The sequence below is a fragment of the Actinophytocola sp. genome (assembly GCF_036002505.1).
Taxonomy (GTDB): Bacteria; Actinomycetota; Actinomycetes; order Mycobacteriales; family Pseudonocardiaceae; genus DASYTH01.
The window spans coordinates 1-57671 of sequence record NZ_DASYTH010000095.1; the positions used below are offsets into that span (position 1 = coordinate 1).

A 57671-nucleotide genomic window follows, 5' to 3' on the forward strand; every position below is an offset into this window, starting at 1 on the left:
CGGCACCCGCAGCAGCATGTGGTCGGCGTGCGGCACCCGCAGCAGATCACTCAGCACGCCGCCCCACCCGACGCTCGCCTGGCCCAGGCCGTACATCGAGATGGCGGTTCGCCGGTCGGTGCCGCAGGCCGCGGTCAGACCTCGACCACAGGACGCACACCGACCGCAGGAGATCTGAAACGGCACGACCACCACATCGCCCGGCGCGACCGATCCGACCGCCGCACCGGTCCGGACCACCTCGGCGACACACTCGTGCCCGAACGGAAATGGACCGGTGAACGGACGACGCCCGAGGTCGTGGAGCAACCGGCGGTCCAGCACACCGACACCGTGGCCGATCCGCATCGCAGTACCGAGGTCATGGCGCAGAAAAGCGTCGTCCAGATCGCACCGAGCTACCGCAAACGGCCGTACCAGCGCGTCGGAGTCCACCTCGAGCACCGGATCGCCCACCTCGCGCCACTCCAGGACCCGCTTGCGGACATACATCAGGGTGCGCACACCGGAGCCAACCACAGGGCTGGCCAGCGATCGAGCCCGAGTCTGGCACGGGCTGACACGCGAGGCAGCTGCCAGCGTGGCCTCATGTGCGGCCGTAACCGTTCAGGCATACCCAGGCGCGCGGACCAACCAGTCATGTGGAACGTGTTCTCATCTGATCCGCCCCCGCATGGTCCAGCGACTGGCAACAGCTGATGGTCTACGGCAACAGTGCCTGGACGCCTTCGGCGCCGGCACCGCGAACGGCACCAAGCTCGTCATCTGGACCTGCAACGGCGGAACCAACCAGAAGTGCAACTCCACTGACCCGCGCCTGGCCCACCCGCCCGGACAGGTACGCACGCCTGGTCCGGGCAAGGCGGGCACCGGTTCGCGCCTGGCGTGTCCCGCCCGCGTAGCCGTGCTCGACCGGTCAGGCCGGGACGGTCGCCTTCTCCAGCACCTGCAGGAAGGCGCGCGACCACTCGGGCAGGTCGGGCCAGCCGCGGCAGGACACCATCGCGCCGTCCACCACGTCGGGCCCGTCCACGAACGTCGCACCGGCATGCTCCATGTCGGCCTTCAACGGCGGGTAGGCGGCGGTGGTGCGGCCGCGCAGCAGACCTAGTGCGGCCGGCACCTGCGGGCCGTGGCATATCGTGCCGACCGGGAGGCCGCGGTCGAAGTGGTGCCGGACGATGCGGGCCACGTCGGGGTCCGTGCGGATGTATTCCGGCGCCCGGCCGCCCGGGATCACCAGCGCGTCGTAGTCTTCGGGGTGCACGTCGCGGAACGCCAGGTCCACGGGCAGTTGGTGGCCGGGCTTCTCGGTGTAGGCGTCCCAGCCGGGCTCGAAGTCGTGCACCACCAGCTTCACCGGTCGCGTGGTGGGCGCGGCCACGATCGCCTCGTGGCCGCCCTCGCGCAGCCGGAACACCGGGTACATCGAGTCGAGCTCCTCGGCGGCATCCCCGGTCAGGATCAGCACTCGCGCCATCTTCGCTCCCTTTCGTACTCCACTGTGGACAATCTGCGGGGCGTCAGTGGTCGAGGTGTCCGGCCCGCGCGGCCCGCACGAGCGCCCCCGTGTCACCGAGCAGGATCGGGCCGGCGGCGTTCTTGGAGTCGCGCACCGCATCGAGGGTGTCGCGCAGCTCCACACAGTTCTGGCTGTTCACGCTCTGGCGCGCCTTGCGCCAGAGGTGCTTGCTAGCCATGGTAGTTCTCCATTCGGTGGATCAGCTCGGCGATGAACGCGGCTGATTTTTCTGGCGGTAGGGACACACCCAGGATACGTTCGCTCGCGCTTCGATAGTCGGCCACGTCGTCGTCCTCGTGCAGGATCAGCACGGTCCGCCGGTTGCCCACGCACACGATCGACGCGAGGCTGGTCGGTGTGAGCGGTGTCTCGATGAGCGTGAACTCGCCTTCCAGGCCGGGATGCCAGCCGCGCCGGTCGGGGACGATGCGCAGCTCGACGTTGAGCCAGGCCGCCATCTCCAGTAGGTGCCGCAGTTGCTCGATCATGACCTGCCGGCCGCCGATCTCCTGGGTGAGCGCGGCCTGTCCGATCAGGGCCAACAGTTTCGCCGGATTGTGTTTGGTGAGTGCCTGCCGGCGGCCGATCCGGGTGGCGATCCGCGATGCGACCTCGCTGGCCGGGATATTTGCACCTGGGGCGGTCATCATCGCGCGGATGTAATCGCTCGTCTGCAAAACCCCCGGCACCAGCAGCGGGGAGAACTCGACGATCCGCCGGGCGTTCCGCTCCCAGTCCAGGAACGCGGTCATCTGCCGGCGCTGCTCGGGAAGGGTGGTCGCCAACCACAGCGGCTCGTTGGTGCCGTAGGCCAGCGTCATGATCTCGGCGAAGCGGTCGCCTTCGACGTCGAGCCTGGTGAGGATCTGGGCGACGTGTTCGGGTTTCGGCGTCCGCTCGCCGGTCTCCCAGCGGGAGAGCACCCCGATGTCGCGGTCGATCGCGGCGCCGAGCTGGCGCAGCAGTATCTGCTTCTCCTCGCGGGCCTGCCGCAGGGCCGCGCCGAGCGCTCGCGCCTTCGGGGTCCGAGCCATGTGCCTCTCCGTCATTTGCCGCCCGGTAACAGCACAGCGTCACCGAATTCTGATCCAATTCGCCACCCGTTGCGCCCCGGCAAGCCGTTGGTCCACAAATACCGGTCCGGCCGAAGCTTCCCAGGGGCAACGAAACCTCAACCTACCAGCCCGATACGAGAGGGAGACGGTCATGTCCGGCGACACGCCCACTTCAGACCGGCCGAAAAACGTATATCAAACTCTCCGAGCCGCGGCGAAGTTGGCTGACCCATTGCACCGACGCCTGGGGCGATCTCGGCGTGTACGTGATCGAGGTCGACAATGGCTCGATTGCAATTTATGCACCGGAGAGCTCGACGAGCTTCACGCTCGGGGCGAAGGGCGTCGCCGAGTTCCACACGGCTTTCGCCGCGGCCATCGAGGTCGCGGAGGCCGACCTGCGCGCCAGGGCCGCGGCGGCGTCATGACCCCTATTGGCGGCTCCATTGCTGGGTGGTGGCGGTGGTGCAGGTGGCCAGGACGATGGCGGTGCCGTTGGTGGTGGCGTTGTTGGTCGGGGCGAGGCAGAGGCGGGATTCCTGGCCGGTGATGGTTCCGTTGGAGTTGAGGGTCCACTTCTGGTTGGTGCCGCCGCCGCAGTCCCAGATGCCGACGGGCGATCCGGGTGCGGTGGCGTGGTTGAGGGCGTCGAGGCACTTGCCGCCGAACACGCGCAGCTCGCTGGCCGCGGTGGTGGTCCACTGCTGGTTGGTGGCGCCGTGGCAGTCCCAGATGATCACTCGGGTGCCGTTGGTCTGGTTGACGCCGTTGACGTCGAGGCAGCGGCTGGCGGCGACGTTGCGCAGCGGGCCGGTGGTGCCGCCACCATCCCCGCCGAGCCGGAGCACGGTCACCGAGTACGGCGGGACGGTGATCGAGTTGGCCGAGGACTGGGTGAACGTGCTGATGGACGTCGCCCCTCTTTGCCACTGCGCGGCGCTCACGCTCGAGCCGAGGGTGAACCCGGTGTAGGACAGCGACACCGTGGTCGAGTTGGCGATGTCCTTGTTGACCAGCACCACGTTCAGACCGCCCGCCGCGGTGCGGACCGCGTGCGCGGCCAGCAGCGAGGTGGAGGAGGCCTGGACCAGGGTGTCGCCCGGGGCTCCGGCGCGGCCGACCATGGACAGCCCGAAATAGGGCGGGAATGGGGTGTTGAGCGCGGGTTCGCCGGTGCCGGCCGAGGACAGGATGCCCTCGTCGTGGAAGTCGGGCGTGCCGTCCTCATTGGTCCCGGGCCCGCTGCTGGTGCCGTTGTGGGTGTTCCACCAGTCGGTGTTGATCGCGCCGTTCTCGAACCAGGTCAGCACGCTGTCGGTGGCGAACAGGGCCGCGGTGGCGCTGTCGAGCTGGAAGCTGGGGTTCAGCTCGGTGACCGTGATGCCGATGCTGGGCGCCCGGCTGCCGGCGTAGCGGTTGATCAGCGTGCGCAGCGCGCCGACCATCGTCGGGATCTGCGCCACCTTGGTCAGGCTGTCCGCGGCCGAGCTCGCGCCCGGATACCAGTGCACGATCACGAAATCGGCCTGGCCCTGGACGATCGACAGCACCGTGTTGTTCCAGTCGGCGCTGTCGCCGGGGCCGACGATGCCGTCCGGCCAGCTGCCCGGGGTGGTCAGCACCACGCCGACCCGGATGGACGGGTCGACCGCCTTCATCGCCGAGATGTACTGCACGGCGTTGGTGGCGTAGCCGCGCGGGCCCTTGTCGGTGTGGTTGTCGGCCTCCCACTGGGCGCCGTAGTGCCCGTTGCCGTACACCTCGTTGCCGATCTCCCACATCCGCGCCCCGTACCCGCGGGTGATGTTGGCCGAGCGCACCCAGTCGGCGGCCTCCTGCGCGGTGCCGGTGCCGTAGTTGGCGATCACCACCGGTTGCGCCCCGACCGTCCGAACGGTACTCATGTACTGGTCGAACGTGGTGTTGGGCGCGACGAACCCGCCGTCGGCGGTATGGGTCTGCCAGTGGTAGATGTCGCCGTAGGAGCCACCCGGGTAGCGGATCGCGCGGAATCCCGCGTCCCGCAGCAGGCCCGGGACCGCGGCCTGGTTCATGTTCCCGTCGTACACCGCGGAGTTGATGCCGTGCCCGCCGGCCGGGATCACCGCCCGGCTCACCGTGGCGTTGACGGTCACCGACGCCGACGTGGCCGCGGCCGCCGGCGACACCGGAATGCCGGCGGCGGCGACCACCGCGGCGGCCAGAACCAGAACGTGACGACGATGCCTATGGAATGTGTGATGCATGGAACTTCCTCGGTCCATAATCGGGGGGGTCAGCTAATCGACTTTCGAGTCGAATTCGAATCGAAGCGCTTCGATTTCGAATCGACAATGACGACTAGGCTTACTCGGAAATCGTACTCGATTTCCTTTCGCTCGTCTCGTTCGTGAGTCTTGGGGCGCATGGCTCGCCGGGGTGGTCGGGTGGGGATCGGCGGGCGGCGGGTGGGTGGGTGGGTGGGTGGGTGGGGTGCAGGCTGTAAAGAAAGCTTGGGAGGAGAGCGGGTCGGGGCTTGGGTCGGCCGGGCGCCGATGCCGGGGGTTGGGGGTTGGGGTCCGTTTGCTATCGGGGAACCGGGGTCAAGATCGTCGTTTTGGGGCGTTGACGCTCAAATATGGGCGTGAACGCCCCAAAACAGCGATCATGAACCCACTTGTCACCCAACCTGACGGAGCAGAACGTGACGTTGCTTTCCCCGGTGTGGGGAAGCAACGTCACGTTCACTCCCTGCGGGAAAGCAACGTCACGTTGCTTTCCCCGCTCAGGTGCAGGTGAGCTGGGCGTTGGCCCAGTCGGCGTGGTCGAAGTTGATGTTGTCGCCGCCGTTGCCGACCTGCAGGCGCAGCACGTTGCGGCCGGTGACGTTGACCGAGAGGTGTTGCGCCGCTTGGCCTCCGCGTAGCACCGCGGTGGTGGTCAGGGTGGCGCCGTCGCCGAGGACGGAGAAGGTGACGCTGCCGTTGGTGCCGACTTCGGCGTCCACGCCGACGTCGGCGGTGAACGTCGAGCACCGCCCGCCGAGGTTCACGTCGACCGTGCTGGCCGCGTGCGCGCCGATGCCCTTGCCGAAAGTGGTACCGGCGATCGTCAACGTGCGCCCGTCGCCAGCCGCCTGCTCGCCGTTGGACCGGTCCCGCTCGGCCGGACCCCAGCCGTTGGTGGAGGCCTGCCAGGTCATGTCGCTGACGAACGTCGACCCGCCCTGAGTGCCCGGCGTGACCCGGAAAACGACGGTGCCGTGCGCCGGGACCGACGCGCTGATCGTGCCGGTGGTCGTGGTCGTCGCCTTGGACCACAGGTCGAACAGCCGGTAGGAGGATGAACTGGGTAGGCCGGCCTCGCTGGGGTTGGTGGTGATCGTGGCCGTGGAGGCGTTCTCGTTGAACAGCGCCACCGCGAAGTCCCCATTGGACAGTGGCCGGGTCAGTACGTGCAGCCCACCGGACGAGCGCGCCTCGCGGGCCTGCACACCGCGGGTGTCCTGGTCGACGGCGATCACGTCGCGGTTGCCCAGAATATTGAGCGTGGCGGTGCTGGCGTTGCGCAGGTCGGTGCCGATGATCAGCGGCGCGGCCATCATCGACCAGAGGGTGAAGTGGCTGCGGTACTCGGTGTCGGTCATGTGGCCGTTGCCGATCTCCAGCATGTCCGGGTCGTTCCAGTGACCCGGGCCGGCGAACCCGCTAAGAACCACGTTCGCCTTGTAGATCGACAGCATCGAGCCGAACGAGTCGTTGATGTCACCTGTGGTGCGCCACAGGTGGCCGATCGGCGTTCCCCAGGTCCAGACCTTCGGCGTGGAGCTGCCCCACTCGGTGATGCTGTAGACCATCGGCCGGCCGGTCGTGGCGATCGCGTCGTGCATCCGCTGATACCGGGTCTGTGCGTCGACACCCTGGTTGTTGCAGTTGTCGTATTTCAGATAGTCGATACCCCACGACGCCCACAGGTTCGCGTCCTGCTGCTCGCGGTTGAGGCTGGCCGGGAATCCCGCACACGTCGCCGTGCCCGCACTGGAGTAGATCCCCAGCTTCAACCCCTTCGAATGCACGTAGTCGGCGACCGCCCGGATGCCGTTGGGGAACTTCGCCGGATCCGGCACCAGGTTCCCGGCACCGTCCCGGTTCCGGGTCATCCAGCAGTCGTCGATGTTGACGTACTGGTAACCGGCCGCCTGCAGCCCGGCGGACACGAACTTGTCCGCCGTCGCCCGGACGAGCGCGTCGGTCACGTTGCAGCCGAAGGCATTCCACTGGTTCCAGCCCATCGGCGGCGTGCGGGCCAGCCCGTTGTCCCAGGCGTGCGCGGGCTGCGGTGCGGTGAGGATGGTGGTGACGGCGCTCGCCACCAGCGCGGCGGTGGCGAGCAGCGAGGTTGTTCGTCGCATGATGTTCACTCCAAGCTGTCGACGACGTGGATTCAACCGAGCTGCCATTGCTGGTTGCCGGCGCCGGTGCAGCTCCACAGTTGGACTTTGGCACCGTTGGCGGTCGAAGCGGCGGAGACGTCCAGGCACAATCCGGATTGGACGCCGGTGATCGTGCCGTTGGCGTTGACGTTCCACTGCTGGTTGGTCTGGCCGGTGCAGGTCCAGATGATCACTGGCGTGCCGTTGGCGGTGCCATGGCCGGAAGCGTCCAGGCACCGGAGGTTGCCGCCGCTGTAGACGGTCAGCGTGCCGGCGGCGGTGCGGGTCCAGACCTGGTTGGTCCCGCCGTGGCAGTCCCAGATCTGCAGCTGGGTCCCGGTGGCCGTGGTGGCGCCGGGGACGTCCAGGCACCTGCCGGCGCCGACCGCGCGCACCTCACCAGCGGGCGGTGGCGGCGGGGAAGTGCCGTCCAGGCCGAAGAAGGAGATGGCCATGGCGGCCATGCCCGGCATCGGCAGGGTGTGGCCCACGTTCTGCAGGCTGACGCCCTCGACCTGAGCCTGCGTACCGGTGCCGCCGTAGCGGGTCCGGGTCCAGCCGGACTGCGGGCTGTCGGTGAACGAGGGGGTTTGGCTCAACCCGGCCACGTTCGTCCACTGCTTGATCTCCTCCCCGAAGTTCGGGAAGCGCAAGGTAGTGTCCGCGGCGCCGTGCCACAGCTGCATCCGCGGCCGTGGGCCGGTGTAGCCGGGGTCCATGCCGCGCGCCGCATCACCCCACTGCTGCGCCGTCTTGATGATGTTGCCGCCCGCGCAGTCGGAGTTCCACTCGTTCGGCGGTGTGGTGGCGAAACACGTCGCCGGGACACCGCTGAACGCCGCGCCCGCCTTGAACACGTCCGGGTAGTCGCCGAGCAGGACATTGGTCATCATCGCGCCCGACGACGCGCCGGAGACGTATACCCGGCTCGGGTCGCCGTTCCGGTTCGCCACCGTCCAGTCGACCATCGCCTTGATGCCGACCGGATCGCTGCCGCCGTCCCGGTGCAGGGCCTGCTGGGTGTAGACGTCGAAGCACTTGCTGCTCCGGGTCACCGTCGGGTAGATCACGATGAAGCCGAACCGGTCGGCCAGCCGGGCAAACTCGGTGCCACTGAAGAACACCGGGCCCGAGCCGCCGCAGTAATGCACCGCCACCAGGATCGCCGGCCGTGCCGGGTGGTTGTCCGGCACGTAGATGTGCATCAGCAGGTTGCTCGGGTTGTTGCCGAAATTCGTGATCTGCACCAGTGACGCGGCCGAGGCCGGCGCGGCCAGCCGCACGAGCATGGCGGCGAGCAGGAGGGCGGTTCCCAGACAGCTCAGGATCGCCCTCCCTGCCCGCACGAACTGATCCTTGATCATCCGAGGGTCCATTGCTGGTTGCTGCCGCCGTTGCAGGCCCAGAGCTCGACCCTCGTGCCGTTGGCGGTGGCGGCGCCGGTCACGTCCAGGCACAGTCCGGATTGGACGCCGGTGATCGTGCCGTTGGCGTTGAAATTCCATTGCTGGTTGTTCTGGCCGTTGCAGGCCCAGATGATCACCGGTGTGCCATTGGTGGTGCCGCGGCCGGAGGCGTCCAGGCACAGCGTCTGGCCGCCGACGGTGACCGTGAGCTGGTTGGACGAGGTGCGGGTCCAGGCCTGGTTGGCCTGGCCGTTGCAGTCAAAGATCTGCTGCTGGGTGCCCTGCGTGGTGGTCGAGTTCGGGTCGTCGAGGCACTTGCCCGCACCCACTGCGTGCAGCGCGCCGCTGGTGCCGCCGGTGACGTTGGCGTAGCCGGCCGCGACGATGTTGGCCTGCACCGCGTTCTCCGTGGCGTCGGAGGGGAAGCCCGACGTCATCACGCCCTCGTAGAAGGTGCCGGCGGAGCCGTTGCTGTTGTCGCCGCCGATGCCGAGGATGATCGCCCCCTCCAGGCGCAGGGGTGTGTACCCGCTGGTGGTGGGTAGCGGTCCGTTGTAGCTGGTCTTGAGGCCGCCGGAGTTCGCGTCGGCATCCTTGATGGCATAGCTCGTCGCGTTGTTCTTGATCATTCCGGTGACGAACGTGCCGTTGCGGCCGGTGTTGTTCAGGTTGGTTCCGTTGGCACCGGCAAAGAGGCCGTTCTCCAGGTCGGCCATCACCCACGGGCCGGAGCCCACACACTGGCCTGGGACGACGAACCCGAACCAGCACAACGTGCCGAAGTAGACGGCGGCCATGCGGCCGTTCCCGTTGTCCCGGGAGTTGGTCTCGGCGTTGCCGTAATCGAAGCAGCAGCCACTGTTGAAGTGCCTGCCGTTGGCGACCATGTACACGCCCTGCGACGCGCTGCCGGTGGCGATGCCATTGGTGGCGTTGTTCCGGTAGCCGGTGCCCGGCGCGACGAAGACCCCGTACGCCTTCTGGCCGCCGACCATGACCGGTGCCGCGGTCGCGTTCGCCAGGTTGTCGAATCCGCCCGGAGCCGGGCCTTGGAACCCGCCGGGGGGCGCCTGGGTGAGGTGGTTTCCCCGGCCGGACTGGTCGTAGATGATCGTGATCAGGCAGGTCGTGCCGGCACAGAACGAATCCTGCGCGGCGGCGTTGGCGACCCCGCCGGCGCTGAGCGCGTTGATGTCCAGGGTCTGGTTGTTCGACGCGCGCCTGACCTGGTACAGCCGGCCGCTGTAGCCCTGGAACAACGCCCGGGTCGTACTGTGCGCGGCCACACAGGGCGTACCGCCGGACGCATAGATGTCACAAGGCGCCGGACCGGCGGCCTGCGACGGAGCGGCGAACGTCACCGTCGCGAGCGTGGAGCCGGCGACGAGCGCCGCGGCGAGCAGCGCGGTACGCGCCCGGCGCGGGACCCGTGGCCGGACAGGGGTGTCCTGATTGTCCATGTCTCCTCCTCGGATGGTCAGCGCACGGACCACTGCTGGTTGGCTTGGCCGTTGCAGGCCCAGAGCTGGATCCTGGTGCCGTTGGTGGTGCCCTGGCCGGAGGCGTCCAGGCACAACCCGGACTGGACGCCGGTTATCGTGCCGTTCCCGTTGACATTCCACTGTTGGTTGGTCTGCCCGTTGCAGTCCCAGATGATGACGGCGGTGCCGTTTGCGGTGCCCCGGCCGGAGGCATCGAGGCACTTGGTTCCGTACACCGTGAGTTGCCTGCCGGGGGTGGAGGTCCACCGCTGGCCGGAGGCGCCGGCGCAGTCCTGGAGTTGGGTCTGGGTGCCGTTGGATGTGCTGTTGCCGGGGACGGTCAGGCATCGGCCCGACCCGGCACCCACGATCGTCTGGCCGGCCGGTGGCGGGGACCCGCCCGGCGGCACGTACGGGCACTTGCTGCGGTACTGGGAGATACCGGTCGAGTCGGCCAGGGTCGGGCACAGGAGCTGCGGGTAGCGGGTGTCGCTGTCGACGAACGTCTTCAGCCAGGGGATCACGAGGCGCATCTCGTGGGCGTTGGGATGGGTGAAATACAGGTGGTCGGCGCCGGCGATCTGGACGAACGCGCTCTGGGTCGCGGCCGGCATGGTGGCGTAGAGGGCGTCGAGGGAGGACGGCGTGACCACGGTGTCGTTCTGCCCGGCGATGATCATTGTCGGTACCCGGTCGGTGGACAGGTTCTGCGATGGGGAGAACGGTGCGAGTGGGACGGCGGCCTTGAGTGACGGGCGACGTTCGACCGCGTTGATGGCGCCTCCGCCGCCCATCGAGTGGCCGATCACGGCCAGCCGGTTGGGGTCGACCCGGTCGCGCACCGGGCTCTGCCGGGTCAGGTAGTCCAGCGCGGCGAGCAGTTGGGTGCCGCGGTTGACGTCGTTGTCGGTGCGGCTGTTGGTCTCGACGCCGATCACGACGAAGCCGAAGGAGGCCAGCCAGGGGCCCATCCACGCCTCCTCGTTGGCGAAGAGCGCGGTGAAGCCGGGCACGATCGCCACCGCGCCCCAGGTGCCGAGGCTGGTGTCCGTCGGGTAGTAGATGAACCCGCCGTTGAATCCGTTGCCGGGCGGCACGGTCAGCTGCGCGGTGGCGAAGCCGCCGTTCGTGGACGCCACGTAGGCCGGCGTCGGATCCGGACCGCGCTGGAACGGGTTGTCCGCGGCCGACGCCGGCGGGATCACGAGCATCGCCAGGATCAGTCCGAGGGCGGCCGCGGCCGCCGGGAGCCTGATTTTCCTTCGCATCGCGGAATCCTCTATCCGAGAGTCCATTGCTGGTTGCTGGCGCCGGTGCAGGTCCAGAGTTGGACCTTGGTGCCGTTGGCGGTGCCGAGACCGGCAACGTCCAGGCACAGTCCTGATTGGACGCCGGTGATGGTGCCGTTGGCGTTGACGGTCCACTGCTGGTTGACCTGGCCGTTGCAGGCCCAGATGATGGCCGGGGTGCCGTTGGTTCGGCCCTGACCTGAAGCGTCCAGGCAGCGGAGGTTGCCGCCGCTGTAGACGGTCAGGGCGCCGGAGGTCGTGCGGGTCCAGGTCTGGTTGGTGCCGCCGTGGCAGTCCCAGATCTGCACCTGGGTCCCCTGCGCCGTGGTGGAACCGGGGACGTCGAGGCACCTGCCGGCGCCGACCGCACGGAGTGCACCGGTGGTGCCGGAGCCGCCACCGCTGCCGTACCCGGCGGCGATGATGTTGGCCTGCACGGCGTTCTCGGTCGCGTCGGACGGGAAGCCCGACACCATGGCGCCCTCATAGAAGGTTCCGGCGCTGAGGTTGGCACCGCCGCCCGGTTTGCAGCAGTCGCCGCCGCTGCCCAGGATGATGGCGCCCTGCTTGCGCATGGGGCTGTATCCAGGCGGTAGGGAGCCGTCCCAGAGCGTGAACAGGTTGCCGGACTGCGCGTTGCTGCCCTTCATCGCGAACCGGGACGTGCCGTTGTTCTTCAGCGTGGCGGTGACGAACCGGCTGGGGAATGCGCGCTGGTTCTGGTTCCAGGTCTGGCTTCCGCCGGAGTAGAGCCCGAACTCGAGATCGCCTTGGACCCACGGGCCGGTTCCGGTGCACCCGCCGAACCAGCACTGGGTGCTGAAGTTGATCGAGTCCATCGCGCCGGGTCCGTCGGCGGTTCTGGTCGTCTCGCTGTTGCCATAGTCGAAGCAGCAGCCGCCGTTGACGTGCGTGCCGCTGGTCACCATGTACATGCCCTCGGGCGCGCTGCCGGTGGGGATGCCCGACAGGTGGCCGTCGCGCCAGTAGCTGTTGCTGGGATTGATGAACAGCGAGTAGGCCTTGCTGCCGCCGATCGTCAGCGACTCCGACGTCGCGGTCGCGGGGCGGCTCTGGCTCGAGCCGGGAACCACGCTCGATCCCTGGTACCACAGGTCGTTGCCGTGGCCGGACTGGTCGTAGAGCACCGTGATCACGCACGAGGTGCCGGCGCAGAACGAATCCTGCGCCGCGGCGTTCGCGGTGCCGCCGGCGGCCAGCACCCCGATGTCGCGGGTGGTGTTGTCCGACGAGCGCCGGACCTGGTAGAGGTTTCCGCCGTACGAGCCGAACAGCGCGCGTACCGTGCTGTGCGCGGCCACGCAGGGTGTGCCGCCGGAGGCGTAGATGTCGCACGGCCCGGTACCGGCGGCCATGGCCGCCGGTGCGGTGGACAGCACCGCACCGGCAAGGGTGGCCACGGCGACCGGCGCGAGCCGGCGAAGCCGGGTTCGCAGGGTCAACTCAGACTCCATTGTTGGTTGCTGCCGCCATTGCAGGTCCACAGTTGGACCTTCGTGCCGTTGGCGGTGCCCTGACCGTTGACGTCCAGGCACAGTCCGGATTGGACACCGGTGACGGTGCCGTTGGCGTTGAACTGCCACTGCTGGCTGGCGCCGCCGGTGCAGGTCGAGATCACCACCTGGGTGCCGGGACCGGTTCCGCCGTTCAGGGCGTCGAGGCACCGGAGATTTGCTCCACTGTAGACATTCAGCTGCCTCGAGGTGGTGCGGGTGTAGACCTGGTTCGAACCGCCGTTGCAGTCCCAGATCTGCAACTGAGTGCCCACGGTGGTGGTGGCGGCGTTGACGTCCAGGCACCTGCCCGAGCCGATCGCGTGCACCAGGCCGGTGTTGCCGTTGCTCTGACCCGGGGTGATGGACAGGTTGTCGAACTGCGCCGTCTGGCCCACGCTCGTGCCGTAGCCGACCTGCCCGTTGCCGTAGGTGAAGTCGTTGGCCGTGCCGACCGTGGAGCCGTCGATCCGGGCGGTGATCGTGCCGCTGGCGAAACCGAGGGACAGGTTGTGCCAGCGTCCCGTGCCGAGCGCGGCGACGGTGCCGCTGGCCAGCGTGGTGGTCGCGCCGGCGTTCTGCCGCAGGATCGACCAGGCCCCGCCGTCGCTCACCCGCAGCCGGTAGGCGTTCAGCCCGGCGGGTCCACCCACGTTGCCCTGGGCGGTGGCGCGGCCGATGAGGTTGACCGTGCCACTCTGCTCCAGCAGCACATCGGAGGACACCGTGTAGTTGGTCCAGCTCAGATCACCCAGCAGGGCATAGGGATCCGACAGACCGTTCCACAAGATGGGGTTCTGCGGCGCCATCTGCCGCACGCACTGCCCGGTGTGCCCGCCGCCGCAGCCGACCACCTCGAACGCGCCCTGCATGTCCATCAGGTACTTCGCCTCGGTGCCGGCCGCGTCGCCGTCGAAGGAATCGGCGTAGGGCAGGGCGAAACTCCGCCGGGCAGGGCTGGTCGCGGTGCCCTTGCCCGCTCCCGTGGTGGTCGAGATGCTGTAGACGAATCCCGGTTGGACGGTCACCGAGTAGCTGCCGCCACTCGGCGTGATATCGGCGGTGTGCGCGAAGAAGTCGGCCGGGTTGTTGGACCGCAGGTTCGTAGCCCACACGTGTACCTGGCCGGTGGACAGCCCGCCGGTGACGCTGAAACGCAGCGTCTGGGCGGAACCGGCGTCCATCGTTTCGACGATCGTGGAGTAGTCGGTGTTGTTCGGGGACTTCAGCGAAACGAAGCTGCCCTGGGTGCGGCTGCCGTTGAGGTAACCGCTGGAGGCGTCCAGGTACCGCCAGCCGGGCGCGGTGAACTGCGTGGTGTGCGCCATGGTCCAGGTGTTCTTGCCGACCGAGTAGAACCCCGACCACGGCTCCGGGGCTAGCGTGACGCCCATGGTGGGGAACGGGATGTTCGGCGTGACCGCGGCGATGATGGGCCAGTTGATGTAGGCGGTCATCTTGCCGTCGATGTAATCCCGGTTGATGCCCCGGGCCAGCGCCACCGCGCCGTCGTTGAAGTCGTCGGATCCGTTCTCGTTCGCCCACAGGATCTTCCCGGAGGCGAGTGCGTTGTTGCTACTTGGACAATTGGTCTGCGCGCTGCGATAACCGCAGACGTAATGGACACCCAGAATTTGCACGGCATTGCCGAACGCCGGGTCGCGGACCGCGTCATCGGCGACGCTCCAGTTGTTGATATCGTCCGAGGCGGCGATCTTGATGCTGCTGAAGCCGTGCGAGTTCAGCGCCGCGCGGTAGTTCTCGAACCAGGTGAGGTCGCGGCCCTTCTCGTTGCGGCCACCCAAATAGTCGATCGTCAGGCCGTGCTGGGCCGCGCAACCCAGCCACGCCAGGACATAGTTGATCGAGTCGGTGGTGAACCAGCTGCCGTTGCCGATCCACCCGGGCGCGCCCCAGGCCAGGCCGTACAGCTTCACGTTGGGATTGCGCGCCTTCGCCTGCTCAGCCAGCCACCACTCGTAGCCGCGATTGCAGTTCAGGTCTGATCGGGAGTGCTGATGGCTGGGCTCGGCCCCACTGGTCGAGTTGGTGTCGCCACCGATCTCCAGCTTGAGGATCTGCACCGCCGCCCCGAAGCCGGGCTTGAACAGGTAGTCCAGGATCTGCGTCCGCTGCGGCTCCGGATAGTCGATCAGCAGCCGGGAGTTGCCGCCACCGCCGCTGATCGCCCCCACCCCGTCGAACGTCCGGCCACCGCTGGCGCCGTTGATCGTGATCGAGGCGTCGGCCTGGGCGGGAGCGCTGACCGTGACCAGCGCGCCCGCGGCGAGCACGAGGCCCATGCACAGTGCCGCGACCCGGCGCAGCCGCCGAACACCGATGTGCGGACGTTTCATCAGTGACTCCTCCGGGTTGCAGGGTGCGGGCGGCAGCCGGGCGTGTCCCGCCTTCCGGTAGCCATGTCCCGCCTTCCGGTAGCCATGTTCCGGCTTCCGGTAGCCATGTTCCGGCTCTGCGTAGCCATGTCCCGCCTTCCAGGAGACTTACGGGAGGGTCCAGCGCTGGTTGGTGGCGCCGTGGCAGTCCCAGATGATCAACTGGGTGCCGTTGGCGGAGCTGCCTCCGTTGGCGTCCAGGCATCTGCCCGACTGCGCGTTGACCAGCGAGCTGTTCGCGCCCGGGGTCCACCGCTGACCGTTACCGCCGTTGCAGCTCCACAACTGCACCGGGCTGCCGTTCGTGGTCGCGTTGACGGTCATGCACTTGCCCAGCGAGCGGATCGTCCCGTCCGAGCCGACCGTCCACTGCTGGTTGGACTGGCCGTTGCAGGTCCACAGCTGGATCTTCGTGCCGTCCGTGCTGGACATGCCGCTGACGTCGACGCACTTGCCGCCGACACCGGTGATCGGCCCGACCCGCGGGGTGGTGCCGCCCAGCTCCTTGATCCGGATGTTGCGGAAGGACACGTCATCGCCGGTGCCGTGGTTCTGGATGCCGATGAAACCGTCGGTCAGCGACCGGGCGGGGTCGCTGTTGGTGAAGTCGTTGATCTTGACGCCGTTCAGGAACACCTGCAGGTTCTCCCCCTGCACCAGCAGCTCGAAGGTGTTCCACGCGCCCGGCGGGTTGAGCGCGGCGTCCCGGGCGGCCTGGTCGGCCGCCTTCACCCCGTAGATCGCCCCGGTGGTCTTGTCGACGGTGTCGGTGGCGTCGATCTGCACCTCGTAGCCCTGGGCGAGGGCCTGGTTCGGGTCGCCGGTGCTGCCGGCCGGGAACCCGACGACCACGCCGGAGTTGTCGTCGCCGGGCATCATCCAGTCCAGCTTGAGCGAGTAGGCGTGGAACTCCCTGGCGCTGTGCCAGAGCATCCCGAGCCCGCCGGTCGAGGTCAGCGTGGCGTCGGTGTTGGTGAAGCTGCCGGGCCCGGACTGGGCCCAGCCGGTGGTGGATCCGTTGTAGAGCGTGGTGTAGCCGGTCTCCGGGCGGCAGTCCGCCTTGGCGCGTCCGGCCGCGTACCGGATACCGCCGAGAATCAGCGCGCGGAACGCCGGCTCACCATACGTGGCCTGGTTGTGGCCGTTGCCGGTGTAGAACGACCGGCCGCCCTGGAAGCTCTGGCACCAGGTGAACGGGTGGTCGGCACCCATGGCACCGCCGGAGTAGCTCGACTCGTCCAGTGTGGACAGAACGCGGACGTTGGCCCGCGGGTTGGTCTGGAAGTTGTACCACTCGTCGGTGCGCGTCCAGGTCTGCCCGAGCCCGGAGGTTCCCGGGAACGCCCGGTTCTCGATCCGCTGGGTGGCCTGCTGGATGGCCGGGTGCGAGACGAAGAAGGAGCCCACCAGCTGGCCGTAGAACGGCCAGTCGTGCTCGGTGTCCGACGCGGAGTGGATGCCGACGTACCCGCCGCCGGCACGGATGTAGTTCTCCAGCGCGGTCTGCTGGGTCGGGTCGAGGACATCCCCGGTGGTGTTGAGGAACACCACCGCCTGGAACCGGGCCAGGTTGGTGGGGTTGAACTGGGTACTGTCCTCGGTCGTGGTCACCGTGAAGTTGTTGGCCGCGCCCAGATCCCGGACCATCTGGATCCCCTGCGGGATCGAGTCGTGGCGGAAACCGGTGGTCTTGGAGAACACCAGCACTGAATAGGGTGCGTCCGCGGCGCTGGCCGGCGGGCTGGCACTGCCCACCAGGGTCACCACGGTTGCCGCCATGACGCCGAGCACGAAGCGAATTCGTTGTCGCATCACAGGGTTCCTCTCAGACGGCCACGATGGTGTAGTGGTTGTTGGGGCTGCCGTTGGGCGCCCACATGGTCGTGTCGGAGCCGACGGTGGTGTTGCCGGCGCTGTCCAGGGCGGTTCCGGTACCCCGGTTGATGATCTGGAAGTGCCCGCCGCCGACGTCGTTGAGCCGCCACTGCTGGTTGTTCCCGCCGTTCCACGGCGCCTGCAGGCAGATGGCGCCGTTGGCGGCGTTGCCGAAGCTGTCGGCGACCATGCCGTTGGTGCGGTTGACGATCCGGAACCAGCCGCCGCCCAGCGGCACCAGCTGCCACTGCAGGTTCGTGCTGCCGTCCCAGGTCCACTGCTTGAGCCGGGAACCCGAGCCGACACTGCCGCCGCTGTCGATCACCAACCCGGTGGCGTCGTTGACGATCCGCGCCCAACTCGTCGGAATCGGCGCCACGCCCAGGGTGGGAATCTGTCCGGAGAAGACCAGCTTCACCACATAGGCGTTCGCCGCGAACGGCGGACTCGACGCGGGCATCGCGACGTGCAGGCCGGACCCGTCCTGGGTGCGGTTCGGCAGGTTCGTGACCTGCCCGGCGTTGGGGCCGAGCAGCTGCACCGAGGTCAGGGTGCTCAGGTTGATCCGGGTCGAGCTGAGCGTGCCGATGTTCAGGGTGCCGCCCGGCCAACCCAGCACGGTGGCGTACAGCACCGTGTTGTCCTTGCTGCGGGTGAACCGGATGTCCTGACCGGTGCCCTCCCGCGGGTTCTGGAACGACCCGCCGCCCATCTGTGTGGGGCCTTCCCCGAAGGCCGCCCACGCGCGGGTGGCGTAGATCGACTCACCGAACCGCCGCAGGTAGTCACCCAACCCGAGCAGGATCTGGCGCTGCGCGTTCGGAATGGTGCCGTCGGCCATCGGCGCGATGTTGAGCAACATGTTGCCGTTCTTGCTCACCCGGTCGATCAGCGCGTGCAGGATCGCCTTCGTCGAGAACACGCTCATGCCGTTGACGAAGCCCCAGGTGGACGGGGAGACGCTGTCATCGGTCAACCAGTAGGGAGTCTGGATGCCGGCCGGCCCGCCGCGCTCGAAGTCGAAGACCTCGCCCCGGTTGTTGAACCCGTCCTTATAGGTCGCCACGAAGTCCTTGTTCAAGGCGACGGCCTTGTTGTAGTAGTAGGCAAGGAAGTTCAGCCGCTGCGTCTCGCTGATCGGCGCGAGGTCGAAGTCCTGCCAGACGATGTCCGGCTGGTAACCGTCGATGACCTCCCTGAGCTTGTTGAACCACAACTGCTCCTGCGACGCCCGGTCCAGCTGCCCGTACAGCTTGCGCAGGCTCGGATCGGACTGGGCCGGCACGTGGTCGTAATAGCCGAGGAAGTTGAACGCATGGTGCATCGCCGCCAGCAGCTTCAGTCCCTTGCCCCGGATCGCGTCGGCGTGCAACCGCAACAGATCCAGTCGCGGCCCGCGGGCCACCGAGTTCCACTCGTTGACGGTGCTGTTCCACATCGAGAACCCGTCATGATGCTCGGCCACCGGACCGGCGAACTTCGCCCCCGCGTCGGCGAACAGCTGCGCCCACTCGTTCGGATCCCAGTTCCCCCCGGCCGACCGCAAACGCGGCGCGAACTGCACGAAATTGCCCGCCCGGTCCCGCGCGCCGTTGATGAAGTTGTGATACGGGAACGCCGACAGATCGCCGAACGTGGAGATGTGATGCTGGTTCTCCGCGGACCCGCTGATCCACATGTTGCGCGGGTACCACTCACTGCCGAACGCCGGTACGCTCCACGCTCCCCAGTGGTAGTAGATACCGAACTTCGCGTCCTGGAACCACTCCGGGGCGGGCGGATGCTGGTCGACCGACGCCCACGTCGGGTCGTAATGGCTCGGACCGGCGGTGGCCCACGCGAACCCGGCCCGCAACACGCCGGTCGCCGCCGCCGCTCCGGCAACCCCGGCCGTGGCCAGCAAATTGCGACGGGTAAATCTCGAGGAAGGCATTGCAGGGACCTTTCCTGAAGCAGCGCTGCTTCCCGGGACCGTTCTCCAACATTGTTCGAAATTTCGAACAATGTTTGACAGGCCGGATGTCTCTCACGGTAGTTACGCCGACCGCACCGGTCAACCTCCGGGCGCCCAAATTCCAATTGAACCTTATTTGTTTATTTGATCACCAGAATTACGCCACCGGTAAAAGGCCGCGAGGAATCGAGCCGAGCGGCATCTGACGGATGCCGCCGGCATTCAGATGGTCAGTTGTTCAACGCCCGGACATGGACTCCTTTGTCCTGTTCGTGTCGGTCCTACTCCTGGTTTCGCCCGCTGGTGATCCGGGACAGCACGAGGGCGACGAGGATGATCGCGCCGTTGAGCGCGCCGATCCACTGCGCGGGTACGCCGGCGAGGGTGAGCACGTTCTGGATGAGGTAGAGCAGCAGGATGCCGGTGAACGCGCCGAAAACGGTGCCGCGACCGCCGCTCAGGCTGACCCCACCGATCACGGCGGCGGCGAACACGGTGAAGATGGCGCCGTTGCCCTGGGCGGCGGCCACCGACGCGAGCCGGCCGGACAGCAGCAGCCCGCCGACCGCGGCCAGCAGGCTCGCCGCGACCAGCGCGCCGATCAGGACGCGGTCGGTGCGGATGCCGGCGGCCTTGGCGGCGTCGACGTTACCGCCGACGGCGTAGAGCGAGCGGCCGGCGCTGGTGAAGCCGAGCACGACGATGCCGGTGGCGAACAGCGCGAGGCAGATCCAGATGGACGCCGGCACGCCGAACCAGGTGGTGCTGCCGAGGTACATCATGGACTCCGGCAGGTGGAAGAACGTCTGGCCGCCGCTGATCCCGGTGAGCAGCCCGCGCAGCACGATCAGCATGCCGAGCGTGACGATGAACCCGTTGAGTCCGAACCGGACGATCAGCACGGCGTTGATCGCGCCGATCGCGACGCCGACCGCCAGCGTCACCGGAACGGCCCAGCCACCGGGCAGCAGGCCGAGCCCCTGTCCGCCGGTGACGGTGAGATAGGCGGCGATGCCGGGCGCGAGGCCGAAGGTGGACTCCAGTGAGAGGTCCATCTTGCCCGCCACCAGCACGATGGTCTGGCCGAGCACGAGCAGCGCGATCTCGGACATCGTCTGCAGGACGTTGATCAGGTTGTCGTAGTGCAGGAACACCGGGTTGACGAGCTGACCGATCACGCAGATCGCCACGATGGCGGGGATGAGCGCGAGGTCGCGGAGCTTCGCGAGCGCGATCGTGCCGCCGGCCGGCCGGGTCGAACGCGGCGGGGCCACCGGCGGGCGCGCCAGCTCGGTGGTCTCAGACATCCACTACTCCTTCCATGGCGGCCACGAGGTCGTTGTCGGCCCAGCCGCGGGCGAACCGGGCGACGATCCGGCCCTGGAACAGGACCAGCACGCGGTCGCAGGCGCGCAGGTCGTCGAGCTCGTCGGAAGCGATCACCACGCCGGTGCCCCGGCCGGCGACGTCGGCGATCTTGCCGAGGAGGAACTCCTTGGACCGCACGTCGATGCCGGCGGTCGGCGTGATCAGCACCAGCAGCCGTGGGTCGCTGGCCAGGGCCCGCGCCATGACGACCTTCTGCTGGTTCCCGCCGGACAGGCCGGCGACCGGCAGGCCCGGGCCGGGTGCCTTGATCGCCAGGTTGTCGATCATCGTGCGGGTGATGCCGTCGCGCCGGGCACGCTTGAGGAAGCCGGCCGGGCCGAGCCGGCGCGGGATGGTCAGCGTGGCGTTGTCCGCCACCGACATGCCGCCGACCAGGCCCTGGCGGTGCCGGTCCTGCGGGACGAAGCCGACCCCGGCGGCCAGCGCGGCGGGCACGTCGCCGGGCCGCAGCGGCCGGCCGGCGACCGAGACCGTGCCGGTGTCCGGACGGCGCAGGCCGACGAGGGTCTCGGCCAGCTCGGCCTTGCCGCTGCCGCCCGCGCCCGCGAGACCCACGATCTCCCCGGCGCCGACCTCGAGATCGACACCGGCGTAGCGGTCCACAGCGGACAGTCCGGTGACGGTGAGCACCGGCTCGCCGGTGGCGGCGCCGGCATGGCTCATGGCCTCGCCGGGGCGGGCCTCACCGGTCATCGCGGTGACGAGGTCCGCGCGGGACAGACCGGCCACCGGCGCGGTCAGGACGTGCCGCGCGTCCCGGTACACCGTGACGGTGTCGCAGATCTCGTAGATCTCCGGCAGGTGATGGCTGATGTACAGGAACGTCACCCCCTGCTCCCGCAGGCCGCGCATCCGGTCGAACAGCCGGTTGATGGCCGCCGCGTCGAGCTGCGCGGTCGGTTCGTCGAGGATGATGAACCGGGCGCCGAACGACAGTGCCCGCGCGATCTCCACGAACTGCCGGTCCTCGACGCCCAGCTCCCGGGCCGGCAGCCGGGGATCCACGTCGACGGACCAGCCGGCCAGCAGCCGCGCGGCCTCCCGGCGCAGCTTCGGCCAGCTGATCAGCCCCGCTGAGCGCTGGTACCGGTTGAGGAACAGGTTCTCCGCCACGGTCAGCTCACCGATCACCGTGGAGCGCTGGTACACGCAGGCGACCCGGCGCCGCCAACCGTCCCGATCGGACAGTCGCGGCGCCGGCGCACCGCCGAAGAGCACGGTTCCCCGGTCCGGCGCCTGCAGCCCGGTGAGAATCGAGACGAGCGTGGACTTGCCGGCGCCGTTGCGGCCCACCAGGGCGTGCGCCTCGCCGGGCCGGACGCTGATGCCGGCGTCGTCGAGCGCGACGGTGGAGCCGAACCGCTTGCCGACCCCGACCGCCTCGACCACCGGCTGGCCCGTCATCCTGCGCACCTCGTCAGCCGCGGCGGAGGTTGTTGCCCCACAACGACTTGTCGTCGTACTTCACGCTCGCCACGTCGCCGAAGGTGGCGCCGTCGCGGGTGACCAGCGGGGCGGAGAGCTGGTCCTCGAGCACGCCGGGCCGCACCGCGACGATCGTGCTGTCGTGGTCGGTCTTCCCCGGCGAGTACTTCTTGCCGCCGAGGGCGTCCTTCAGGTACTGCAGCGCCCACTTGGCGTACAGATCGGCGGGCTGGGAGACGGTGGCGTCGATGTTGCCCTCGGAGATGTTCTTCAGCTCCTCGGGAATTCCGTCGTTGGACACGACGAACACGTGCTTCGGGTCACCCGGCGGGACCAGCAGGCCGCGCTGGCGCAGCAGCTGCAGCGTGCCGGCCAGCGCGAAGCTGGACTCCATGTAGACGCCCCGGATGTCCGGGTTCGCGGTCAGGTCGGTCTGCAGCTTCTGAGAGGCGGTCGCGGCGTCCCAGTTGGCGGCCTCGCCGAAGACCCTGATGCTCGGGAAGTTGGCCTTCATGCACTCGTTGAACGCCTCGGTGCGGTCCCGGCCGTTGATGGAGGCGAGGTCACCCTGCAGCATGACCACCTTGCCGGCGCCGTTCAGCTTGGTGCCGAGGAACTTGCACGCCTTCTCGCCGTAGGCCCGGTTGTCCGCGCGCACCACCATGTACACGTCGCCCGAGTCCGGGCGGGTGTCCACGCTGACCACCGGGATCTTCTTGCCGGCCAGCTGTTCCAGCGCCGGCGCGATGGCCGCGGTGTCCTGCGGCGCCATCACCACGCCCTTGACGCCCTGGCTGATCAGCGTCTGCACGTTCGAGGTCAGGGTGGCCACGTCGTTCTGGGAGTTGGTGGTCTTCAGGTCCAGGCCCAGCTCACCGCCGTAGCGCGGCACGTAGCTGATGTAGGAGTTCCAGAAGTCCGTGTCCGACCGGGGATAGTCGACCCCCACGAGGTTTCCGCCGGACCCGCTCGTGGTGCTGCTGCAGGCGGCCAGCGCTGCCGACAGCGCGAGCAGGCCCGCGCTGATCCTGCCCACTCTCATCCCGCCACACTCCTTTGTGTTCCAGCGTTTTTCTCAGGTGCTCAGCCGGCCGCCGCCACGGTCCACTCGAGACCGTCCGGGAAGGCGAACCGGGCCACCGACTCCGGGCGCATGCGGGCGCCCAGTCCCGGCTCGGTGGGGGCCAGGTAGTGCCCGGCCCGGATCCGGACCGGGTCGACGAAGTGCTCGTGCAGGTGGTCGATGTACTCGATCACCCGGTCCTCGGTGGTGCCGCTGACCGCGACGTAGTCGAACATCGCCAGGTGCTGCACCATCTCGCACAGCCCGACGCCACCGGCGTGCGGGCACACCGGCACGCCGAACTTGGCCGCCAGCAACAGGATCGCCACGTTCTCGGTGACCCCGGCGACCCGGCTCGCGTCGAGCTGGAGCACGTCGACGGCGCCGGCCTGCAGCAACTGCTTGAACATCACCAGGTTGTGGACGTGCTCGCCGGTCGCGACCCTGATCGGCGCGACCGCCCTGCGGATCGCGGCGTGCCCGAGCACGTCGTCCGGTGAGGTCGGTTCCTCGATCCAGTACGGGTCGTACGGCGCGAGCCGGCGCAGCCACTCGATGGCCTGCTCGACGCCCCAGGCCTGGTTGGCGTCCACCGCGATCCGCACGTCCGGTCCGAGCGCCGCCCGGGCAAGCCGCAGCCGGCGCTCGTCGGCGGCCGGGTCCACGCCGACCTTGAGCTTGATCTGCCCGAAGCCGTCGGCGACCGCCTCCTTCGCCAGGCGCACCAACTTGTCGTCGGTGTAGCCGAGCCAGCCGGGGGTCGTGGTGTAGGCCGGGTAGCCGTCCTCGAGGAGCTTCGCCCGCCGCTGCGCGCGGCCGGGCTCGGCGGCCCGCAGGATGGCCAGCGCCTGGCCGGGGGTGAGCGCGTCGGCGATGTACCGGAAGTCCACAAGGGACACCAACTCCTCCGGTGAGAGGTCGGCGAGCAGCTGCCACACCGGCTTGCCCGCCCGGCGGGCCCGCAGGTCCCACACGGCGTTGACCACGGCCGCGGCCGCCATGTGGATCACGCCCTTCTCCGGGCCCAGCCACCGCAGCTGGCTGTCCCGGGTGAGCCGGGCGGAGAAGGCGCCGAGGTCGGCGAGCACCTCCGCGACCGGCAGGCCGACCACCAGCGGCGCGAGCGAGCGCACCGCCGCGACCGTGATCTCGTTGCCCCGCCCCACGGTGAACGCCAGGCCGAAGCCTTCCTGCCCGCTGCTCGTGCGCACGGTGACGTAGGTGGCCGAGTAGTCCGGCTCCGGGTTCAGCGCGTCCGACCCGTCCAGCTCCCGGGAGGTCGGGAAGCGCACGTCGACCGCGTCCACGGCGGCGATCAGCTCTGTCACGGGTTGGCCCACCTCAGCTCACCAGGACCCACAAACAACATATGTATGTATAGAGGACATGTGTGGAATCGTCCAGATCAAGGCACTTGAGTGCCGCTGTGGCCACGACTTCAGACCAAACATATGATCACATGGCCGAAATCGATTTCAGACATCATATGTCTGGTAGGGTAGGCGAGTGTCGCTCACCGACGAGGCGATCGCCCGCATCCGGGCGCTGATCCAGTCCGGGACGCTGCCCCCCGGCGCGAAACTCCCGCCCGAGCAGCAACTCGCCGCCGAGCTGGGCATCTCCCGCAGCCCGATGCGCGAGGCGGTGAAGGCCCTGGCCGTTGCCCGGGTCCTCGACGTGCGCCGCGGCGACGGCACCTACGTCACCAGCCTCGCCCCCGCCGTGCTGCTCGAAGGTCTCGGCCTGGCCGTGGAACTCATGCACGGCAACACCTTGCTCGAGCTCACCGAGGTGCGCCGGCTGTTCGAGCCGGTCGCCACCGGGCTCGCCGCCACCCGGGTCACCCCCGACCAGCTGGCCGAGATCAAGGGCCACCTCGACGCCATGCGCGCCGTGCGCGAGGACGTCGAGCTGCTCAACAAACACGACGCCGCGTTCCACCACGCGGTCGTCGCGGCCACCGGCAACGAGGCGCTCACCACGCTCATCGACGGCATCTCCAGTGGCACACTGCGCGCCCGCGTGTGGCGCGGGATGGTCGAGGCCAACGCCGCCGACCAGACCCTCGCCGAACACGCGGCGATCTACGCCGCCCTGGGCGAGGGTGACGCCAACCTCGCCCAGGCCGCGGCCCTCGTGCACATCAGCACGACCGAGCGGTGGCTGCGCCGGGTGCACGGCGCGGGCCAGACCACCGACACTCCTGACGAGGACGCGATGCATTCATCGCCTTGATCGCCGGTGTGTCAAGCTCACCGGTGTGCGTGCGCTGGAACCGCGGCCGGCCCGGCAGGACAGCCTGCGCGAACGCAACCTCGCGCTCGTGCTGAAGCAGATCGCCGACGCGCCGGAGCCGGTGTCCCGGGCCGAGGTGGCCGCGACGACCGGGTTGACCAAGGCGACGGTGTCCGCGCTGGTCGACACGCTGGTCAGTAGCGGCCTGGTCGGCGAGCTGGAGCCCCGGCTGGCCAAGCCGACCGGGCGGCCGGCGACCGGCCTGGTGATCGACGGCACCCGGATCGGCGGCCTCGGCGTCGAGCTCAACGCCGGTTACCTGGCCGCCTGCGTCGTGGATCTCGCCGGTGCGGTCCGGCACCGGGAGGTGGTCCGGGACGACCAGCGCGGCCAGGACCCCGAGCGCACCTCCGCGGTGCTGGCCGCCCTGGCAGCCCACGCCATCGCGGTCGTCGCGGCGGACGGGCTGGTCACCGCCGGCGTCGCGGTGGCCGTGCCCGGGCTGGTCGACTGGCCGGCCGGGGTGCTGCGGTTCGCCCCCGACCTCGGCTGGCGCGACGTCGACATCCTCGGCCTGCTGTCCCGCACGGCCGAACTGTCCCGCGTTCCGGTCACGGTCGACAGCGAGGCCAACTTCGCCGCGCTGGGCGAATTGCACAGCGTTGCGGCGGCGCCGGGCGACTTCCTGTACGTCCGCGGGGGGACCGAGGTCCGGGCCGGGATCGTCGTCGGCCGGGAGCTGTTCCACGGCATGCGCGGCTGGAGCGGCGAGATCGGGCACGTGACCGTCGACCCGGACGGCCCCGCCTGCCGGTGCGGCGCCTGGGGGTGCCTGGAGCGCTTCGCCGGGCTGGAGGCCATCGTGCGCGCCAGCGGCCTCCCGGTCGCCGCGACGGACCCGGCCGTAGTCGACCGGATCGCCGAGGCCGCCTCGGCCGGCGACGCCCGGACGGATCAGGCGCTGCGCACGGCCGGCCGGGCGCTCGGCATCGCCGGTGCCGGCGCGATCAACCTCCTGGACCTCCCGGAGATCGTGCTGGGCGGAAGCTACGCACCGCTGGCCGCCTGGACCGCACCGGAGCTGCAGCGCGAGGTCGACCGCCGGGTCCTGTCCGCGGCCTGGTCGCCAGTGACCGTCCGACCCGGAACAGCCGGAACCGACGCCGCGGTTCTGGGCGCGGCCGGCTCCGTCACGCGCGCGATCATGCGCGATCCCGCCGACTGGTTGCGGCGGGAAGTGCGATGAAGGGGGCCTTCAGGGCGTTGAACGTCCCGAAGGTCACCTTCATGGCACTCCACTTATCCACAACCCGCGCACCTACCCTGTTGCCCCCTCCCCCCGCTGCCGACGATGAGTACATGCGACGAGGAACCTGGGCGGCAGATCCACATGTGCTCCAGCAGCACAGCCGGCACGGCGCTATCACCGTGGCCGTACTGGACGAGCTCGGGGTGCCGCCGCGGACCGCGTACCGCCGGTGCGTTCCGAATGGACCGTGGCAGCGGCCACTGCCGGGCATCGTCCTTCTCGGCAACTCGCCACCGACGCGTCGCCAGCTCGTGGAGGCCGCCCTGCTGTATGCCGGGCCGGAGGCGGTCGTCACCGGCCTCGAGGGGTGTCGGCAGTACGGCTTGCGAGCCGTACCGGAGCAGCCGACCGTGCACCTGCTCGTTCCGCATGACCGCCAGGTGAAGAGCAGCGACTACGTGATCGTGGAGCGGACGACCAGGCCTCCGGAGCCGGTGATCCGCGACGGCCTCCCCCTGGCTCCGCCGGCTCGGTCGGTGCTCGACGCATGCCGGCGGCTCCGCGCCTTCGATCCGGTTCGAGCGCTGATGGCCGAGGCGGTGCAACGCGGCCGGGTTGCACCCGGGATCCTCGCCCATGAGCTCGAGATGGGCAGTCGGCGTGGTACCTCCGTGCCGCGAGAGGTACTGAAGGACCTGCTGTCCGGTGCGCGGTCCGTGGCGGAGATCGACGGGAAGCAGATGTGGGGGCGGACGGGTTTGCCTGCGCCGGCGTGGAACGTGGATTTGTTCGACAGGAACGGGAGGTTCATCGCCCGGCCCGACGGCTGGTGCGATGAGGTCGCGCTGGCTTGGGAGATCGACTCGTACGAATACCACTTCGGACGCGGCGACTACGCCCGCACCTTGGCGCGGAACGCACGGTACGCCGCAGCTGGTGTCGTGCTGGTTCAGACCATTCCGACACGATTGCGGACCGAGCCGGATGTTGTTGCGGCTGAGTTGGTGGCGGCGTACCGGGCTGCGGTGGGGCGGCCGCGGCCGGATGTGGTGGTGAAGGTGCCATGAAGGGGACCTTCAGGGCGTTGAATGCCCTGAAGGCCCCCTTCATCGCACTTACTCCCCCGACGAGAACGCCGCGTCGAACGCAGCCGCCGGTGGCTCGAAGTTGAGCTTGCGGATGAACTCCAGGGCCTCCGGGCCTCCGGTGAGGCGGTCCATGCCGGCGTCCTCCCCATTCGATGGAGATCGGGCCGTCGTAGCCGATGGCGTTGAGCATGCGGAAGATGTCCTCCCACGGCACGTGGCCGTGGCCGGTGGAGACGAAGTCCCAGCCGCGGCGCGGGTCGGCCCAGGGCAGGTGGGAGCCGAGGCGGCCGTTGCGGCCGTTGAGTTGTTTGCGGGACTCCTTGCAGTCGACGTGGTAGATGCGGTCCTTGAAGTCCCAGAGGAACGCGACCGGGTCGAGGTCCTGCCAGATGAAATGGGAGGGGTCGAAGTTGAGGCCGAACGCCGGGCGGTGGCCGATGGCCTCGAGGGTGCGCACGGTGGTCCAGTAGTCGTAGGCGATCTCGCTGGGGTGGACCTCGTGCGCGAACCGCACGCCGGCCTCGTCGAACACGTCCAGGATCGGGTTCCAGCGTTCGGCGAAGTCGGCGTAGCCGCGCTCGATCATCGCCGGCGGCACCGGCGGGAACATCGCGACGGTGTGCCAGATCGAGGAGCCGGTGAAGCCGACCACCGTGGACACACCGAGCTTGGCGGCGGCCCGGGCGGTGTTCTTCATCTCCTCGGCCGCACGCTGCCGCACGCCCTCGGGCTCGCCGTCGCCCCAGATCCGGGCCGGCAGGATGCCCTTGTGTCGCTCGTCGATCGGGTGGTCGCACACCGCCTGGCCGACCAGATGGTTGGAGATGGTCCACACCTGGAGGTTGTACTTCGCCAGAGTGTCCAGAGTGGACTTGACGTAGGAGTCGTCGGACACCGCTTTGTCCACCTCGAAGTGGTCGCCCCAGCAGGCGATCTCCAGGCCCTCGTAGCCCCACTCGCTGGCCAGCCGGCAGATCTCCTCGAACGGCAGGTCGGCCCACTGCCCGGTGAACAGGGTGAGCGGTCGCGCCATCGGTTCCTCCTCCTAGAGCGTGGTTTTCTGGGTCAGGCCGGCAAGGGACAGCATGAGCGCCTTCACGTCGATGGCGGCCACGCGGTCGCGACCGGCCCGCGGGTCGGAGCAGAGCAGCACCGGGGAGTCCGCGTGGGCATCGGGCAGCCGGCCGTGGCTGCCCCGCACGCACGACGGGTCGAGCGGCACCACGCGCATGGTGTAGCGCAGGCCGAGCTTCTTGCGCACCAGCGCGGCGGCCGCGCGCAGCCTCACCGCGCGGTCGGCCGGGTCGAGGAACAGCTCGGCCGGGTCGTAGCCGGGTTTGCGGTGGATCTCCACGGTGCGCGCGAAGTCCGGGGCTCGGTCGTCGGAAAGCCAGTAGTAGTAAGTGAACCAGGCGTCGGGTTCGGCGATGGCGACCAGCTCGCCGGCCCGCTCGTGGTCCACGCCGAGGGCGGCCTGACCGTCCCGGTCCAGCACGGTGTCCACTCCGGACAGTTCGGCGACGACGGCGCGAACCCGGGGCAGGTCGCCGGGATCCTGGACGTAGACGTGGGCGATCTGGTGGTCGGCCACCGCGAACGCCCGGGAGGTCCACGGGTCCAGGTACTCCATGCCGGCCTGGGTGTGGACGCTCAGCAGGCCCTCGCGGCGCAGCGCCCGGTTCACGTCGACCGGGCGGCGCGCGGGTGTGATGCCGTACTCCGACAGCGCCAGCACGGTCATGCCTCGCGCCCGCGCGTCGGCCAGCAGCGGGGCGAGCGCGGCGTCCATTTGGCGCGCGGCGGCTGTCGCGTGTGGACTGTCCGGGCCGTGGCGCTGGAGGTCGTAGTCCAGGTGCGGCAGGTAGACCAGGGTCAGGTCGGGCTCGTGTGCGGCCAGGATGTGCCGCGCCGCCGCGATGATCCATTCGGAGGAGGCGAGCCCGGCCGTCGGGCCCCAGTACTGGAACAGCGGGAAGTCGCCGAACCGGCCCGTCAGCTCGTCGTGCAGGGACGGTGGCCAGGTGTAGCAATCCGGGGACTTCCGGCCGTCGGCGTGGTAGACCGGGCGCGGTGTGACGGTCAGGTCGGTGGCCGCGCCCATCGCGTACCACCAGCACACGTTGGCGACCCGGAAGCCCGGCCGCGCCCGGCGGGCCGCCGCCCACAGCTTCTCGCCGTGCACCAGGGCGTTGTGCTGCCGCCACAGGAAGACCTCGCCGAGGTCGCGGAAGTACCAGCCGTTGCCGACGATCCCGTGCTCGCGCGGCAGCAGCCCGGTCAGGAATGTCGACTGTACCGAGCAGGTCACCGCGGGGAACACGGTGTCCAGCCGCGCCTGGAACCCGTCGCGGGCAACACCCCGCAGGTTCGGCATGTGCGGCAGCAGCCGCGGGGTCAGCCCGACCACGTCGAGCACGAGGAGGCTCACAGTTCCGCCTCTCCGGAATTTACTTCTGTGGTGGCGATGCGTTGACATCGTTCGGTTGGCAGGGTTTCCGTGGCTGGGTTGCGTCTCGTTCCCCTTGGGTGCGGTTGGCAGGCACGCGGCTGATGCCGCCGCCGAGTCTCGTTGCGGCTCATGCGCTCACGTCCTTCAAGCCGAGGACGGTCAGCTCGCGGCGGGTCCAGTCCAGCTCGGCGGCGAGGCCCTCGACCAGACCGGCGTCGTCGCGCGGCGCGTTCGGCAGCACGTGCCAGGTGTAGGTCTCCACCTCGACGTGCCGGGTCAGGGCGGTCGGGCCACCGAGCAGGCCGGCCAGGGTGTCCCGCAACACCGGTCGGGTGCTGGCAAGCGGGGCCGCCGGCTCGGCGTGCAGCGGGATGTGGAAGTGCACCCGCCAGGCCGAGTCGCCGGGCAGCCCGCCGGCGAGCGCCAGGTCGAGGTCGTCGGTGCCGTTACCGGTCGCGGACCGGGTCTGGTGCAGGAACCGGGGCTCCACGAAGGACCGCAGCGCGGACCGGGTGTCCGGGTCGTCCGGGTGGTCGGCCTGCAGCGCGGCCGATGCCTGCGCCTTCACCACGGGCAGGCCGGCCGCGGCCAGCCGGCCGAGCGCCGCGGCGGGGTCCTCGAAGGCGACCGCGAGGTGGCAGGTGTCCAGGCACACGCCCAGCCACTCACCGTCTACATCGGACAGTTGGGTGGCGGCCTGGGCGGTGGTCTCCACGACGCAGCCCGGCTCGGGCTCGAACCCGACCCGCACCGGCCGGCCGGTCTCGGCGGCGAGCTTGGCCAGCCCCTCGGCGAGCCGGTCGAGGTTCGCGGCCGCGGCGGCCCGCCGCTGGGACAGCCACGGCGTGCGCCACGCCAGCGGAAGCGTGGACACGCTGCCGGCGCCGGCATCCTCCGGCAGCAGCCGGCCGAGCAGCCGCGCCAAGTCGAGCGTGTAGTGCAGGCGTTCGGGTTGCGACCAGTCCGGCGCGTAGACCTTGTGTTTGACCACCGGGTCCTGGAAGCCACGGTACGGAAAGCCGTTGAGCGTCACGACTTCCAGACCGCGGGCGGCCAGCTCGGCGCGCAGCCGGGCGACGGCGCGGTCGTCGTCGATCAGCTCGGTGGCCACTCCGCGGGCCAGCCACAGGCCGAGCCCGAGCGTGCTGGTGCCGAGCCGCTCACGGACCGGTTCGGCGTAGCGGGCGAGCTGAGTGACGAGCCCGCCGAGGTCCTCGGCCGCGTGCACGTTGGTGCAGTAGGAGAGGTGGACCAGGCCGCCGTCCGGATGCCGGAACCGCATCGGGGTCAGGGCTCCTTCCGGGCGCCGCGCAGCACCGAGTTGCCCTCGAACGTCGCGCCCGGCTCGGAGTCCAGATCGGACAGTTCGAGCCGCCCGCTCTGGCCGTAGAACTCGACCGGGTTCCGCCAGAGCACGGCGTCCACATCGGACTCTTCGAACCCGGCGGCGAGCATCGCGCGCCCGGTCTTCACGGTCTTCAGGGGATCGCTGTTGCCCCAGTCGGCCGCCGAGTTGACCAGCTTCCGCTCCGTGCCGTACGCCCGCAGGACGGCCACCATCCGGTCCTCGTCCATCTTCGTGTCCGGGTAGATGGAGAACCCCATCCAGCACCCGGATTCGGCCACCATGCCGACGGTCACCTCGTTGAGGTGGTCGATCAGCACGCGCCCCGGCGGGATGCCGGACTCGCGGACGACGTCGAGCGAGCGCCGGGTGCCGGCGGCCTTGTCCCGGTGCGGGGTGTGCACCAGCACCGGCAGGTCGTGCTCGATGGCCAGCTGGAGCTGGGCGGCGAACGCGGTGTCCTCCTCCGGGGTCATCGAGTCGTAGCCGACCTCGCCGACCGCGACCACCCCGTCCCGCTCCAGGTAGCGCGGCAGCACCTCGAGCACCGGCACGCACCGCGGATCGTTGGCCTCCTTGGGGTTCAGCGCGAGCGTGCAGTGGTGGCGGATGCCGAACCGGGCCGCCCGGAAGGGTTCCCAACCGATCAGACCGTCGAAGTAGTCGGTGAAGCTGCCGATGTTGGTGCGCGGCTGGCCCAACCAGAACGCCGGCTCGACCAGCGCCCGCACCCCGGCGTCATACATCGCCCGGTAGTCGTCGGTGGTCCGGGACGTCATGTGGATGTGCGGGTCGAAGACGCGCATCACAGCTCCCTCAGGTCCGGCACGAGGTGGTACACGTCGGCCGGAACATCGCGGCCGGCGGCGGCCCGCTCCTCGGCGAACGAGCGCAGCATCCGGACCAGCTCGGCGTCGAGACGCCGGTCCAGACCGTCTATTTCGGACAATGGGATGCCGGTGAACACGCACTTGAGCACCCCGTGCCGCCAGGCCGGCGGGTCCAGGTGGGTGGCGGCGTACGGCCCGAGGGCGGCCGAGATGAGGCGGGTGTCGTTGGTGCGCAAGGCATCCCGGACCAGAGGGAGGCCGGCGTCGCCGATCGGGAGCAGGGCCAGCCCACGCAGCACGGCCCGCTTCTCCGCCGGGCCGCCGTACCGGTACAGGTCGGCGGCCTCGGCGGAGAGCGGCTCCCCCGTCAGTGGCAACGCGGCGAGCAGCAGCACCCGGACCGCGTCGTCGACGGTCCAGCCCGGCGGTTCGGGCAGCGGGTCCCGGCCGCAGGCACGCCCGGCGGCCGGGAACAGGGTGCGGATCGCGGCCGGGTCGGTCTCGACCCGGGCCAGGGCCCCGGCCAGCCACCGCTCGGCGGCGCCGGAAAGCTGACCACGCAAGGATTCCGGGGTCATAAGACCGCCTCCGCGCCCACGGCGGCGCGCAGGAAGGCGAGCGAGCGGCGGGCGACCTCGGGGGCGGCGTGGCTGTGCCGGGGCAGCTCGACCGCGACCAGCCCGCGGTAGCCGACCTCGCGCAACGCCGCGAGCACCGGCGGGAAGTCGATCTCCCCGGTGCCGAGCTCCAGGTGCTCGTGCACACTGCGGCGCATGTCGTCGATCTGCACGTTGACCAGGTGCGGCCCGGCCCTCCGGACACAGTCCGGCACCGAGGCGTGCTCGTTGCAGCGGCAGTGCCCGATGTCCAGGGTGAGGCCGAACAGCTCCGGGGCGCCGAGCCGCTGCCGCAGGCGCTGGTAGCCGTCCAGGTCGGCGACCAGCATCCCGGGCTCCGGCTCGAAGCCCAGCGGCATGCCCGCCGCATCGGCGGTCTCGATCACCTCCGCGCAGCCGGCGACGAGGTTGTCCCAGGCTCGCGCCTCGGGCACGTCGTCCGGCCGGGTGCCGCTCCAGAACGACACCGCCTCGGCACCGAGGTCGGCGGCCACGTGCACGGCGAGCCGGAGCAGGTTCACCCGCCGGTCCCGACCGGAGCCGAGCAGTGTCGGCCAGTGCTTCCGCCACGGGTCGAGCAGGTACCGTGCGCCGGTCTCCACGACCACGGCGAGCCGCCGCCGGTCGAGCTCCCGCGCCACGGCGTCCACTCGCCGGAGCAGGTCGGGCGCGTACGGATCGAGGTGGTCGTGGTCCAGGGTGAGCGCCACGCCCTCGTAGCCGAGGTCGGCCAGTACCGCGAGCGCGTCGGTCAGCCGGTGGTTGGCGAACCCGTTGGTGCCGTAGCCGAACCGCAATCCTCCACTGTGGACGCTGCTCATGTCGGGGACACCCGCCTCGCGAGTTTGCGGGCGAGCGGGAACGCCGCTGCCAGCAGCGCGGCCGAGCGCGGCGCCCCCGCACGTGCGGCCAGCGCAGCCTGCAGTGGTATCAGGCCGAGGATTCCGGCACCGACGGCCCGTTGCACCTGCGGGGGTGTGGGGTCGCGAGCTGCGGCGAGTTGCGCGGCTCCGACTGTGCCCGCGTAGCCGGCCAGCAGGGTGGTCGCGAATGCCTTGAAGGTGACCTTCGGGACGTTGGGTGTCCTGAAGGCCGCCTTCAGGGCACTCGGCCCCGCCCAGGGGACCGCGGCCAAGGTCACGGCACCGGTGACCCCGAGCAGTGCCGCCGGCAACCGGCGGTCGGCGCCGGACACCTCCGCCCGGGACAGCGTCGTGACCGCCAGCGTGTGCGCTCCGACGGCGAGCGCGGCCGGCCCGGCCGACCGCAGCCCACCCGGTCCCGCACCGAGCAGGACGTCCAGCGTTCGCGCCGCCGCCATCGCCGCGGGCCCCATGGTTGTGGCCTTCACGATCAGGTCGTAGGCCCACACCGTGCCGGCCAGCGGCACCGCGACGGCCAATGCCCGCCACCTGCCGGCCGATGCGGCGAGCCCGAGCCCGGCGGCGGTCAGTCCCGCCGCCAGACCGAGCGCCACCCCCGGCCGGACCCGACCCGACGGGATCGGGCGACCCGGCCGCTCCACGGCGTCCACCTCACGGTCGGCATAGTCGTTGAGCGCCATCCCCGCCCAGTACAGGCACACCGACGACGCGGCGAGGCCCGCCGTCCGGCGTCCGAACGGCCAGCCGGCCGCCGCCGCCCCGGCCAGGCTGTCGCCGGGCACGGTCAGCGCGGCCGGTGCCCGCACCAGCTCGACCAGGTCCCGAACGTTCATGGCGCGGCCCACTCGCGAAGCGCGGCGTACTGCGCGGCCAGCCCGGGCGGCGAAGCTCCGATCGGGTCCTTGAAGAAGAACCCGAGCTCCGGCACCGGGCCTGGCCGCCCGGTCGACAGCGCGAGGGCCATGAACCGGGCCAGGTCCAGGATCAGGGGCGCGGCCAGCGCCGAGTCGCAGCCCTGCCAGGTGAGCTGCAAGGTCATCCGCGCGCCGAGGAAACCCTCGAACAGCACGTGGTCCCAGGCGGTCTTGTGCTCACCGAGCGAGGCCACGTAATCGATGTGCACCTCGCCGTCGACCGGGTAGCCGAGCGCGTCCGGAAGCACCCGCTGCTTGGACCGGTTCTTGCTGGCCGCGGTGTCCGGATCGGCGAGCGTGGCCCCGTCTCCCCCACCGAGCAGGTTCGTGCCGGACCAGGCCAGCACCCGCAGGGCGCGCTGGGCGAACATCGGCGCGAGCACCGAACGCAGCAACGTCTCCCCCGTCTTGCCGTCCCGGCCCGCGTACGGCACCCGCATCTCCCGCGCCAGTTCGTCGAGGGCCGGCAGCGCGGCCCCGGTCGACGGAGTGAAGTCGACATACCCGCAACCGGCCCGCAATGCCGCGTAGGCGTAGAGCGAACTGGCCGGCAGCACGGGATCCCCGTGCCGCAGCGCACTTTCCAGCGCCGCCAGCGACCCGTGGGCCGGGTGCGGCGCAACGGGCGGCTCGGTCGAGGCCACGTTGATCACCACGACCCGGGTGAGGCCGTGCCGGTCCGCGAAGTCCGCGAGGTCTGCCGCCAACCGGTCAACATCGGTGGACTGCCTTGCCCCACAACGAATCTCATCGTCCGCGGCGGCGAGGTCGGCGGCCACGAGGGCGGGCAGGTCCGGCGGGAGCACTCCGGCGTGTGCGAGTTGCTCGGCCCGCTTGGACAGTGGCGTCTGCACCACGTCGTGACCGCCGAAGACCAACTCGCTGAGCGCCGGCAGCCCGGCACCGGCAAAGTCGGGCAAGTCGGCAACGCACCCGACCGGCGCGGCCAGCCCGGCCCGAAGCGCGGCCGCACCGGCGACGGCCGTGGTCGCCACCGAGCCCCGGGCGCCGATCAGCCACACGCCGATCGCTTCGCTCATCCCGCTCTCCCTTCCCAGCTCGCCATCCCCCGGCCGTCGCGGGATCAGCCGGGTGGGGCGTCCCGCGGCCGCCGCGGGACGCCCCACCCGGCTATCTGGCGAACCGCTCGCCGTGTGCGGCCGGGCCGGACAGCACCGCGATCACCGCGTCGGTGTCGCGGGCCAGGACCTGGCGGACCTCGGCCATCGGCACCAGCGCCGGATCAGTGGCCAGGGTCCGGAACGTCCGCAGCTCCCGGACGGCCTTGGCGTCGTTGCCGTTCGCCTCGGCCTTGCGCGCCTTGGACAGCTGCGCCTGCAACGTGCTCGCGTTGGCCTGGGACAGCCATCCGGTCGCGCGGAACCGGTCGATCAGGTTGGCCATGTCCCGCATCGACGTGCTGACACCGAAGTTGACCGCCTGCACGGTGCTGTTGCCGGCCCGGTCCACCGCGGTCACCTGCAGGGTGTGCGTGCCGAGACCGAGCTCGAACAGCGCCTGCAGGGTGCCGGAGGTGTACGGGTTCCCGTCCAGGCTCCCGGTCAGCGTCCTGACCCCGGACATGGCGTCCGCGGCCTGCCAGCTGATCCGCAGATCCTGGCTGTCGCCGTAGATCTGCCCGTTCGCGATGCCGGAGACCAGGACCGTCGGCGCGGTGCCGTCGATCTTGATCGTGGCGGCCTTGTCGGTCTCCACGTTCCCGGCGTTGTCGACCGAGCGGTAGGTCACCGTGTGCGTGCCGTCGCCGGTGACGTTGACCGGCTCGGTGTACGGCGTCCACGGCCCACCGTCCACTGTGTACTCGGTGCGGTCCACCCCGGACGCGGCGTCCGCGACGGACAGGGTCACCGGTACCCCGTGGTCGTTCCACCCGTCGTCGTTGGGCGGGGCGAACTGCGCGGTGGTCAGCGGCGCGGTCGTGTCCACCCGGACCGTCAGCGTCCGGGTGTCCTCGACATTGCCGGCCTTGTCCACCGACCGGTAGGTCACGGTGTGCGTGCCGTCGCCGGTCACCGTGAACGGCGTGGTGTAAGGCACAAATGCCGAACCGTCCACTGTGTACTCGGTGCGGTCCACGCCGCTGCCGCCCGCCTCGTCGGCCGCCACCAGCGTGACCGTGACCGGGCCGGTGAACCAGCCGGCGGCACCCGGGTTCGCCGGGTCGGTCGACGCGGTGGTGACCGGCTTGGTGGTGTCCACCGGCTGGGCCCAGGAGGCGTGGAAGTAGTCGAACCTGACCGTCTTCGACACCGTCTGGTTGGTCCCGATGGTGAACAGCCCGACCTTGCCGCTCGCCACCGCGGCGTTGGTCACCGCCTGGCCGATGTCCGTCCAGGTCGTGCCGTCCGCGGAGTAGAGCCCGTGGTAGGTGTCGCCCTGCTTGGTCAGGCGCAGATACCAGACGCCCTGGGTGAGGTCGCTGGTGTTGGGCTGCGGGTTCTGCACGGCGTCGCCGACCTCGCCACGCAGCTCGATCCGCCGGGACACCGGCGATCCGGCCGGATTGCCGGCGAGGAAGTCGAACTTCACGTAGTTCGCGTCGTCGACGTAGACGATCAGCCCGCCCTGCTGGAACTGCTCGTCGAGCGCGCTGCCGTCGACCTTCGTCTCCACCGTCCAGTCCCCGGCCGGCGGGGTCTGCAGGGTGAAGTTCGTCGGCGTGCCGTTGGGCGTGCCGAAGATGTCACCGTTGCCGGTGTCGATCTCCAGGTTGCCGCCGGTGACCCGCTCGTGCGCGGGGTCCGGCCGGACGATCGTGGTCCACCGGCAACCGTCCACAGCAGACCCGTCGAACTCGTCGTTCGGCGACGGCGGCGTGGCGGTCGGGTCCGGCAGCAGGCTGAACCAGTCGAACGAGGCGTCGATCACCGGCCGGGTTCCGCCGCCGCCGGTCAACGACATCAGGCCGATCCGCGGGTTGGTGATCCCGGCGACCAGCTTGTCCGTCTGCGGCATCTGGGTCCAGGACGACCCGTCCGCCGAGTAGGACGCGAGCAGGTGCGTGCCGTCGCTGGCCAGGCGGACGTAGACGGTGTCCGGGTACGCCGATCCGAGGTTGGCCGTGTTGGAGTCCCCGACCTCGTTGGGCGAGCCGTTCTCCTCCCGGATGAACTGGAAGACCCGGGCGTTGGCGTCGGCGGTGCCGCGCGCCTCGAACACCATCTTGGCGTAGTTGTCGTCGTCGCCGTAGAGCACCAGACCGGCCTGCTCGTAGGCGTCCCGCGCGGTCAGCGACAGCTTCGCCGTGGCCTGCCAGGGGCCGCTGGGCGCGGGCTGGACGACCAGGTTCGGCACCGGGTGGGAGTTGTCGGTGCCGTAGATGTCGGCGTTGGCGGTCGGGATGTGCAGGCCGCCGCCCGAAACGGACAGGTCCTGGTTCTCCCGGATGACCGTCCACCGGTTGCGGTCCAGCGACGTGCCGAGGAAGTCGTCGGACTTCCCGGACAGGCACGCCGTCGGCGGGCTTTCCACGACGACCGGCACCGTCTCGATCCGGGCCGCGCCCCGGCTGTCCGTCACGGTCACCGAGGCCTGGTATGAGCCGGGCACGGTGTAGGTGAACGAAGCGTCCGGTGTGGATGGTCGCGGCGCGCCGGCCACGCCGAAGTCCCACTGGTAGGTCAGCGGCGTGTCACCGTCGGGATCCGTTGCGGTGGCGTGGAAGTTGACCGCCAGCGGCGCCGTGCCGCGGTTCGGGGTGGCGGTCGCGGTCACGTCCGGCCGCTGGTTGTCGGTCGCCCCCCGGCCGAGGAAGTCGACCCAGTTGACGTTGAGCAGCCCGCCGTCGTTGGTGCTGCCGGCCGGTTTGCGGACCACGAAGTACAGCGGCCCACCGGTGGTCGGCGGACTCGCCAACGCAAGCGAGACGTCGGTGTAGGTCTGCCAGCCGCCGGTGTTGGGCACCGCCACGCTGCCGACGAGCGTGCCGTCCGGCGCGCCGGTGCGCACCTCGATGGTGCCGCCGGTCGAGGCCGACGCCACCCGGAACCGGATCGCGTCGATGCCGGTCAGGCTGGCCGGATCGAACGACCACCAGTCACCGTCCTCGATGGACCCGATGTCCTGGAACCCGCCCTGCGGGTCGGACGCGGTCTCCGGGGTCACGCCCGGGGATCCGGTGCCGGTGCCGTCCGGAACCCGGCCGGTGGCGCTGAAGAACTCGGCCTGCTTGTGCTTGGGCTGCAACACGACCTGAGCCCGGCCGGTCAGCGGCGCCGCGCCGCCGGCCCCGCCGTGGTCGGTGTAGCTGGCCTCGAGCACGCCGAACACGTTGTCGCCGTCCTCGTGCCCGGACGACAAGGTGGTCTGGACCAGCCCGGAGCAGCCGTGGTACTGGTCGAGCGGGTGCCCGTGGGTGTCGTGGCCGAGGATGGACTGCAGCGTCACCTGCGCGCAGTCGATCGTGCCGTCCTCCGGGTCGGTGACCGTGACGGCGTACCGCACCTGGTCGCCCCAGTCGAAGAACCCGCCGTTCGGCGGCGCGGTCAGGGTGACCGCCGGCACGGTGTTGCCGACCACGATCGGCACGCTGGCGCTGCCGGTCCGGCCGTCGGCGTCGGTCACCGTCAGGTTCGCGCTGACGTTTCCGTTGGCGGTGTAGGTGAACGTCGGGTTCGCCTCGGTGGAGTCGACCGTGCCGTTGCCGTCGAAGTCCCACGCGTAGGTGATCGGCGTGCCGTCCGGATCGCGCGAACCGTCACTGGAGAAGTGCACGGTCAGCGGGGCCGGGCCGCTGGTCCGGTCCGCGGCCGCCCGGGCGACCGGCGGCCGGTTGCCCTGCACGTAGTCGATCCGGTAGACGGCGGAGTCCGCGTTGTCCCCGCCGAACCCGGAGCCCCACTCGATCAGGTACAGCGCACCGTCCGGACCGAACTTCATGTCCATCGGCTTCTTGAAGCTGAACGTGCCGAGGATCTGGTTGATGTCGACCAGCCGGCTGCCGTCCTCGTTGAGCTGGAAGGAATACAGCTTGTCCTGGTTCCACTCGCCGAAGATCGCCTTGCCGTCCCAGTACGCCGGCCACTTGCGGTCGGAGACCAGGTTCGGGTCGTACCGGTAGGTCGGCCCGGCCATCGGCGCGCCGCCGCCACCGATCTCCGGGAATGCCGGATCGGCGGCGTAGTGGTAGTAGACCATCGCCGCAATGGCCGGCGGCAGATCGGTCAACCCGGTGTTGTTCGGCGAGTTGTTCACCGGGTGCGCGCAGTCGAACGGCGCCCCCGAGGTTCCCGTGGCAAAGTCAAAATCGACGTACGGCCGATTGTTGCCGACGCAGTACGGCCAGCCGTAGTTGCCCGGCTGGTTGAGGACGTCCCACTCGACAGTGTTCTCCGGGCCGCGGGTCGGGCTCGCGGTGCCGGCGTCCGGGCCGAAGTTGGCGACCAGCAGCTTGTGTGTCGCCGGGTCGATGCCGATCCGGAACGGGTTGCGGAAGCCCATGCCGTAGATCTCCGGCCGGGTCCGCGCGGTGCCGGGCGGGAAGAGGTTGCCGGCCGGGATCGTGTAGCTGCCGTCGGATTCGGGGTGGATGCGCAGCACCTTGCCGCGCAGGTCGTTCGTGTTGGCCGCGGACTTCTGCGCGTCCCAGGCGGAGCGGCCGGACCGCTCGTCGATCGGGGTGTAGCCGTCGGAGGCGAACGGGTTGGTGTTGTCCCCGTTGGCCAGCCACAGGTCGCCGGTGCCCTGGTCGAACACCATGCCGCCGCCGTGGTGGCAGCACTCGTCCCGCTGCACCGGAATGTCCAGCACCACGTGCTCGCTGGACACGTCCAGGGTGTCGCCGTCGACGGTGAACCGGGACAACCGGTCGACGACCGTGGCCGAGGGTGAGTGGTACAGATAGACCCAGTGGGTCGTGTCGAAGTGCGGATCCAGTGCGATGCCGAGGAGTCCGCTCTCGTTGGCGGTGAAGACGTTCAGATGGCCGGCGGTCACGGTGCCGCCGCCGTTGGGTCGGATGACCTTCACGTCGCCGAGCCGGTCGATGTAGAACACCCGGCCGTCGTTGGCGATGTCGAGCATCATCGGGTTGGACGTGTTGTCGTCCAGGGTGACCTTGTCGAAGCTCGTGTCCAGCGAAGCGGCGCAGTCCGCTTGCACCACACCGGCCGCGGTCTGGATGCCGCCGAGCAGCAGGTGCAGAAAGTTCGGCTCGGTGAAGCTCTCCTTGGTGTGGCCGAGGCCGGTGTACCAGGAGCGGCCGCCGTCATAGTCCTGGCACCAGGTGTTCGGGTGGTCGAAGCCCATTGTGCCGCCGGAGTACGAGGTCTCGTCCATCGACGTCAGCACGTGCACGTGGCCGCGCGGGTCGGTCTGGAAGTCGTACCACTCGTCGGTCCGGGTCCACCGGGTCGGCAGGCCCTGCGTGGCGGGGTGCGCCGGGTCCTCGACCTTGACCGTCGCCTGCTGGATCGCCGGGTGCTCTTTGAAGTAGGCGCCGACCAGGCCGCCGTACCAGGCCCAGGTGTAGCCGCTGTCGGAGGCGGCGTGCACGCCCGCGAATCCGCCGCCGTGCTGGATGTAGCGCTGGAAGGCGTCCTTCTCGGCCTGCGTGCCGAGCGGATCCCCGGTGGTCGACAGGAAGATCACCACGTCGTACCGGGCCAGGTTGGCGTCGGTGAACTGGCCGTCGTCCTCGGTGGTGTCGACGGTGAAGTTGTGCTGCTGCCCCAGTTGCTGAATGGCGGCGATACCGTCCGGAATGGAGTCGTGCCGGAACCCGGTCGTCTTGGCGAAGACCAGCGCCCGGAACGGCGGATCGGTCACCGCCGCGGCCACCGGCACCGGGGCGGCGCCCACCGACAGGCCGGCGAGTGCCGTGGCCAGAATCGTCAAGAACCGTCTGCCTCTGCGGATCATCAGGTGCTCCCGTCTCGGCTCCAAGTGCTATGAAGGTGACCTTCGGGACGTTCGATGCCCTGAAGGTCACCTTCAGGGCATTCCGTCACTCGAACGACAGCGGCAGGTACTTGTCGACGTTGTCCTTGGTCACCACGGCGGAGAACAACGTCACCGACGCCGGCACCTCCTGCTCGGCGAGATCACCGAGCCCCTTGGTCTGGCCCAGCAGCCGGGCCAGGCGGATCGCCGACGCGGCCATCGTCGGCGGGTACAGCACGGTCGCCTTCAGCACCGTGTTGTCCGCCTTGATCTGGTCCATGGCGGTCTTCGACCCGGCGCCGCCGACCATCAGGAAGTTGCTCCGGCCGGCCTGGCGGATCGCCTGCATGGCGCCGATGCCCTGGTCGTCGTCGTGGTTCCAGAGCGCGTCGAACTGCGGGTAGGCCTGCAGCAGCTCGGCCATCCGGGCCTGGCCGGTCTGCACGTTGAACTCCGCGGCCGCCCGGCCGATCTTGCGGATGCCCTGGTAGTTCGCCAGCGCGTCGTCGAAGCCCTGGGTGCGCTGCCGGGTCAGCTCCAGGGTGTCGATGCCGGCCAGCTCCACCACCGTGCCCTTGCCGCCGAGCTTCTGGGCGATGTAGTTGCCGGCGTTGAGGCCCATCCGGTAGTTGTCGCCGCCGACCCAGGTCCGGTACGACTGCGCCGAGTCGAAGATCCGGTCCAGGTTGATCACCGGGATGCCGGCGTCCATCGCCTTGCGCCCGGCCGGGGTCATCTGCTTGCCGTCGGCCGGCAGGATCACCAGCACGTCGACCTTCTGGTTGATCAGCGAGTCGATCTGGCTGGCCTGGGTGGCCGCGTCGTTGCTGCCCTCGGTGATGACCAGGTTGACGTCGGAGTACTTCTTGGCTTCGTTGCGGGCGTTCAGGTTGATCGCGTTCAGCCAGCCGTGGTCGGCCTGCGGGCCGGCAAAACCGACCTTCACGTTCTTGCCGGGCTGCGCGTTGGCCGCGTTCTGCGCGTTGTTGTTCGGCGCCGCGCTCCCGCTGTTGTCGGCGTTGCTGGTGCACGCGGCGAGCGCGCCCACACCCAGCAGCGAAGCCCCCGCGAGGAAACCTCGGCGCGGCACACCGGATCCGGTCGTCATGACGATGTCCTTTCTGCCAGTTCCGCGCGCCGCTGGACGAGCACGGCGGCGACGATGATCAGTCCCTTGGCGATCTGCTGAGCCGCCGTGGAAAGGTTGTTGAGGGTGAACAGGTCGCTGATCGTGGTGAAGACCAGGACGCCGAGAACCGAGCCGAACAGCGTGCCGCGCCCGCCGGACAGCAGCGTGCCGCCGATGATCACCGCGGCGATCGCGTCCAGCTCGTAGAGGTTGCCGTTGGCCGACGCACCGCTGCTGGTCAAGATCACCAGCATCACGCTGGCGACGCCGCAGCACAGCCCGGACAGCACGTACAGCAGCAGGGTGTGCCGCCGCACGTCGATGCCGGCCAGGCGGGCCGCCTCCAGGTTGCCGCCGATGGCGAACGTGTGCCGGCCGAACGTGGTGCGGTTGAGCAGGATCCAGCCGACCACCGCCACCCCGGCGAAGATCAGCACCAGCGGCGGGATACCGAGGAGGTAGCTGTCCTTGTAGCCGAGGTCGACCAGCGCCTGGTTCTTCGCGTTCACGGTCTGGGTGTGGCCGCCGGAGATCTGGATGGCCAGCCCCCGCGCGCCGGCCAGCATCGCGATCGTGGCGATGAACGCGACCATCCGGCCGTAGGCGATCAGCAACCCGTTGATCAGACCGCAGCCGATCCCGACGGCCAGCGCGGTGAACACGATCCCGCCGATGCCGTAGCCCTGCGTGGCCTTCGTGGTGGCCCACACCGTGGCCAGCGCCACGATCGCCCCGACGGACAGGTCGATGCCGCCGCCGATGATCACGAACGTCATCCCCACGGTGACCACGCCGATGATCGAGGCCAGCGTGAGGATCAGGATCAGGTTGTCCAGCCGCAGGAACTGGTCCGGCTTCGTCACCGCCCCGACCACCACCAGCGCGGCCAGCACGCCGGTCAGCCCGAGGTTGCGCACCTCGCGGATCCGGGGAAGCCCAAAACGGCGGCCCGGCGCCAGGTGCTCCGCGGCCTGCGCCGCCGCGGCCTCCACCCTGGCCGTCTCGTCCACCGGCGGCGGCTGCTCGACCGCCGCGGATTCGGTTGACTGCTCGCTCATGCTGTGTCCTTTTGGCTCGCTCCGCTCGCGGGAGCGGGCCTTGACGCGGTGCCTTCCCTCCTGCGCTGCTCGCTCGCTCGTTCCTCACTCCCTGCGCTGCTCGTCAGTCCAGACACCGCCGGCCCGCTCACAGCTCCCCCTCGCAGGCTCGGTCGAGCCGCTCGCGGTCGCCCTGTGACATTGATTCGCTCGCAAGCTCGCTCATGCCGCTGCCTTCCCTTTCATGACCAGATCGAGAACGTCGTGCTCGTCGAGCTCGCCGGCGTCCGCGGTGGCCACCACCCGGCCCTCGCGCAGCACCACCACGCGGTCGGCGAGGCCGAGCACCTCGGGCACCTCGCTCGAGACCAGCAGGATCGCCACGCCCGAGCCGGCCAGCTCCCGGATCAGCGCGTACAGCTCGGCGCGGGCGCCCACGTCCACCCCGCGGGTCGGCTCGTCGAGCAGGAGCAGCTCGCACCGCTTCACCAGCCACCGGGCCAGCACGACCTTCTGCTGGTTGCCGCCGGACAGCGTCCGCACCCCGCGCCGGACGTCGTTGGGCCGCACCGAAAGCGCGCTCGCCTGCACCCGGGCGTCGGCCAGCTCGTGGCGCCGGTTGAGCCAACCCAGCCGGGCGTAGCGGGGCAGCGAGGCCAGCGACACGTTGCGCGCCACCGAGTCGTGCAGCAGCAGCGCCTGGCTCTTGCGCTCCTCCGGCGCGAGCCCGATGCCGGCCACGACCGCCGACGTCACCCGGCCCGGCCGCAGCACCCGCCCATGGATCCGCACCGTGCCGGCCGACGGCCGGCGCGCGCCGTACACCGTCTCGAGGACCTCCGAGCGGCCGGAGCCGACCAGACCGGCCAGCCCCACGATCTCCCCCGCCCGCACGGAGAACGACACGCCGGCGAACGCGCCCCGCAGCGCCAGCGCGTCCACCGTGAGCACGTCCGGCCGGTCGTCGTGCGTGCCGGCCGGCGGGCGCGGCGGGAACACGTGCTCCACGCCGCGGCCGGTCATCAGCGCGACGATCTCCTTCGTCGGCGTGGTCCGCGCGGGCAGGCCGACCGCGACCGTGCGGCCGTCCTTGAGCACGGTGATCCGGTCGCCGATCTCCCGGATCTCGTCCAACCGGTGCGAGATGTAGACCACCGCGACGCCGCGCGCGGTCAGCTCGCGGATCACCCGGAACAGGTTGGCCACCTCGTCGGCGGCCAGCACTGCGGACGGCTCGTCCATGATCAGCAGCCGGGCGTCCCGGGACAGCGCCCGGGCCATGCTCACCAGCTGCTTGCCCGCCGCGGACAGGCGGCCGACCTCACGGGTCACCCGGATCTCCGGATGGCCCAACTGGCGCAACAGGTTCCGGGCCGCTGCCCGCATCGCGCCGCGCCGCACGAACCCGGCCCGGGCGTGCTCGTGACCGAGAAAGATGTTGTCCGCCACGGAAAGGCCGTCCACCAGGTCGAGCTCCTGGTAGATCGTGGCGATCCCGAGCCGCATCGCCGCGGTCGGCGTGGCCGGCGAAACCTCCTCGCCGCGCCAGGAGATCGTGCCGGCGTCCGGGGTGTGCACGCCGGACAGCACCTTGATCAACGTCGACTTCCCGGCGCCGTTCTGGCCGAGCAGGCAGTGCACCTCGCCCGCGTCGACCTCGAGCTCCACCCCGTCCAGGGCCCGCACACCCGGGAACTCCTTCACGATCCCCGACATGGTCAGCAACCGCGCCGTCATGCCCTTACCTCTCGCTGCTGTCGATTACCGAGCTGGCGACGGGACGGCGACGACGGTGGGATCGTCGAGCACCGACTCGAACGCGACGTGTGCCCCACCGCGTGCCGCGGCGGTGAAGCCGAGCCGGGACAGCTCCACCCGGCACCCCCCGACGTCCGGCGCCATGACGCGGGCCCGCAGCTCGCGCATCACCGGACCCAGCAGATACGCCCCGAGGCTGGCGAAATAGCCGCCGAGCACCAGGGCCCGCGGGTTGAACACGTTGACCAGAACCGACGCGCCGAGGCCGAGCGCCGTGCCGACCCGGGCCAGCGCGTCCAAGGTGCGCGTCTCCCCCGCCTCGGCCCGGCCCCGGACCATGTCCAGCCGCTGGTCCAGGTCCAGCGACGGATCGCGCACCGGGTCGTTCCCCTCGGCGGCCATCCGGAACAACCCGGCCAGACCGACCATCGTCTCCCAGCAACCACGCCGCCCACAGCCGCAGTCATGTCCCGACTGGTCGAGCGGGATGTGCCCGACCTCGCCGGAGAACCCCTCGGCGCCACGCAGCAACCGGCCGCCCACGATCACGCCGCCACCCACGCCGGTCTCACCGGTGAGATAGACCAGATCGGACGCGCCGGCGATGCCGCCCATCGCGTACTCGCCGAGCGCCGCCAGGTTCGCGTCGTTGTCCACTTTGATCGGAAACGCCGGCCGGACACCCGTCCGCGCGGAGAGCCGGTCGATCACGCCCCGCACCACCTCGACCTGGCGCCAGTGCAGGTTGGGGGCGAAGGCCACGACCCCGGCGTCGACGTCGACCAGCGCCGGAACGGCCAGCGTCATCCCGATCGGCGTCATGCCGAGCCGGGCACACTCGCCGAGCGCCCGCACGGCCAGCTCGGTCACCGAATCGAGCACCGCGGCCGCGGAAAGCGCCTGCACGTCGAGCGCCACCCGATACTCGACGACCACGCTGTTCCTCAGGTCGAGCACGAGCACGGTCAGGTAGTCGACATTGATCTCCACCCCGATGCCGCCGATCCGGCGCCCATCCAGCTCCACACTCTGCGCCGGCCGCCCAACCGCCCCATCCCGCTCGATGGCCCCCTCCCGAGCCAGCCCCCGCTCGACCAACTCGGCCACCAAGCTGGACACCGTGCCCTTGTTCAACCCGGTCTCCACCGCGATCCGCGCCCGCGACCGCGGACCCGCATCCCGCAGATGGCGCAGCACCAGCGCAAGATTGCTCCGCCGCACCGTCGCCTGATCAGCCGGCTGCCGACCAGACCCCGCCTGCACCGGTGGAGAGACAGTCACAGCCACACCGCCATCGAAGTTTGTCCGTTGAATGAACAAACTAAGTCCGGCGCTGGCCCCCGTCAAGGCGATCTTTCAGTCAGGGAACAACCTCACCGGCTGGATGCGTGACCGGACTCGGGACGGAAACCCCGTCGCACACATGGCGGGCACAGACTGGCATCGACGCCGGGACAGCGACAAAGACCGACATGCTGCGACACGTACCGGTACTCCCCTACGCCAGCTACGTGCGAAACCGGCACAACTCGGTATCAGGCGATCTCTAGGAACTTCCCGGACCGTCCACTTCGGTCTGATGGCATCTCCGTGGCGTCTCCTGGGCGGAACCAGGGACGAAATGAAGATCAACATCCCGGTTTCGTTCACTTGCGAAGTGCCCGCCCTGTGTAGGTACATGGTCGAGTCCTGCCGCCCACGGCGGCACGGTCCCGGCCATCGCGCGGGCGTCCGGCGGGCTTGACCTCACCATCGACTTCCGGGTCCGCGAACCGAGTACGTGACCGTGCCGGCCAGGCCGAGCAGCACCGCGGTGACCGTGGCCGGCGTCGTGTGCCCGGGCTGGACCATCCAGGTGAGCATCACCTGGTAGCCGGGCCCGGTGGGTGGCGTGCCGAGTGGAGCGGTGAACCGGAGGGCGAACACGGTCCAGATGACCGGCAGCAGCACGGCCCGGGAGGCGCCGATGGTGGCCACGCCGAGCGCGAGGAGCCCAATCAGGCCGGTGACGTCGCGGAGGACGGGACCGGCGTGGGTCAGCGTGGCCAGGCCGGTGATGATCGCCCCGGCCAGGATCACGTGCATGGCCCGGCGGGGCGGCCAGGCGATCGCCGCCGTGCGGTCCAGGTCGGGGTCGGCGCCGGCCAGGCCGGGTGCGGTCGCCGCGACGCCGGTCAGCGCGGCCAGCAGCGCGAGGGTGTCCCGGATCCGCGGGTCGTCGATCGTCGTGCCGAGCCACCACAGCGCGGCCGTGCCGGCGATCACCGCGGCGAGGGCCGCCGGCACGGATCGGGATCGCAGGTAGAGGGTCAGCCATCTCATCGCGGACCGTTCGGGCCGGTGAGGATCTCCAGCCGGTCGCCGGGCCGGCAGGTCAACTCGGCTTCGCGCAGCGCCGCGACGCGAGCCCGCTGCTCGCCGGCCGGCAGGCCGCGCAATGTCCGGAGAGCCGGTTCGGTCGCGGGAGACAGCGGGGCCGGACCCGGCGGGTTGGCCGGGAGGTGACCGAGCAGCCAGGCCGCCGCGACCTGTCGCGCGGTCAGGTAGCGGTCGAGCTGCTCCTCGGCCACGAGGTCGAGGGCGTCGCAGAGTCGGGTTCCGGCCCCGTCCAGCAGGTACCAGAGGATGTCTTCCGGCGGGTCGGTGAACTCGCCTGCGGACACGCGAAGTGGTTGCACGAGAACGGTTTGCCGCTCCGAGCGGTGTGGTTGGCGGTATTCCTCGGCCACCGAGGTGGGCGCGTTGGGCAGCGTCGCCGACAGCAGCGCCAGCGCCTGGCGGGCCGGACCTCGCAGCGAGTTCAGGGCGTTCTCGTGTGCCCGTGGCACGCAGACCAGCGGGGTGTCGGGCGTGCAGACCCGGGCGATCGCGTCCCGGTCCGGTTCGTAGGCGTCCTCGCTACCCGGCTGCAGCGGCAAAGCGGCGGCCGCGCCGATCACCGCGGGAAGGATCGCGGCGAGCCGGCCACGACGGCTTGCCGCGGCGAACAGCAGGAACCCCGTCGCGGCGACGGCCGCCAGCCACACCACTTGGGACAGGTTCGTCCGCGCGGTGAGGACGGCGAACTCCATCGAGGAGTCGGCCGGGCCACCGAACATGGTCGGCAGGAGCAACCCGACCCTGGACGTGTCGCCGGCACCCGCAACGCCCCGGATACCTACCTGCACCGCGACCGCGGCGACACCCAGGAGGGTCGGGGTCAGCGTCGACGGGTAGCGGCTGCCGACGGCCAGCCCGAGCCAGACCGCGGTGATCATCGACACGGCTCCCACCGCGACGACCGGCACCGTGCCGGTCGAGAAGTAGGTGGCGTAGGGCAGGGTCCGGCCGGTGCCCGCGCTGAACGTGCCGAGGTATCCGGCCACGGCCCCGATCGCCATGGCCACCGCGGTGGGGAGCACCCGCCGCCACTGCGGCAGGGGGGTGCTGGAGATCAGCTCCTCCATCCGCTCCCGGCGTTCGCGGCGGCCCTGCCAGGCCCCCGCGCCAAGCGCCAGTGGCCAGAGCAGGAGCAGCATGCTGCGTTCCTGGACGGCGAGCGCGATCCACCAGCCGTCCCGGCTGGTGGTCAGGTAGAACAGGGCCGCGCCGAGTGCCACGACGAGGACGGCGACCCAGGGCGCGGTCGACCGGCGCAGCTCGATCCGCAGGATGCGGGCGGTCATCGCGCACTCTCCCGGTGCTGGCGCAGGATGTTCGAGTAGCCGCGCTCGGCCGGGCTGTCCCCACCGTCCCGCTCGCCACCCGCGGCCTCCAGGTCGGCCGGGAGCCCCCGGAACACCAGCCGTCCCTCGTCCATCAGCAGCACGTCGGTGCAAGCGGCGACCACGTCTTCGACGAGGTGGGTGCAGACCAGCACGCAGGTGTCCGTGGCCAGGTCCCGCAGCAGCGCCCGGAAGTCCAGCCGCTGGTCGGGGTCCAGACCGGCGGTGGGCTCGTCGAGCAGCAGGATGCGCGGGTCGTTGACGATCGCCTGGGCGATGCCGGCGCGCCGCACCATGCCCCCGGACAGCGTCTTCATCCGGTCGTCGGCGCGGTCGGTCAGGCCGACCCGGTCGATCGCGCGCTGCACCGCACCGGGCAGCTCCCGTCGTGGCATCTCCTTGAGCCAGGCCAGATACTCGACGAACTCGCGGACGGTGAACCGGCGGTAGAAGCCGAACTCCTGTGGCAGGTAACCGATCTGCCGGCGTAGCTCGCGGAGATCCAGGCGGCCGTTGACGGTCTGCCCGAGCAGGGTCAGCGTGCCGTCCGCCGGGCGCAGCACCGTGGCCAGCGAGCGCACCAGGGTGGTCTTGCCGGCTCCGTTGGGGCCGAGCACGCCGTGGACACCGGTGCCCACGGCCAGATCCAGGCCGTCGACGGCCATCCGCCGGCCGGCCCGCACCCGCAGTCCCTCGGCCTGGATCACCCACGGGTAGGTGGCCGGGGCCGTCTCCTCGGCACCCACAGCTCGCACCATTCGTTCCCTCCTCGTTGTTATCGCCCGCTCGTCAGCCCGGTATAGGCCTCGCGCCGCACCACCAGCACGACCGCGACCAATGCGGTGAGCCCGGCCCATACCGGCAGGCTGGCCGGCTCCAGCAGCACCGTCGGCGTAAAGGTGATCAGGCTCGGCGCGACCACGGCCGCCACCCACAGCGCGACGAGCCCGGTCGCCGCCCGGTGCAGGCCGGCCACCTCGCCCAGCGCCAGCGCGCCGAGGGTGAACGCCAAGCTCGGCAGCAGCCAGCGCGCCGGCGAGGTCCCCACCAATGCGCCGGCCCCGGCCAGGATCGGGATCACCACCACCAGCACCGCGAGCGTGCGCCGCAGAACCAGGTACAGGCCCGCCTTCGGGCTGGCCACCACCAGCTCGTAGCCCGGGTCCAGGCCGCGGGACCAGGCCGCGGCCACCCCCAGCAGCGGCGCGACCGGTGCCAGCAGCAGCACCAGCGACGGGTACGGACCGGCAGCAAGCTTGTTGGCCAGGTCCAGTCCCAACGCGGTCAGCACCATTGCGGCGGTCATGATCAGCCGGGGCAGCAGGGCGGGCGCGGTCCGCCAGATCATCCTTCGCCGCACCGGCATCTGCGCGCCGGGCGACACCTGGCGATCGAGGTTCACCCGGACCCGGTCCACCAGGGCCACCGTGTCCGGACCGATTACCTGGCCAAGGAGATCCCGGCAGTCCGCGCAGGACTCCACATGCGACTCGACCGCCCACAGCACGTCCACGTCGATCCCGGTTTCGCCCGCCGCGTAAGCGTTCAGCAGCCGCGCGGACACGTGGTTCGTCGTCATGACAGCGCCTCCCGCAGCGCGATCCGTGCCCGCCGCGCCCTTGTCTTCACTGTTCCCTCCGGAACCCCAAGCAGCACAGCGGTTTCCCGCACCGTCAACCCGTCCAGCACCATCGCCTGCAGCACCTGCCGCAGCTCCGGCGCCAGCCGCCGCAACGCCGCCCCCATCTCGTCCCCGACCGTGTCCCGCAGCACCAACTCCTCCGCAGCCGGGACGATCTGCTCCGGCAACACGGGAAGCTGGCTTTCCCTGGCCCGCCGCCGGAACGCGTCGACCAGCCGGCGCGCCGCGATGGTCCACAGCCAGCCCACCGCGCTGCCGCCGGTGGCGGCTCCGGCGAACGCCGCGGCCGCCCGCCACACCGCGAGGTAGGTCTCCTGCATCACCTCGGCGACCAGCTCGTCATCCGCACACCGCCGGCGCAGCCGCACCGCCAGCCACGGCGCCGTCCGCCGGTACAGCTCGTCGAACGCCGCCCGGTCACCCCGGGCGATCATCCGGACAAGCCCTTCCTCGTCCACATACAGCAAGACGACGACGCCCGACACACGGGTTCTCGCCGCCATATGACCTGCATCACACTGGGGGACCGTTATGGCAAAGTCCACCAGTCGGCCGGCACCCTTTCCTGGATATCGGTCGGTCTTCTCCGGCTGCGGGGTGGCGGTGGGCCGCCGGTCCTGTCGGTGACGACATTGTGTCGGCGGCGTGGCCTATCCGCGGTCGAAGCACGCACCGGACCCCGAGGAGTCGGGGGTGCGACGCATGACCGGTGCCGAACGCGCGGCCGGGCACTCCGCAACACCGTGGGCCCTCTTAACCAGCCTGCTGGTGTTGCGGTACTCAGGCTCAATGGCAGGAACTTGAGGCTTGATGTGAGCGTGGGCCTTGGTGCGCCGGTCGGCTGTTTGTGTGTCGGTGATCTGTGCTGATCGTCTTACCGGTCGTGCGGTTGGCGCAGTGCCGGACCGGTGCCGGGTAGGACCGGACCGGGCCATGGTCGCTGTTGGGTGGGGTTCTTTCGGAGGGGGTTGTGGTTTTTGATCGGGTGGTCGGGGTTGGTGTGACAGGTGGGGCTGGTGGGGTACCGGCCAGTGTCATGAAGGACGCCCTCAGGACGTTCAATGACAGGAAGGGTCCCTTCACGACACCAGGCTCTACCACTGAAGAATCTCTCGTCACAACAGCACCAACAGTCACATCGCAGTGGTGCCGAGCCGCCGCCAGCCGGCCAACGACCGGTAACTCCCTCCAGCAGAGCCACACCCATCGCCGTTCGGCAACCAAACACTGATCAGGCCAGCGCCCAGTGGCCCTTAAGGGATTGCAGATGATTAAAGCGTTGGGTTGTTCTTGTTAGTGGGTGTGATGTTGGCGGCGGTCAGGTAGTTGTTGAACTCGGCCAGGGCGGCGAGGGGGGTGGCTGGTGTGACGACGTCTTTGACTTGTTGGAGGATCGGGCTGGTTTCCCGGATTACCTTGTTGATCGTGGTCGTGGTGACCTCGAACAGTTCTGCGATGTCCTTGGCGGGTAAGGAGAATCGCTGTCGGATGAGGGTCGCGGCGACTCGGTCGCCGAGGGTGGGGACCGGGCGGCGGCCGGGTCCGGGGGCGGCTTGTCCGGCTGCGCCGCGTCGTTCGTGCAGGACGTTTTCCCGTTGTGTGTTGCGGGGCTTGGCCAGCCGGGTGAGCAGGGTGTCCCAGTCGGTCGGTGACAGGCCGGTCAAGGCGGGGTGAGTCAGCCACGGCACATAGCCTTGGTCGAACGATTCCGGTGTCTCCAGCAGCCCGGCGGCGAACGCGGCCTTGTACTCGGCTTCGCTGATCTTTCCGTCGGCGTCGGCATCGGCGACCGTGGCAAGGTGCTGCCACAACTCCATCGGCAACTGCGTGAGCCGTTGCCGAGCCGGCGCGTCCGGGGCGAGGCCGAACTCCTCACCGGTCCGCCTCACCGCCAGCTCGAAGTCCTCCCGCGCAGTGGGGTGCGATGAATGCGTCATTCACCGCACTCAGTGCGCTGAATGACGCATTCACCGCACCATCCTGGACGTCGCCCAGCGCCTCACCGCTCCCACCGACCCCCTGGGTCACACCAGCCCCGCTCCTCCGCCAGCTGAGATCGACAACTTCCTCCCGAGGAGCGGTACCTAGGCCGAAGTCGCTCTAGCCCTGCCGCAACTTCGGCCTAGGGTGGGAGTGCCGGTTTGTGACACAGCCTGGAACGAGTGACGGAGCAGGAAGACGCGCGACGCGGTGCCCAGTCCGCTGAGGCCCGGCCGGGACGAGCGGCGACCGGTGTGGACCGCGCGTACGGCATCGGGCGTTGGGGATGGACCAAGGGCGGTTCTCCACCATGAGGGATGTACATCGGCTTGAGCCCATGTCGGCGAACCCGGGCAGCGGCACCGTGCTCGCGGCATGGGAACGGTTCGTGCAGGGTGACGATCAGGTCCCGGGGGTCCGGCCCCTGGTGGCGACCTCCTGGCATCGCTGCCGCGAGCAGTACCGGGTCGACCCGCTCCTCACCGAGGTTCCGGTCGCGGTCGCGGAGCTCGACCATACGCCCGAGCACGACGTCGTGTTCGCTGAGCTGGGTTTTCGGGCCGCCTCCGTGGCACATGAGGTGGGCAACCTCGGCGGGGTGGTCACCGTCACCGACGCCACCGGCCGGATCCTGGCCGAGTGGGGTGACCAGGCCACGCTCGCCAGGGCCAGTGACGCCAATCTGGCGCCCTGGTTCTGCTGGTCCGAGTGCGCGGCCGGGACGAACGGCATGGGCACGGCGCTCGAGGCGCACGGCCCGGTCTCGATCAGGGGCGCGGAGCACTGGTGCCAGGCGTTCCACAACTGGGTCTGCGCGGGCATCGCGGTGCGGGACGTGGTGACCAGGGAGCCGATCGCGGTCCTGAACATCTCCTGCTGGCGCAGCCACCTTCCGGCGTCCGCGGGAAGCTGGCTGGCGAACGCGGGAACCATGACCCAGTACACGCTGAAGCGGCGCGCCCGGGACAGCGGCGCCGAGTTGGTCGCGGCCTACACCCAGGCCAGGGCACGCTCCAGCGCGGGGCTCGCCGCGGTGGACACCGCGGGCAAGGTGGTGATCGCCGACGACATGGCAAGCGTGCTCCTGGGCGTCCCGGCATCCACCCCGGCGGTCGACCCCACGCTGCGCTGGAACCCCGGGCTGCCGGAGCTGATCGCGGCCGCCCGGTATGCCAGCAGGCAGGCAGCCCACAACCCTGACTGGGTCGGCTCGACGCAGATCTTCACCCACCTCTCCGACGAGCCGACCTCGATCAGCATCCGACCCGTCTTCAGCTCCGGACGCCTGATCGGGAACCTGGTCTCGTTCGGCGCCTCCGACGGTGCGCCGTTGCCCGAGACGGAACGGTCCGCGCACCCCCGGGGGGAGCCGCGCCGGCTGGTCGCGATGCGCGACAACCGGATCGTGCTGCTGCGGCTACCGGAAGTCTCCTTCGCGGAATCGCACGGAAACGACGTGTGGCTCGCCACCGACCAGGGGCGATTGCGAGCCGCCTCACCGAGCCTGGACAAGCTCGACGGCGAGCTGGCGGAGGTCGGCTTCCTGCGGGTGCACCGCCGGTATGTGGTCAACCTCAGCCGAGTCCGGGAGATCGAGCGCGGGCTCAAGGGCGAGCTGTCTCTGGTCATGGACGACCGGACGAACGAGATGGTGCCGGTTTCCCGGCGGAACGCGCCGGCCGTGCGCCGCGCGCTGCACATCTGATGAACAGGGAGGGCGCGAGCAACCGGGACTGGTGGCCGAACCAGGTCGACCTGACGGTCCTCCGGAAACACCCCGCCGCGGCCGACCCCATGGGTGCGGACTTCGGCTACGCCGCGGAGTTCCGGACGCTCGACCTCGACGCCCTGGCCAGGGACGTCGACGCGGCGCTGACGACCTCGCAGGAGTGGTGGCCGGCCGACTTCGGCCACTACGGGCCGCTGGTGATCCGGATGGTGTGGCACTGCGCCGGGACGTACCGCGTCGTCGACGGCCGGGGTGGCCCGGCCGCCGGCATGCAGCGCTTCGCGCCGCTGAACAGCTGGCCGGACAATCGCAACCTCGACAAGGCCCGTCGGCTGCTCTGGCCGGTGAAGAAGAAGTACGGCCGCAAGATTTCCTGGGCCGACCTGATGGTCTTCGCGGGCAACCGCGCCCTGGAGACGATGGGCCTCACGACGTTCGGCTTCGGCGGCGGCCGGGCCGACGTCTGGGAGCCCGGCGAGGACATCTTCTGGGGTTCCGAGCGCGCCTGGCTCGGCGACGAACGCCACGGCGGCGTCCGGGAGCTGGCGAACCCGCTGGCCGCCGTCCAGATGGGCCTCATCTACGTCAACCCGGAGGGCCCGAACACCGTCCCGGACCCGCTCACCGCGGCCCGGGACATCCGGGAGACGTTCCGGCGCATGGGGATGAACGACGAGGAGACCGTCGCACTGATCGCGGGCGGCCACACGTTCGGCAAGACCCACGGCGCGGCCGACCCGGACAAGTTCCTCGGCCCCGAACCGGAGGGCGCTCCCCTCGAGGAGCAGGGCCTGGGCTGGAAGAGCAGCTACGGCACCGGAAAGGGCGCGGACGCCATCTCCAGCGGGCTCGAGGGGACGTGGACACCCACGCCGACGAGGTGGGACAACAGCTTCCTCGAGACCCTGTTCGGCTACGAGTGGGACCTGGAGCTGAGCCCCGCCGGTCTGTGGCAGTGGATCCCGAGAGACGGCGGCGGCACCGGCACCGTGCCGGACGCCCACGACCCGTCGAAGACACACGCCCCGACAATTCTGACGACGGATCTCGCGCTGCGGCTGGACCCGGGCTACGAACCGATCTCGCGGCACTTCCGGTCGAACCCGGACCAGTTCGCGGACACGTTCGCCCGGGTCTGGTTCAAGCTGACGCACCTCGACCTGGGCCCGGTCCAGCGCTACCTCGGCCCGCTGGTTCCCCGGGAGACGCTGCTCTGGCAGGACCCGATCCCCGCCGTGGACCACGAGCTCGTCGGGGCCGCGGACATCGCCGTGCTCAAGAGCCGGATCCTCGGCTCGGGGCTGTCGGTCTCCCAGCTCGTCTCCACCGCCTGGGCGTCGGCCTCGACGTTCCGCGTCAGCGACAAGCGCGGCGGCGCCAACGGGGCGCGCATCCGCCTCGAGCCGCAGCGCGGCTGGCAGGTCAACGACCCGGACACCCTCGCAACGGTGCTGCGCACGCTGGAGGACATCCGGGCGTCCTTCGGTGCCGGCGGCAAGAGAATCTCGCTGGCCGACCTCATCGTGCTCGGCGGATGTGCCGCGGTCGAGCGGGCCGCCCAGGCCGCCGGCCACGACATCGAGGTCCCCTTCACCCCGGGACGCATGGACGCGTCGCAGGAGTGGACCGACGTGGAGTTCTTCGCCGCGCTCGAGCCGGCCGCGGACGGGTTCCGCAACTATCACCGGAAAAACGGCAACCCGGCGCCGCCGGAGCACCTGCTGGTCGACCGGGCGAACCTGCTGAACCTGACCGCGCCCGAGATGACCGTCCTGGTGGGGGGCCTGCGGGTGCTGGGCGCGAACTCCGGGCGGTCCCCGCTGGGCGTGCTCACCTCGACCCCCGGGTCGCTGACCAACGACTTCTTCGTGAACCTGCTCGACCTGGGCACGACCTGGACGGCGTGCGCGGACGGGAAGACGTTCGAAGGCAGCGACCGCGCCACGGGTGAGGTCAGGTGGACCGCCAGCCGCGTCGACCTCGTGTTCGGCTCGAACTCCGAGCTGCGGGCGCTCGCCGAGGTCTACGCGAGCGACGACGCACCGGAGAAGTTCGTGCACGACTTCGTGGCCGCGTGGGACAAGGTCATGAACCTCGACCGGTACGACCTCGCCTGATCGGCGGCAAATCGGGTACGAGCGGTAGCTGGTGGCGGACGAACGGCAGCGCCCGGACGACTGCGCGCTCGTGTGCTTTCTTGTACCAGGCACATACAGGAACCTCGCCGAGGAGGTGAGCCCCGATGACGATCGCGCAGGAGCGAGAAGACCTGCTGAACCAGCTCGGGTTGAACGCGCAGAACAGAGCGGCACTGGGGGCGGTGCTGGGGACCGGACGCGTTGGGCAGGCCACGGAGGAAACCGATGGTCGAATGAAGGCGACAATCCGGATCCGGCCCGATGAGATCTGCTGGGACCCCTCGATTCTGGTCATGCCCCATGGCGGCGATATCGAGCTCGAACTCATCAATGACGACCTGAACACGCACTGTGCGCTCCTGCCGAGCAATGGGGACAGAAAGTTCATCTGGCTGGTGAACCATTCGAAAGGAAAGGCGACCCTCAACCTCGACGGCCCGGGCTACTACTGGTTCAGCTCGCCCACGGGCAACGACGAAGGCCGGGGACTGACCGGCGCCATCGTCGTGCTGGGAGACGTCCCGCCGGAGGCCCGCCTCGACCGTCCCGACCAGCCGCGGCCCTAGATTGGAGCAGGCAATGACCGTCGAATACGTGGACGCGGGCGAGGCCATCGACCAGGGGCTACTGAGCGGCAAGACCGGAACCGCGCCGCCGGTAGTCTCCGGCGTCACCTACGAGCGCATTCTCGACGCCCGCTCGGAGCCGGAGAACTGGCTCACCTACTACGGCGCCTACAACGGGCAGCGGTACAGCCCGCTGGACCAGATCAACACCGGGAACGTCAAGCGCATCGGACCCGCCTGGATGTTCCAGGCCGGCACCAGCGGCATGATCGCGGGCGCGTCGACGTACGCGTTCGAGGCCGCTCCGATCGTGGTGGACGGGGTCATGTTCCTGTCCGGCTGGGACGGCTGGCTCTGGGCCCTCGACGCGAAAACCGGTCAGGAGTTCTGGCGGTACAAGCACGCGGTCCCCTACGACGTGTCGCTGTGCTGCGGGAACGTGAACCGTGGCGTCGCCGTGGCCAAGGGGAAGGTCTTCATGGTCACCGGGAACGCCCACGTGATCGCCCTCGACGCCGCCACCGGCAAGAAGGTCTGGGACAAGACCTACGGAGACGTGCGGGCCGGAGAGAGCGCCACGGTCGCTCCGCTGGTCGTGAAGAACATGGTCATCGTCGGGAGCTCCGGTGGGGAGTTCGGGGTGCGCGGGCACATGGACGCCTTCGACCTCGACACGGGCGAGCACCAGTGGCGTTGC

The 57671-nt window shown here is 69.9% G+C and carries 43 protein-coding genes and 1 pseudogene (1 of these 44 running past the window's edge); 8 read left to right on the top strand and 36 right to left on the bottom strand.

Annotated elements, in window-relative coordinates; all coding sequences use genetic code 11:
* The 4 genes from VGR06_RS07295 to VGR06_RS07310 all read right to left on the bottom strand — a co-directional run.
* On the bottom strand, positions 1-504 hold a 504-nt coding region (locus VGR06_RS07295), incomplete at its 3' end, for an alcohol dehydrogenase catalytic domain-containing protein (RefSeq protein ID WP_327558196.1).
* Positions 505-916: 412 nt separating this feature from the next.
* Complete coding sequence (locus tag VGR06_RS07300) at positions 917-1480, bottom strand: DJ-1/PfpI family protein (protein ID WP_327558197.1); 564 nt, start codon at positions 1478-1480, stop codon at positions 917-919.
* Positions 1481-1523: 43 nt separating this feature from the next.
* A complete protein-coding gene (locus tag VGR06_RS07305; protein ID WP_327558198.1) occupies positions 1524-1700 on the bottom strand; it encodes a DUF397 domain-containing protein in 177 nt (58 codons plus the stop codon).
* On the bottom strand, positions 1693-2556 hold the full coding sequence (locus VGR06_RS07310; RefSeq protein ID WP_327558199.1) for a helix-turn-helix transcriptional regulator: 864 nt from the start codon (positions 2554-2556) through the stop codon (positions 1693-1695). Before VGR06_RS07310 ends, VGR06_RS07305 begins: the two co-directional genes overlap by 8 nt.
* A 281-nt stretch (positions 2557-2837) precedes the next feature.
* Here VGR06_RS07310 and VGR06_RS07315 point away from each other — a divergent pair, with 281 nt between their 5' ends.
* Positions 2838-3005 (top strand): hypothetical protein, encoded by a 168-nt coding sequence (locus tag VGR06_RS07315; RefSeq protein WP_327558200.1) that lies wholly within the window; start codon positions 2838-2840, stop codon positions 3003-3005.
* Positions 3006-3008: 3 nt separating this feature from the next.
* Here VGR06_RS07315 and VGR06_RS07320 read toward each other — a convergent pair whose 3' ends face one another.
* From VGR06_RS07320 to VGR06_RS07380, 13 genes are all read right to left on the bottom strand, one after another.
* Positions 3009-4823 (bottom strand): ricin-type beta-trefoil lectin domain protein, encoded by a 1815-nt coding sequence (locus VGR06_RS07320; protein ID WP_327558201.1) that lies wholly within the window; start codon positions 4821-4823, stop codon positions 3009-3011.
* A gap of 518 nt (positions 4824-5341) precedes the next feature.
* Complete coding sequence (locus VGR06_RS07325) at positions 5342-6967, bottom strand: NPCBM/NEW2 domain-containing protein (RefSeq protein ID WP_327558202.1); 1626 nt, start codon at positions 6965-6967, stop codon at positions 5342-5344.
* Positions 6968-6999: 32 nt separating this feature from the next.
* Positions 7000-8352 carry a PHB depolymerase family esterase gene (locus VGR06_RS07330; protein WP_327558203.1) on the bottom strand — a complete coding sequence of 451 codons (1353 nt, stop codon included), beginning with the start codon at positions 8350-8352 and terminating at the stop codon, positions 7000-7002.
* Positions 8349-9854 carry an arabinofuranosidase catalytic domain-containing protein gene (locus tag VGR06_RS07335; RefSeq protein ID WP_327558204.1) on the bottom strand — a complete coding sequence of 502 codons (1506 nt, stop codon included), beginning with the start codon at positions 9852-9854 and terminating at the stop codon, positions 8349-8351. The genes VGR06_RS07330 and VGR06_RS07335 overlap by 4 nt, the downstream gene beginning before the upstream one ends.
* A gap of 17 nt (positions 9855-9871) precedes the next feature.
* Positions 9872-11143, bottom strand: coding sequence for a ricin-type beta-trefoil lectin domain protein (locus VGR06_RS07340; RefSeq protein WP_327558205.1), 1272 nt, complete (start codon positions 11141-11143; stop codon positions 9872-9874).
* Between the two features lie 11 nt (positions 11144-11154).
* Entirely contained in the window at positions 11155-12540 is a 1386-nt protein-coding gene (locus VGR06_RS07345; protein WP_414637184.1) for an arabinofuranosidase catalytic domain-containing protein, read from the bottom strand.
* A gap of 83 nt (positions 12541-12623) precedes the next feature.
* Positions 12624-15035, bottom strand: a complete 2412-nt coding sequence (locus VGR06_RS07350) for a ricin-type beta-trefoil lectin domain protein (protein WP_414637180.1) — start codon at positions 15033-15035, stop codon at positions 12624-12626.
* Between the two features lie 147 nt (positions 15036-15182).
* The gene (locus VGR06_RS07355) at positions 15183-16886 is read right to left on the bottom strand and encodes a ThuA domain-containing protein (RefSeq protein WP_327558206.1); all 1704 of its coding nucleotides are present in this window, start codon (positions 16884-16886) and stop codon (positions 15183-15185) included.
* A gap of 13 nt (positions 16887-16899) precedes the next feature.
* Positions 16900-18882 (bottom strand): alpha-L-fucosidase, encoded by a 1983-nt coding sequence (locus VGR06_RS07360; protein ID WP_327558207.1) that lies wholly within the window; start codon positions 18880-18882, stop codon positions 16900-16902.
* A 302-nt stretch (positions 18883-19184) separates the two neighbouring features.
* Complete coding sequence (locus VGR06_RS07365) at positions 19185-20210, bottom strand: ABC transporter permease (protein ID WP_327558208.1); 1026 nt, start codon at positions 20208-20210, stop codon at positions 19185-19187.
* A complete protein-coding gene (locus tag VGR06_RS07370; RefSeq protein ID WP_327558209.1) occupies positions 20203-21696 on the bottom strand; it encodes a sugar ABC transporter ATP-binding protein in 1494 nt (497 codons plus the stop codon). The genes VGR06_RS07365 and VGR06_RS07370 overlap by 8 nt, the downstream gene beginning before the upstream one ends.
* A 13-nt stretch (positions 21697-21709) precedes the next feature.
* Positions 21710-22759: a sugar ABC transporter substrate-binding protein gene (locus VGR06_RS07375; protein WP_327558210.1), complete on the bottom strand. Its 1050-nt coding sequence runs from the start codon at positions 22757-22759 to the stop codon at positions 21710-21712.
* Positions 22760-22800: 41 nt separating this feature from the next.
* Positions 22801-24108 (bottom strand): enolase C-terminal domain-like protein, encoded by a 1308-nt coding sequence (locus VGR06_RS07380; RefSeq protein WP_327558211.1) that lies wholly within the window; start codon positions 24106-24108, stop codon positions 22801-22803.
* A gap of 178 nt (positions 24109-24286) precedes the next feature.
* Here VGR06_RS07380 and VGR06_RS07385 point away from each other — a divergent pair, with 178 nt between their 5' ends.
* The 3 genes from VGR06_RS07385 (at position 24287) to VGR06_RS07395 (ending at position 27331) form a co-directional block, all read left to right on the top strand.
* Complete coding sequence (locus tag VGR06_RS07385; RefSeq protein ID WP_327558212.1) at positions 24287-25015, top strand: FadR/GntR family transcriptional regulator; 729 nt, start codon at positions 24287-24289, stop codon at positions 25013-25015.
* A gap of 25 nt (positions 25016-25040) precedes the next feature.
* Complete coding sequence (locus VGR06_RS07390) at positions 25041-26261, top strand: ROK family transcriptional regulator (RefSeq protein ID WP_327558213.1); 1221 nt, start codon at positions 25041-25043, stop codon at positions 26259-26261.
* Positions 26262-26374: 113 nt separating this feature from the next.
* Complete coding sequence (locus tag VGR06_RS07395) at positions 26375-27331, top strand: hypothetical protein (RefSeq protein ID WP_327558214.1); 957 nt, start codon at positions 26375-26377, stop codon at positions 27329-27331.
* A 48-nt stretch (positions 27332-27379) separates the two neighbouring features.
* Here VGR06_RS07395 and VGR06_RS07400 read toward each other — a convergent pair.
* The 19 genes and pseudogenes from VGR06_RS07400 to VGR06_RS07490 form a co-directional block, all read right to left on the bottom strand.
* Positions 27380-28385: pseudogene (locus VGR06_RS07400) on the bottom strand (sugar phosphate isomerase/epimerase family protein).
* 12 nt (positions 28386-28397) lie between these two features.
* Positions 28398-29828, bottom strand: a complete 1431-nt coding sequence (locus VGR06_RS07405; RefSeq protein ID WP_414637181.1) for an alkaline phosphatase family protein — start codon at positions 29826-29828, stop codon at positions 28398-28400.
* Between the two features lie 100 nt (positions 29829-29928).
* Positions 29929-31083 carry a metabolite traffic protein EboE gene (gene eboE / locus VGR06_RS07410; RefSeq protein WP_327558216.1) on the bottom strand — a complete coding sequence of 385 codons (1155 nt, stop codon included), beginning with the start codon at positions 31081-31083 and terminating at the stop codon, positions 29929-29931.
* Positions 31084-31088: 5 nt separating this feature from the next.
* Complete coding sequence (locus VGR06_RS07415; RefSeq protein ID WP_327558217.1) at positions 31089-31952, bottom strand: TatD family hydrolase; 864 nt, start codon at positions 31950-31952, stop codon at positions 31089-31091.
* The gene (locus VGR06_RS07420; protein ID WP_327558218.1) at positions 31952-32554 is read right to left on the bottom strand and encodes an EboA domain-containing protein; all 603 of its coding nucleotides are present in this window, start codon (positions 32552-32554) and stop codon (positions 31952-31954) included. Before VGR06_RS07420 ends, VGR06_RS07415 begins: the two co-directional genes overlap by 1 nt.
* Positions 32551-33414 carry a sugar phosphate isomerase/epimerase family protein gene (locus VGR06_RS07425; protein ID WP_327558219.1) on the bottom strand — a complete coding sequence of 288 codons (864 nt, stop codon included), beginning with the start codon at positions 33412-33414 and terminating at the stop codon, positions 32551-32553. Before VGR06_RS07425 ends, VGR06_RS07420 begins: the two co-directional genes overlap by 4 nt.
* Positions 33411-34310, bottom strand: a complete 900-nt coding sequence (locus tag VGR06_RS07430; RefSeq protein WP_327558220.1) for an SCO3242 family prenyltransferase — start codon at positions 34308-34310, stop codon at positions 33411-33413. The genes VGR06_RS07425 and VGR06_RS07430 overlap by 4 nt, the downstream gene beginning before the upstream one ends.
* Entirely contained in the window at positions 34307-35431 is a 1125-nt protein-coding gene (locus VGR06_RS07435; RefSeq protein ID WP_327558221.1) for an inositol-3-phosphate synthase, read from the bottom strand. The genes VGR06_RS07430 and VGR06_RS07435 overlap by 4 nt, the downstream gene beginning before the upstream one ends.
* Positions 35432-35522: 91 nt before the next feature.
* The gene (locus VGR06_RS07440) at positions 35523-41270 is read right to left on the bottom strand and encodes a ThuA domain-containing protein (RefSeq protein WP_327558222.1); all 5748 of its coding nucleotides are present in this window, start codon (positions 41268-41270) and stop codon (positions 35523-35525) included.
* An 85-nt stretch (positions 41271-41355) separates the two neighbouring features.
* Positions 41356-42399 carry a substrate-binding domain-containing protein gene (locus tag VGR06_RS07445; RefSeq protein WP_327558223.1) on the bottom strand — a complete coding sequence of 348 codons (1044 nt, stop codon included), beginning with the start codon at positions 42397-42399 and terminating at the stop codon, positions 41356-41358.
* Positions 42396-43478, bottom strand: coding sequence for an ABC transporter permease (locus tag VGR06_RS07450; RefSeq protein WP_327558224.1), 1083 nt, complete (start codon positions 43476-43478; stop codon positions 42396-42398). Before VGR06_RS07450 ends, VGR06_RS07445 begins: the two co-directional genes overlap by 4 nt.
* Before the next feature lie 201 nt (positions 43479-43679).
* A complete protein-coding gene (locus tag VGR06_RS07455; protein WP_327558225.1) occupies positions 43680-45194 on the bottom strand; it encodes a sugar ABC transporter ATP-binding protein in 1515 nt (504 codons plus the stop codon).
* A 24-nt stretch (positions 45195-45218) separates the two neighbouring features.
* Positions 45219-46412, bottom strand: coding sequence for an ROK family transcriptional regulator (locus VGR06_RS07460; protein ID WP_327558226.1), 1194 nt, complete (start codon positions 46410-46412; stop codon positions 45219-45221).
* 549 nt (positions 46413-46961) lie between these two features.
* Entirely contained in the window at positions 46962-47537 is a 576-nt protein-coding gene (locus VGR06_RS07465; protein ID WP_327558227.1) for a hypothetical protein, read from the bottom strand.
* Positions 47534-48880 (bottom strand): hypothetical protein, encoded by a 1347-nt coding sequence (locus VGR06_RS07470; RefSeq protein ID WP_327558228.1) that lies wholly within the window; start codon positions 48878-48880, stop codon positions 47534-47536. Before VGR06_RS07470 ends, VGR06_RS07465 begins: the two co-directional genes overlap by 4 nt.
* Positions 48877-49674: an ABC transporter ATP-binding protein gene (locus VGR06_RS07475; protein ID WP_327558239.1), complete on the bottom strand. Its 798-nt coding sequence runs from the start codon at positions 49672-49674 to the stop codon at positions 48877-48879. The genes VGR06_RS07470 and VGR06_RS07475 overlap by 4 nt, the downstream gene beginning before the upstream one ends.
* 20 nt (positions 49675-49694) lie before the next feature.
* On the bottom strand, positions 49695-50498 hold the full coding sequence (locus VGR06_RS07480) for a zf-HC2 domain-containing protein (RefSeq protein WP_327558229.1): 804 nt from the start codon (positions 50496-50498) through the stop codon (positions 49695-49697).
* Positions 50495-50995 carry an RNA polymerase sigma factor gene (locus tag VGR06_RS07485; protein ID WP_327558240.1) on the bottom strand — a complete coding sequence of 167 codons (501 nt, stop codon included), beginning with the start codon at positions 50993-50995 and terminating at the stop codon, positions 50495-50497. The genes VGR06_RS07480 and VGR06_RS07485 overlap by 4 nt, the downstream gene beginning before the upstream one ends.
* Before the next feature lie 837 nt (positions 50996-51832).
* Complete coding sequence (locus VGR06_RS07490; RefSeq protein WP_327558230.1) at positions 51833-52378, bottom strand: hypothetical protein; 546 nt, start codon at positions 52376-52378, stop codon at positions 51833-51835.
* A 500-nt stretch (positions 52379-52878) separates the two neighbouring features.
* Between VGR06_RS07490 and VGR06_RS07495 the strand changes: the two genes are divergently transcribed.
* The 4 genes from VGR06_RS07495 to VGR06_RS07510 form a co-directional block, all read left to right on the top strand.
* Positions 52879-54246 (top strand): DNA-binding protein, encoded by a 1368-nt coding sequence (locus VGR06_RS07495; protein ID WP_327558231.1) that lies wholly within the window; start codon positions 52879-52881, stop codon positions 54244-54246.
* Complete coding sequence (gene katG, locus VGR06_RS07500) at positions 54246-56387, top strand: catalase/peroxidase HPI (protein WP_327558232.1); 2142 nt, start codon at positions 54246-54248, stop codon at positions 56385-56387. The genes VGR06_RS07495 and katG overlap by 1 nt, the downstream gene beginning before the upstream one ends.
* Before the next feature lie 125 nt (positions 56388-56512).
* Complete coding sequence (locus tag VGR06_RS07505; RefSeq protein WP_327558233.1) at positions 56513-56974, top strand: MSMEG_3727 family PQQ-associated protein; 462 nt, start codon at positions 56513-56515, stop codon at positions 56972-56974.
* Positions 56975-56987: 13 nt separating this feature from the next.
* Positions 56988-57671: the beginning of a PQQ-dependent dehydrogenase, methanol/ethanol family gene (locus VGR06_RS07510; protein WP_327558234.1), read on the top strand. 1002 nt of this gene lie beyond the right edge of the window; 684 of the gene's 1686 nt are visible here — the first part of the coding sequence; the start codon lies at positions 56988-56990; its stop codon lies off the right edge, out of view.

Bases quoted from the DNA above. Each gene is read 5' to 3' on its own strand.
- VGR06_RS07325 (WP_327558202.1), bottom strand. From the start codon at position 6,967: ATGCGACGAACAACCTCGCTGCTCGCCACCGCCGCGCTGGTGGCGAGC.
- VGR06_RS07360 (WP_327558207.1), bottom strand. From the start codon at position 18,882: ATGCCTTCCTCGAGATTTACCCGTCGCAATTTGCTGGCCACGGCCGGG.
- VGR06_RS07330 (WP_327558203.1), bottom strand. From the start codon at position 8,352: ATGATCAAGGATCAGTTCGTGCGGGCAGGGAGGGCGATCCTGAGCTGT.
- VGR06_RS07440 (WP_327558222.1), bottom strand. From the start codon at position 41,270: ATGATCCGCAGAGGCAGACGGTTCTTGACGATTCTGGCCACGGCACTC.
- VGR06_RS07310 (WP_327558199.1), bottom strand. From the start codon at position 2,556: ATGGCTCGGACCCCGAAGGCGCGAGCGCTCGGCGCGGCCCTGCGGCAG.
- VGR06_RS07415 (WP_327558217.1), bottom strand. From the start codon at position 31,952: ATGCGCGTCTTCGACCCGCACATCCACATGACGTCCCGGACCACCGAC.
- VGR06_RS07480 (WP_327558229.1), bottom strand. From the start codon at position 50,498: ATGACGACGAACCACGTGTCCGCGCGGCTGCTGAACGCTTACGCGGCG.
- VGR06_RS07420 (WP_327558218.1), bottom strand. From the start codon at position 32,554: ATGACCCCGGAATCCTTGCGTGGTCAGCTTTCCGGCGCCGCCGAGCGG.
- VGR06_RS07425 (WP_327558219.1), bottom strand. From the start codon at position 33,414: ATGAGCAGCGTCCACAGTGGAGGATTGCGGTTCGGCTACGGCACCAAC.
- VGR06_RS07445 (WP_327558223.1), bottom strand. From the start codon at position 42,399: ATGACGACCGGATCCGGTGTGCCGCGCCGAGGTTTCCTCGCGGGGGCT.
- VGR06_RS07365 (WP_327558208.1), bottom strand. From the start codon at position 20,210: ATGTCTGAGACCACCGAGCTGGCGCGCCCGCCGGTGGCCCCGCCGCGT.
- VGR06_RS07300 (WP_327558197.1), bottom strand. From the start codon at position 1,480: ATGGCGCGAGTGCTGATCCTGACCGGGGATGCCGCCGAGGAGCTCGAC.
- VGR06_RS07335 (WP_327558204.1), bottom strand. From the start codon at position 9,854: ATGGACAATCAGGACACCCCTGTCCGGCCACGGGTCCCGCGCCGGGCG.
- VGR06_RS07350 (WP_414637180.1), bottom strand. From the start codon at position 15,035: ATGAAACGTCCGCACATCGGTGTTCGGCGGCTGCGCCGGGTCGCGGCA.
- VGR06_RS07470 (WP_327558228.1), bottom strand. From the start codon at position 48,880: ATGACCGCCCGCATCCTGCGGATCGAGCTGCGCCGGTCGACCGCGCCC.
- VGR06_RS07455 (WP_327558225.1), bottom strand. From the start codon at position 45,194: ATGACGGCGCGGTTGCTGACCATGTCGGGGATCGTGAAGGAGTTCCCG.
- VGR06_RS07340 (WP_327558205.1), bottom strand. From the start codon at position 11,143: ATGCGAAGGAAAATCAGGCTCCCGGCGGCCGCGGCCGCCCTCGGACTG.
- VGR06_RS07370 (WP_327558209.1), bottom strand. From the start codon at position 21,696: ATGACGGGCCAGCCGGTGGTCGAGGCGGTCGGGGTCGGCAAGCGGTTC.
- VGR06_RS07435 (WP_327558221.1), bottom strand. From the start codon at position 35,431: ATGAGCGAAGCGATCGGCGTGTGGCTGATCGGCGCCCGGGGCTCGGTG.
- VGR06_RS07355 (WP_327558206.1), bottom strand. From the start codon at position 16,886: ATGCGACAACGAATTCGCTTCGTGCTCGGCGTCATGGCGGCAACCGTG.
- eboE (WP_327558216.1), bottom strand. From the start codon at position 31,083: ATGCGGTTCCGGCATCCGGACGGCGGCCTGGTCCACCTCTCCTACTGC.
- VGR06_RS07305 (WP_327558198.1), bottom strand. From the start codon at position 1,700: ATGGCTAGCAAGCACCTCTGGCGCAAGGCGCGCCAGAGCGTGAACAGC.
- VGR06_RS07345 (WP_414637184.1), bottom strand. From the start codon at position 12,540: ATGGCCGCCGGTACCGGGCCGTGCGACATCTACGCCTCCGGCGGCACA.
- VGR06_RS07505 (WP_327558233.1), top strand. From the start codon at position 56,513: ATGACGATCGCGCAGGAGCGAGAAGACCTGCTGAACCAGCTCGGGTTG.
- VGR06_RS07485 (WP_327558240.1), bottom strand. From the start codon at position 50,995: ATGATCGCCCGGGGTGACCGGGCGGCGTTCGACGAGCTGTACCGGCGG.
- katG (WP_327558232.1), top strand. From the start codon at position 54,246: ATGAACAGGGAGGGCGCGAGCAACCGGGACTGGTGGCCGAACCAGGTC.
- VGR06_RS07465 (WP_327558227.1), bottom strand. From the start codon at position 47,537: ATGAGATGGCTGACCCTCTACCTGCGATCCCGATCCGTGCCGGCGGCC.
- VGR06_RS07375 (WP_327558210.1), bottom strand. From the start codon at position 22,759: ATGAGAGTGGGCAGGATCAGCGCGGGCCTGCTCGCGCTGTCGGCAGCG.
- VGR06_RS07450 (WP_327558224.1), bottom strand. From the start codon at position 43,478: ATGAGCGAGCAGTCAACCGAATCCGCGGCGGTCGAGCAGCCGCCGCCG.
- VGR06_RS07495 (WP_327558231.1), top strand. From the start codon at position 52,879: ATGTCGGCGAACCCGGGCAGCGGCACCGTGCTCGCGGCATGGGAACGG.
- VGR06_RS07405 (WP_414637181.1), bottom strand. From the start codon at position 29,828: ATGTCAACGCATCGCCACCACAGAAGTAAATTCCGGAGAGGCGGAACT.
- VGR06_RS07320 (WP_327558201.1), bottom strand. From the start codon at position 4,823: ATGCATCACACATTCCATAGGCATCGTCGTCACGTTCTGGTTCTGGCC.
- VGR06_RS07395 (WP_327558214.1), top strand. From the start codon at position 26,375: ATGCGACGAGGAACCTGGGCGGCAGATCCACATGTGCTCCAGCAGCAC.
- VGR06_RS07490 (WP_327558230.1), bottom strand. From the start codon at position 52,378: ATGGAGTTGTGGCAGCACCTTGCCACGGTCGCCGATGCCGACGCCGAC.
- VGR06_RS07430 (WP_327558220.1), bottom strand. From the start codon at position 34,310: ATGAACGTTCGGGACCTGGTCGAGCTGGTGCGGGCACCGGCCGCGCTG.